Annotated in this window: 53 protein-coding genes (2 of these 53 running past the window's edge); 18 read left to right on the top strand and 35 right to left on the bottom strand. The window is 65.8% G+C overall.

What is annotated here, in order from left to right; translation table 11 throughout:
- A protein-coding gene (locus C9I57_RS08960; protein WP_107150284.1) for a bifunctional diguanylate cyclase/phosphodiesterase crosses the window boundary here: on the top strand, window positions 1–2451 show its 3' portion. It extends 258 nt beyond the left edge of the window; 2451 of the gene's 2709 nt are visible here — the last part of the coding sequence; its start codon lies off the left edge, out of view; its stop codon occupies window positions 2449–2451.
- Window positions 2452–2496: 45 nt separating this feature from the next.
- Here the strand turns inward: C9I57_RS08960 and C9I57_RS08955 are convergent, their stop codons facing one another.
- The 4 genes from C9I57_RS08955 to edd all read right to left on the bottom strand — a co-directional run bounded on the left by C9I57_RS08955 (window position 2497) and on the right by edd (window position 7272).
- Window positions 2497–3009, bottom strand: coding sequence for a gluconokinase (locus C9I57_RS08955; RefSeq protein ID WP_107150283.1), 513 nt, complete (start codon window positions 3007–3009; stop codon window positions 2497–2499).
- A 19-nt stretch (window positions 3010–3028) separates the two neighbouring features.
- Window positions 3029–4450 carry a GntT/GntP/DsdX family permease gene (locus C9I57_RS08950; RefSeq protein WP_107150282.1) on the bottom strand — a complete coding sequence of 474 codons (1422 nt, stop codon included), beginning with the start codon at window positions 4448–4450 and terminating at the stop codon, window positions 3029–3031.
- Window positions 4451–4753: 303 nt separating this feature from the next.
- Window positions 4754–5389 (bottom strand): bifunctional 4-hydroxy-2-oxoglutarate aldolase/2-dehydro-3-deoxy-phosphogluconate aldolase, encoded by a 636-nt coding sequence (eda, locus tag C9I57_RS08945; RefSeq protein ID WP_107150281.1) that lies wholly within the window; start codon window positions 5387–5389, stop codon window positions 4754–4756.
- A 17-nt stretch (window positions 5390–5406) separates the two neighbouring features.
- Complete coding sequence (gene edd / locus C9I57_RS08940) at window positions 5407–7272, bottom strand: phosphogluconate dehydratase (RefSeq protein ID WP_107150280.1); 1866 nt, start codon at window positions 7270–7272, stop codon at window positions 5407–5409.
- A gap of 306 nt (window positions 7273–7578) precedes the next feature.
- On the opposite strand from edd, the gene C9I57_RS08935 reads away from it, so the two are divergent.
- Window positions 7579–8421: a MurR/RpiR family transcriptional regulator gene (locus tag C9I57_RS08935; RefSeq protein WP_107150279.1), complete on the top strand. Its 843-nt coding sequence runs from the start codon at window positions 7579–7581 to the stop codon at window positions 8419–8421.
- 21 nt (window positions 8422–8442) lie between these two features.
- On the opposite strand, the gene C9I57_RS08930 is transcribed toward C9I57_RS08935, so the two are convergent.
- The 9 genes from C9I57_RS08930 to C9I57_RS08890 form a co-directional block, all read right to left on the bottom strand.
- Entirely contained in the window at window positions 8443–8859 is a 417-nt protein-coding gene (locus C9I57_RS08930) for a CopD family protein (RefSeq protein ID WP_107150278.1), read from the bottom strand.
- Window positions 8860–8880: 21 nt separating this feature from the next.
- Entirely contained in the window at window positions 8881–10167 is a 1287-nt protein-coding gene (locus tag C9I57_RS08925) for a glutamate-5-semialdehyde dehydrogenase (RefSeq protein ID WP_107150277.1), read from the bottom strand.
- A 107-nt stretch (window positions 10168–10274) separates the two neighbouring features.
- Complete coding sequence (holA, locus tag C9I57_RS08920; RefSeq protein ID WP_107150276.1) at window positions 10275–11366, bottom strand: DNA polymerase III subunit delta; 1092 nt, start codon at window positions 11364–11366, stop codon at window positions 10275–10277.
- Window positions 11367–11416: 50 nt separating this feature from the next.
- Window positions 11417–11968, bottom strand: a complete 552-nt coding sequence (locus C9I57_RS08915; protein ID WP_107150275.1) for an LPS-assembly lipoprotein LptE — start codon at window positions 11966–11968, stop codon at window positions 11417–11419.
- A gap of 52 nt (window positions 11969–12020) precedes the next feature.
- Window positions 12021–14615, bottom strand: coding sequence for a leucine--tRNA ligase (gene leuS / locus C9I57_RS08910; protein WP_107150597.1), 2595 nt, complete (start codon window positions 14613–14615; stop codon window positions 12021–12023).
- A gap of 156 nt (window positions 14616–14771) precedes the next feature.
- Window positions 14772–15209, bottom strand: coding sequence for an ExbD/TolR family protein (locus C9I57_RS08905; RefSeq protein WP_107150274.1), 438 nt, complete (start codon window positions 15207–15209; stop codon window positions 14772–14774).
- Between the two features lie 20 nt (window positions 15210–15229).
- Window positions 15230–15919: a MotA/TolQ/ExbB proton channel family protein gene (locus C9I57_RS08900; RefSeq protein WP_018439898.1), complete on the bottom strand. Its 690-nt coding sequence runs from the start codon at window positions 15917–15919 to the stop codon at window positions 15230–15232.
- A 194-nt stretch (window positions 15920–16113) separates the two neighbouring features.
- Window positions 16114–16911: a 4-hydroxy-tetrahydrodipicolinate reductase gene (gene dapB, locus C9I57_RS08895; protein ID WP_107150273.1), complete on the bottom strand. Its 798-nt coding sequence runs from the start codon at window positions 16909–16911 to the stop codon at window positions 16114–16116.
- A 13-nt stretch (window positions 16912–16924) separates the two neighbouring features.
- A complete protein-coding gene (locus tag C9I57_RS08890; RefSeq protein WP_107150272.1) occupies window positions 16925–17713 on the bottom strand; it encodes an outer membrane protein assembly factor BamE in 789 nt (262 codons plus the stop codon).
- Window positions 17714–17921: 208 nt separating this feature from the next.
- Between C9I57_RS08890 and fur the strand changes: the two genes are divergently transcribed.
- Window positions 17922–18350, top strand: coding sequence for a ferric iron uptake transcriptional regulator (gene fur, locus C9I57_RS08885; RefSeq protein WP_018439895.1), 429 nt, complete (start codon window positions 17922–17924; stop codon window positions 18348–18350).
- A gap of 77 nt (window positions 18351–18427) precedes the next feature.
- On the opposite strand, the gene gap is transcribed toward fur, so the two are convergent.
- On the bottom strand, window positions 18428–19441 hold the full coding sequence (gene gap / locus C9I57_RS08880) for a type I glyceraldehyde-3-phosphate dehydrogenase (RefSeq protein WP_107150271.1): 1014 nt from the start codon (window positions 19439–19441) through the stop codon (window positions 18428–18430).
- Window positions 19442–19539: 98 nt separating this feature from the next.
- Entirely contained in the window at window positions 19540–21573 is a 2034-nt protein-coding gene (gene tkt, locus C9I57_RS08875) for a transketolase (protein ID WP_107150270.1), read from the bottom strand.
- A gap of 335 nt (window positions 21574–21908) precedes the next feature.
- On the opposite strand from tkt, the gene C9I57_RS08870 reads away from it, so the two are divergent.
- Window positions 21909–22649, top strand: a complete 741-nt coding sequence (locus C9I57_RS08870) for a 16S rRNA (uracil(1498)-N(3))-methyltransferase (protein ID WP_107150269.1) — start codon at window positions 21909–21911, stop codon at window positions 22647–22649.
- 209 nt (window positions 22650–22858) lie between these two features.
- Here C9I57_RS08870 and C9I57_RS08865 read toward each other — a convergent pair whose 3' ends face one another.
- From C9I57_RS08865 to C9I57_RS08855, 3 genes are all read right to left on the bottom strand, one after another.
- A complete protein-coding gene (locus tag C9I57_RS08865) occupies window positions 22859–23419 on the bottom strand; it encodes a barstar family protein (protein ID WP_107150595.1) in 561 nt (186 codons plus the stop codon).
- Between the two features lie 16 nt (window positions 23420–23435).
- The gene (locus tag C9I57_RS08860; protein ID WP_258187564.1) at window positions 23436–23909 is read right to left on the bottom strand and encodes a ribonuclease; all 474 of its coding nucleotides are present in this window, start codon (window positions 23907–23909) and stop codon (window positions 23436–23438) included.
- 424 nt (window positions 23910–24333) lie between these two features.
- Window positions 24334–26631, bottom strand: coding sequence for an NADP-dependent malic enzyme (locus tag C9I57_RS08855; RefSeq protein WP_107150268.1), 2298 nt, complete (start codon window positions 26629–26631; stop codon window positions 24334–24336).
- A 177-nt stretch (window positions 26632–26808) separates the two neighbouring features.
- On the opposite strand from C9I57_RS08855, the gene thiL reads away from it, so the two are divergent.
- The 3 genes from thiL (at window position 26809) to C9I57_RS08840 (ending at window position 28937) form a co-directional block, all read left to right on the top strand.
- The gene (gene thiL / locus C9I57_RS08850; protein ID WP_107150267.1) at window positions 26809–27843 is read left to right on the top strand and encodes a thiamine-phosphate kinase; all 1035 of its coding nucleotides are present in this window, start codon (window positions 26809–26811) and stop codon (window positions 27841–27843) included.
- Window positions 27833–28372 (top strand): phosphatidylglycerophosphatase A family protein, encoded by a 540-nt coding sequence (locus C9I57_RS08845; RefSeq protein WP_107150266.1) that lies wholly within the window; start codon window positions 27833–27835, stop codon window positions 28370–28372. The genes thiL and C9I57_RS08845 overlap by 11 nt, the downstream gene beginning before the upstream one ends.
- A 64-nt stretch (window positions 28373–28436) precedes the next feature.
- The gene (locus C9I57_RS08840; RefSeq protein ID WP_107150265.1) at window positions 28437–28937 is read left to right on the top strand and encodes a CinA family protein; all 501 of its coding nucleotides are present in this window, start codon (window positions 28437–28439) and stop codon (window positions 28935–28937) included.
- A 30-nt stretch (window positions 28938–28967) separates the two neighbouring features.
- Here the strand turns inward: C9I57_RS08840 and pyrF are convergent, their stop codons facing one another.
- The 11 genes from pyrF to C9I57_RS08785 form a co-directional block, all read right to left on the bottom strand.
- Complete coding sequence (pyrF, locus tag C9I57_RS08835) at window positions 28968–29792, bottom strand: orotidine-5'-phosphate decarboxylase (protein WP_107150264.1); 825 nt, start codon at window positions 29790–29792, stop codon at window positions 28968–28970.
- Between the two features lie 46 nt (window positions 29793–29838).
- On the bottom strand, window positions 29839–30912 hold the full coding sequence (locus tag C9I57_RS08830) for an aldose 1-epimerase (RefSeq protein ID WP_258187563.1): 1074 nt from the start codon (window positions 30910–30912) through the stop codon (window positions 29839–29841).
- Window positions 30913–31075: 163 nt separating this feature from the next.
- Window positions 31076–31999: an SMP-30/gluconolactonase/LRE family protein gene (locus C9I57_RS08825; RefSeq protein ID WP_107150263.1), complete on the bottom strand. Its 924-nt coding sequence runs from the start codon at window positions 31997–31999 to the stop codon at window positions 31076–31078.
- On the bottom strand, window positions 31996–32784 hold the full coding sequence (locus tag C9I57_RS08820) for an SDR family NAD(P)-dependent oxidoreductase (RefSeq protein ID WP_107150262.1): 789 nt from the start codon (window positions 32782–32784) through the stop codon (window positions 31996–31998). Before C9I57_RS08820 ends, C9I57_RS08825 begins: the two co-directional genes overlap by 4 nt.
- A gap of 42 nt (window positions 32785–32826) precedes the next feature.
- Window positions 32827–33843 (bottom strand): L-arabinose ABC transporter permease AraH, encoded by a 1017-nt coding sequence (gene araH / locus C9I57_RS08815; protein WP_107150261.1) that lies wholly within the window; start codon window positions 33841–33843, stop codon window positions 32827–32829.
- Between the two features lie 99 nt (window positions 33844–33942).
- Window positions 33943–35472 (bottom strand): L-arabinose ABC transporter ATP-binding protein AraG, encoded by a 1530-nt coding sequence (araG, locus tag C9I57_RS08810; protein WP_107150260.1) that lies wholly within the window; start codon window positions 35470–35472, stop codon window positions 33943–33945.
- A gap of 103 nt (window positions 35473–35575) precedes the next feature.
- Window positions 35576–36577 carry an arabinose ABC transporter substrate-binding protein gene (locus tag C9I57_RS08805; protein WP_107150259.1) on the bottom strand — a complete coding sequence of 334 codons (1002 nt, stop codon included), beginning with the start codon at window positions 36575–36577 and terminating at the stop codon, window positions 35576–35578.
- 167 nt (window positions 36578–36744) lie between these two features.
- Window positions 36745–37524 carry an SDR family oxidoreductase gene (locus C9I57_RS08800; protein WP_107150258.1) on the bottom strand — a complete coding sequence of 260 codons (780 nt, stop codon included), beginning with the start codon at window positions 37522–37524 and terminating at the stop codon, window positions 36745–36747.
- Entirely contained in the window at window positions 37524–38216 is a 693-nt protein-coding gene (locus tag C9I57_RS08795; protein WP_107150593.1) for a 2-dehydro-3-deoxy-6-phosphogalactonate aldolase, read from the bottom strand. The genes C9I57_RS08800 and C9I57_RS08795 overlap by 1 nt, the downstream gene beginning before the upstream one ends.
- 72 nt (window positions 38217–38288) lie before the next feature.
- Window positions 38289–39284: a 2-dehydro-3-deoxygalactonokinase gene (locus C9I57_RS08790; protein ID WP_107150257.1), complete on the bottom strand. Its 996-nt coding sequence runs from the start codon at window positions 39282–39284 to the stop codon at window positions 38289–38291.
- The gene (locus C9I57_RS08785) at window positions 39281–40207 is read right to left on the bottom strand and encodes an IclR family transcriptional regulator (protein ID WP_107150256.1); all 927 of its coding nucleotides are present in this window, start codon (window positions 40205–40207) and stop codon (window positions 39281–39283) included. The genes C9I57_RS08790 and C9I57_RS08785 overlap by 4 nt, the downstream gene beginning before the upstream one ends.
- 421 nt (window positions 40208–40628) lie before the next feature.
- Here C9I57_RS08785 and C9I57_RS08780 point away from each other — a divergent pair, with 421 nt between their 5' ends.
- Window positions 40629–41147 (top strand): cupin domain-containing protein, encoded by a 519-nt coding sequence (locus C9I57_RS08780; RefSeq protein WP_107150592.1) that lies wholly within the window; start codon window positions 40629–40631, stop codon window positions 41145–41147.
- 113 nt (window positions 41148–41260) lie between these two features.
- On the opposite strand, the gene mtgA is transcribed toward C9I57_RS08780, so the two are convergent.
- The 5 genes from mtgA to mpl form a co-directional block, all read right to left on the bottom strand.
- Complete coding sequence (mtgA, locus tag C9I57_RS08775; protein WP_107150255.1) at window positions 41261–41983, bottom strand: monofunctional biosynthetic peptidoglycan transglycosylase; 723 nt, start codon at window positions 41981–41983, stop codon at window positions 41261–41263.
- Complete coding sequence (gene aroE / locus C9I57_RS08770) at window positions 41980–42876, bottom strand: shikimate dehydrogenase (RefSeq protein ID WP_107150254.1); 897 nt, start codon at window positions 42874–42876, stop codon at window positions 41980–41982. The genes mtgA and aroE overlap by 4 nt, the downstream gene beginning before the upstream one ends.
- Before the next feature lie 3 nt (window positions 42877–42879).
- A complete protein-coding gene (locus C9I57_RS08765; RefSeq protein WP_107150253.1) occupies window positions 42880–45012 on the bottom strand; it encodes a ribonuclease catalytic domain-containing protein in 2133 nt (710 codons plus the stop codon).
- Window positions 45013–45116: 104 nt separating this feature from the next.
- Window positions 45117–45743: a YqiA/YcfP family alpha/beta fold hydrolase gene (locus C9I57_RS08760; RefSeq protein WP_107150252.1), complete on the bottom strand. Its 627-nt coding sequence runs from the start codon at window positions 45741–45743 to the stop codon at window positions 45117–45119.
- A complete protein-coding gene (gene mpl, locus C9I57_RS08755) occupies window positions 45740–47212 on the bottom strand; it encodes a UDP-N-acetylmuramate:L-alanyl-gamma-D-glutamyl-meso-diaminopimelate ligase (protein WP_107150251.1) in 1473 nt (490 codons plus the stop codon). Before mpl ends, C9I57_RS08760 begins: the two co-directional genes overlap by 4 nt.
- An 86-nt stretch (window positions 47213–47298) precedes the next feature.
- Here mpl and C9I57_RS08750 point away from each other — a divergent pair, with 86 nt between their 5' ends.
- The 10 genes from C9I57_RS08750 (at window position 47299) to C9I57_RS08705 (ending at window position 55829) form a co-directional block, all read left to right on the top strand.
- Entirely contained in the window at window positions 47299–47952 is a 654-nt protein-coding gene (locus tag C9I57_RS08750; protein ID WP_107150250.1) for a UDP-N-acetylmuramate--alanine ligase, read from the top strand.
- 10 nt (window positions 47953–47962) lie between these two features.
- Window positions 47963–48565 carry a TlpA family protein disulfide reductase gene (locus C9I57_RS08745; protein ID WP_181321778.1) on the top strand — a complete coding sequence of 201 codons (603 nt, stop codon included), beginning with the start codon at window positions 47963–47965 and terminating at the stop codon, window positions 48563–48565.
- Between the two features lie 192 nt (window positions 48566–48757).
- The gene (gene aroQ, locus C9I57_RS08740; protein WP_107150248.1) at window positions 48758–49210 is read left to right on the top strand and encodes a type II 3-dehydroquinate dehydratase; all 453 of its coding nucleotides are present in this window, start codon (window positions 48758–48760) and stop codon (window positions 49208–49210) included.
- A 64-nt stretch (window positions 49211–49274) separates the two neighbouring features.
- Window positions 49275–49748 (top strand): acetyl-CoA carboxylase biotin carboxyl carrier protein, encoded by a 474-nt coding sequence (accB, locus tag C9I57_RS08735; RefSeq protein WP_107150247.1) that lies wholly within the window; start codon window positions 49275–49277, stop codon window positions 49746–49748.
- Between the two features lie 123 nt (window positions 49749–49871).
- Window positions 49872–51239 carry an acetyl-CoA carboxylase biotin carboxylase subunit gene (gene accC / locus C9I57_RS08730; RefSeq protein WP_107150246.1) on the top strand — a complete coding sequence of 456 codons (1368 nt, stop codon included), beginning with the start codon at window positions 49872–49874 and terminating at the stop codon, window positions 51237–51239.
- Between the two features lie 42 nt (window positions 51240–51281).
- Complete coding sequence (prmA, locus tag C9I57_RS08725) at window positions 51282–52202, top strand: 50S ribosomal protein L11 methyltransferase (protein WP_107150245.1); 921 nt, start codon at window positions 51282–51284, stop codon at window positions 52200–52202.
- A 102-nt stretch (window positions 52203–52304) separates the two neighbouring features.
- Window positions 52305–53699 carry a DUF3426 domain-containing protein gene (locus tag C9I57_RS08720; protein ID WP_107150244.1) on the top strand — a complete coding sequence of 465 codons (1395 nt, stop codon included), beginning with the start codon at window positions 52305–52307 and terminating at the stop codon, window positions 53697–53699.
- Window positions 53700–53785: 86 nt separating this feature from the next.
- Window positions 53786–54286 carry a thiol peroxidase gene (gene tpx / locus C9I57_RS08715; protein ID WP_107150243.1) on the top strand — a complete coding sequence of 167 codons (501 nt, stop codon included), beginning with the start codon at window positions 53786–53788 and terminating at the stop codon, window positions 54284–54286.
- 88 nt (window positions 54287–54374) lie between these two features.
- Window positions 54375–55313 (top strand): carbohydrate kinase family protein, encoded by a 939-nt coding sequence (locus tag C9I57_RS08710; protein ID WP_107150242.1) that lies wholly within the window; start codon window positions 54375–54377, stop codon window positions 55311–55313.
- 39 nt (window positions 55314–55352) lie between these two features.
- Window positions 55353–55829 (top strand): glycine zipper 2TM domain-containing protein, encoded by a 477-nt coding sequence (locus tag C9I57_RS08705; RefSeq protein ID WP_018439853.1) that lies wholly within the window; start codon window positions 55353–55355, stop codon window positions 55827–55829.
- A 96-nt stretch (window positions 55830–55925) separates the two neighbouring features.
- On the opposite strand, the gene C9I57_RS08700 is transcribed toward C9I57_RS08705, so the two are convergent.
- Window positions 55926–56051: the final stretch of a histone H1-like DNA-binding protein gene (locus C9I57_RS08700; RefSeq protein WP_107150241.1), read on the bottom strand. The gene runs 453 nt beyond the window's last position; 126 of the gene's 579 nt are visible here — the last part of the coding sequence; the start codon falls outside the window, past its right edge — the gene reads right to left on this strand; it ends in the stop codon at window positions 55926–55928.

The following is a 56051-nucleotide window of genomic DNA, read 5'->3' as shown; positions in this document are numbered from 1 at the left end:
GTCAGCTCGGATGCGAACTTCTCCGGCATCCAAGCGCTCGGGCTGGTGCAATGGGTCCCCGCGGCCGGCAAGGCCGCCCACATAGCAATGATGCGCGACACCGTCGACCGCGAATACACGATCGTTCCGGCCGGCACGCGCGAAAGCTACGCGCCGATCGTGCAGCGCGAGCCGCCGACGGACCGACGGCGCAGAGTGCTCGGCTTCGACGCATGGGCGATTTCCGCGCGGCGGCTCGCCCTGGAGAAGTCGCGCGATTCGAGTCTTGCGGTCGTGTCCGGCAAAGTGCAGCTCGCCGTCGATTCGGGCGACGAGACGCAGCCGGGCTTCGTGATCTACCTCCCGGTGTATGCCCAGGGCGTGCCGCTCGATACCATCGAGCAGCGCCGAGCCGGCCTCATCGGGTGGGTCTATGCGTCGTTCCGGATGCGCGACGTCATCGCCAGCCTCTACGGCCAGCTTTCCCCCGGCCTCTCGCTCACCATCTACGACGGTGTCGAGCCGACCGACGCGTCGCTGCTCTATCGCTCGCCGAACACCAACAAGCGACCGCTGGCCCAGGGCCTTTCGTCGAACGAGTACCTCGTCGTGGGCGGACACGAATGGGTGCTCTCGATGGTTGCGCTCGACGGCTTCCAGGACCGGTTCGAACGCGATTCGCAGGCGCTGATTCTCGTCACGGGCACGGGCCTGAGCTTCCTGCTCGCGCTGCTGGCGTGGGTGATGGGAACGGGCCGCAACCGAGCCATGAGGCTCGCTTCGGCCATGACGAAGGAGCTGCGCATCTCCGCGGTTGCGTTCGAGTCGATGGAGGGCATGATGGTCACCGACGCGAGCGGCAGGATTTTGCGCGTCAACTCGGCCTTCACCGCGTGCACCGGCTACACGGCCGAAGAACTGGTCGGCAAGATGCCGAGCATCTTGCGGTCCGACCGTCACGACAAGGCCTTCTATCGCGACATGTGGGACACGATCCATCGCACCGGCGGCTGGCAGGGGGAAATCTGGGATCGCCGCAAGAACGGCGAGATCTACCCGAAGTGGCTGACGATCACCGCGGTGAGGGGCGACGACGGCAACGTGACGCATTACGTCGGCACGCACAACGACATCACCGAGCGCAAAATCGCCGAGGAGCGCATCAAGGAGCTCGCCTTCTTCGACGCGCTCACGCGATTGCCGAATCGCCGGCTGCTATGGGACCGCCTGCGGCAAGCGATCGCCGTGAGCGCCCAGAACGAAACCTGCGGCGGCCTGCTTTTCATCGACCTCGACAACTTCAAGACGCTCAACGACACGCTCGGTCACGACAAGGGCGACATGCTGCTGCAGCAGACGGCGCAGCGTCTTCTGGCCTGTGTCCGCGAAGGCGATACGGTCGCGCGCGTGGGCGGCGACGAGTTCGTGCTGGTGGTCGGCAGCTTGAGCGCGAACGAACAGGACGCGGCGGGCCAGATCGAGGCGATCGGCGAAAAGATACTTGCGATGCTCGGCAAACCCTATCAGCTCGAGGGCGCCGATCATCGCAGCACGGCAAGCATCGGCGCCACGATGTTTCGGGGGCACCAGGCCACCATTGAGGAACTGCTCAAGCAGGCCGATCTCGCGATGTATAAGTCGAAAGAGCGCGGCCGCAACGCGATGTGCTTTTTCGATCCGACGATGCAAACGGTCGTCGTCGAGCGCGTAGCGATGGAGGCCGCGCTGCGCCGCGGCATCGACGAAGCGCAGTTCCTGCTCCACTATCAGGCACAGGTCGGCGCCGGCAATCGCGTGACGGGAGCCGAGGCGCTCGTGCGCTGGCAGCATCCCGAACGGGGCATCGTGGCGCCGGCCGAGTTCATCGCGCTCGCGGAAGAATCGGGGCTGGTCCTACCGCTAGGCTACAAGGTGCTCGAAGACGCCTGCGCAAGGCTCGCGCGGTGGTCGGGCGAGCCGGGACTCGCCCATCTCACGCTCGCCGTCAATGTCAGCGCGCAGCAGTTCCGTCAGCCAGGCTTCGTCGGCGACGTCCTTTCGATCATCGGGCGCACCGGAGCCGATCCGAACCGGCTCAAGCTCGAGCTGACCGAAAGCGTGGTGGTGGACAACGTGCAGGACATCATCAACAAGATGGCCGCGCTGAAAGCCGTCGGCGTATCTTTCTCGCTCGACGATTTCGGCATCGGCTACTCGTCGCTTTCGTATCTGAAGCAGTTGCCGCTCGACGAGCTCAAGATCGATCGCTCCTTCGTGCGCGACATCCTCATCGATCCCAACGATGCCGTCATCGCCAGGACCATCGTGGCGCTCGCTCAGAGCCTCGGCCTCGACGTGATTGCCGAGGGCGTGGAGAACGAAGCGCAGCGAGACTTCCTCGAGCGCGCGGGATGCCATGCATGGCAAGGCTACTTCTTCTGCCGTCCGGTGCCCGTCGCTGAGTTCGAGGCGTTCGCGAGTCGAAACGGATAGTGCGCATGCCTATCGAATCCGAGCCCGCGCACACGCACACGCCGATCAGCGTTGCCGCTCCCGCGCGATCCGCGCGACGACCTCGTCGACGATCGCCTCGGGCGTGAGCTCGATGCTAATCGTCATCGCCTCGTCCTCGCCGGGCTCCTCGAGCGTGTCGAGCTGGCTGCGCAGCAGCGAGGGATCGAAAAAATGCCCCGTGCGCGAGCCAAGCCGCTCGCGCAGCACCTCGAACGACCCCTTCAAATAAACGAAACAGACATCGGCGTCCGTCGGCGCGCCGCCGCGCAGCACGTCGCGATAAACGCGCTTGAGCGACGAGCAGCCGAACACCGCCGTCTCGCCCGCGCGCACCTTCGCTTCGATCCCTGCGCGAATCGCCGCCAGCCATGGCCAGCGGTCGTCGTCGGTCAACGGAATGCCGTGCGCCATTTTTTCTTTGTTCGCGGCGCTATGGTAGGCATCGCCATCGGTGAAGCTGCACGACAGGCGTTCGGCCAGCAGCTCGCCAACCCTCGTCTTGCCCGCACCCGATACGCCCATCACGATAAAAATCATCTTTCCTCCAGTGACTTCCTCAAAGCACCGCCGCCAGCGCAAACGTCAATCCGAGGCCGAGCAGCGAGATGATCGTCTCGCAAAGCGACCAGGTCTTGAACGTTTGACCGACCGTCATTCCGAAATATTCTTTGATCAGCCAGAAGCCGCCGTCGTTCACGTGCGAGAAGATCAACGAGCCGGAGCCCGTTGCGAGCACGAGCAATTCGGGCCGTACATGAATCGTGGCCGCCGACGCGATCGGCGCGACGATGCCGCAGGCTGTCGTCATCGCGACCGTTGCCGACCCCGTCGCAAGGCGAATCAGGGCCGCAACGAACCAGCCGAACAGCAACGGCGAAAGCTGCGCATGCGTGGCGACCGCGACGATTTGCTGGGAAATCCCGCTGTCGCGCAACACGCCGCCGAAGCCGCCGCCTGCGCCCACAATCAGGGTAATGCCGGCGATCGGCGCGAGGCAGTCCCCGCAGAACTTCTGGATCTGCTCGCGCGTAAAGCCGCGTTGCGCACCGAACGTCCAGAAGCTCACGAGCACGGCGATCAGCAACGCGACGTCGGCGTTGCCGATGAAACGAAGCAGATTATTCGGAACGGACTTCGGCGCGAAAAAGAGATCGGCCCAGCTACCGACCAGCATCAGCAGCACCGGCAACAGGATCGTGAAGAGCGTGATGCCGAAGCTCGGCAGTTCGCGGCGGACAGCGCCGGGATTCCCGCCCGACGCGAGCTGCGCGCCCACCGCACCGCCCGGGTTGCCGCGATCGTTGCCGTTGCCCTGGACGAACTGCTCGGCGAGCGGATTCACGGCGGGCAGCTTGATTTGTCGGTACACGAGCAGTGCGAAGATCGGCCCAGCGACGAGCGCCGTCGGCACGCCCACGATGATCCCGTACGCCACCGTCTTGCCGATGTCGGCGCCGTACGCCTGCACGGCCAGCAGCGCGGCCGGGTGCGGCGGAATGAGGCCGTGCACGACGGAGAGGCCGGCCACCATCGGCAGACCGATCAGGAGCAGCGACTTGCCCGTGCGCTTCGCGACGTTGAAAGCGATCGGAATCAGCAGCACGAAGCCGACTTCGAAGAAGACGGGCAAACCGACGATGACGGCAACGAACATCATCGCCCAGTGAATGTTCTTCTCGCCGAACCAGTCGATCAGCGTGGTCGCAATGCGCTCCGCGCCGCCCGATTCAGCCATCATCTTGCCGAGCATCGTCCCGAGCCCGACGACGATTGCAATATGACCGAGCGTCCCGCCGTTGCCGTTCTCAAACGACTTCACGATCTTGTCCATCGGCATACCGGCCGCCATGCCGAGCCCAAGCGAGACGAGAATCAAGACCAGGAACGGGTACAGCTTGTAGCGCGTGATCAGCAGAATCAGAAGGGCGATGGCGATCACCGCGTAGAGAAGCAATAGGCCGCCTTGGACCGATTCCATGAAACACCTCCTTGGTGTGGATATCCATTCGACTTGTTGTACGACCGGCGCAGAGCATGGCCGAAATCGGGTACCGCGCCGACGCTGCATTGTAGGCGGGCTCGGCATTCATGGATAGAACCGGTTCCATCGAGGAAAACCCTCGACATCAGCACTGTTTGATGGGAGCGATGCGAGAGCCGACGGTGAGTTCGACCAGCGCTATCGAGCGCGTGCCTGTGCGCCGCCGGGCGCACCGCGAATGCGATGCGCCTCGTGTTTTACTTTATTTGCGCGAGGACTTGCTATGAAGTGGTGCGCGAATCAGTGCTGGTGCGCGGCAAGCTCCGAAGCGCCGCGTGCGAGACGCGTGACCTCGTCCCAGTTCTGCGCCGCCAGGGCGGCCTTGGGGGTGAGCCACGAACCGCCGACGCAAACGACGTTCGGCAACGCCAGGAACGTCGGCGCCGTTTCAGCCGTGATGCCGCCGGTCGGGCAGAATTTCAGCATCGGGAACGGCCCGTGGAATGCCTGCAGCATCGCAACGCCGCCAGCCTGTTGCGCGGGGAAGAACTTGACGATCTCATAGCCGAGCTCGAGCGCGACGAGAATGTCCGTCGGCGTCATGACGCCGGGTAGCAGCGGCAGCCCTGCGTCCTCGGCCGCCTTGTGCATGTCTTTCGTGAGACCGGGCGACACGCCGAACCGCGCGCCTGCTTTTTTCGCGAGCGCGCAGTGCTCGGGTTTGGTGATCGTGCCGACGCCGACGACGATATCGGGCGCGAGCTGGCTCGCCCGCTCGATCGCCTGCAAACCGGCCGGCGTGCGCAGCGTGATTTCGAGCACCTTGACGCCGCCTGCGTGGAGCGCGCGCGATACGTGCTCCCCCTGCTCGACCGAATCGAACGCGAGCACCGGAATGACCGGGCCCAAGCGGACGATGTCTCCGATCTTGTTCATAGAGGACTCCTCCTTGTTTAGCGCGTCGCGTGAACGCTTGGTTCGACCGTCTCGCCAACGAGCGGCCCGAACACCGAGGCGCCCATCTCCGCCGGCATCGCAGCGGCGCGGAAGACGCCGAACAACTCGCGCCCGAAGCCGACCTCGTTCTCGGCCTGATGCTTCGGTGTTTCGACTTCGCGCGCGGCCCATGTCGCTGCGTCGATCTCGACGTCGAGCACGCCGCGCTCGGCATCGATGACGACCGTGTCGCCCGTGCGCAGCTTGCCGATGGGGCCGCCCTGTATCGCCTCCGGCGACACGTGAATGACGGCCGGCACCTTGCCTGACGCGCCGGACATGCGCCCGTCGGTGACGAGCGCGACCCTGAACCCTTGATCCTGCAGCACGCCGAGCAGCGGCGTCAGACGATGCAGCTCGGGCATGCCGTTGGCTCGGGCGCCCTGGAAGCGGACGACGGCGACGAAATCGCGCTTGAGCTCGCCGTTGTCGAACGCTTCCTGCACAGCTTCTTGCGAATCGAAGACGATGGCCGGGGCACGCACCGCGCGATGCTCGCGCGCGACGGCCGAAATCTTGATGACGCCTCGACCGAGCTTGCCTTGCATGAGTCGCAGGCCGCCGTCCGGCTGAAACGGATCGTCGATCGGCCGCAGGACCTTGGTATCGCCGCTCACGTCGACGCCTTGCACCCACGTCAGCGCGCCGTCCACGAGACGCGGCTCCTGCGTATAGCGCGACAAGCCGTTGCCGGCCACCGTCTTCACGTCTTCGTGAAGCAGGCCGCCCTCCAGCAGATTACGGACGAGGAACGCCATGCCGCCCGCCGCATGGTAGTGATTCACGTCGGCCTTGCCGTTCGGATAGATCTTCGCGAGCAGCGGAACGACCGTCGAAAGCTTGTCGAAGTCGTCCCAGTCGATGACGATACCCGCCGCACGTGCGATCGCGACGAGATGCAGCGTATGGTTCGTCGAGCCGCCCGTGGCGAGCAGCGCGACAATGCCGTTCGCGATCGCCTTCTCGTCGATCACGTGGCCGATCGGCGTGTAATTGCCGCGCTCGACGGTGAGATCGAGCACGCGCCGCGCGGCTTCGGCCGTCAACGCATCGCGCAGCGGCGTGTGAGGATGCACGAACGCGGCCCCGGGCAAATGCAGCCCCATGACTTCCATCAGCATCTGGTTGCTGTTCGCGGTGCCGTAGAACGTGCATGTCCCATGCCCATGGTAGGCGGCCGACTCCGCTTCGAGCAACGCATCGCGGCCGACTTGCCCCGTCGCGAACTGCTGGCGGATTTTCGCCTTGTCGTCGTTCGACAGACCGCTCGTCATCGGCCCGGCCGGCACGAAGATCGTCGGCAGATGACCGAACTGCAGCGCGCCGATCAGAAGACCTGGCACGATCTTGTCGCAGATGCCGAGGCAGAGCGCGGCGTCGAACATGTTGTGGGTCAAGGCGACGGCCGTCGCCATCGCGATGACTTCGCGCGAGAAGAGCGACAGCTCCATGCCCGGATTGCCCTGCGTAATGCCGTCGCACATGGCCGGCACACCGCCCGCGAACTGCGCGACGCCGCCGGCCTCGCGCGCGGCGAGCTTGATGATGTCCGGGAAGTCCTTGTAGGGCGCGTGGGCGGAGAGCATCTCGTTGTAGGACGAGACGATTCCGACGTTCGGCACGCGCATGGCCTTGATGGCGAGCTTGTCGTTGCCTTCGAGCCCGGCGAAGCCGTGGGCGAGGTTTGCGCACGAAAGCGTGCCGCGCGCCGGGAACTTTCCCTGGGCCGCGTCGATGCGCGCGAGATACGCCGAGCGCGTCGGCTCGCTGCGCGCGATGATGCGCTCGGTCACTTCGATCAGCGTGGGATGCAGCGAAGCCATGGGGGAACGCTCCTTTGCTTTGAAAAACGGCGAGCACCTCTATCTTGGCTCGCCTTCGATCGCAACGACGCGGTGGCGCTGGCCACCGGACTGAACAGCAAGGCCTACTGAGCGCACGAAGTTTAGTAGAAAAACTACATCACAGCAATGGGCAGCACACCCAATGCCCATCAACGCGCTTTCCTGCTTTGTACGGTGTAAGCGCCTAGCTAAAACAGGGCGTAGCAAAATTGTGTAGATTTTCTACACGCGAGCAGCGATACTGTTTCGACGATCGATCATTGCGCACGACGCGTGCCCCTCACCATGCTTGCCCGAATCGAAACGATGCGCGCGCAGCTGCGCCCGTCCGAACGCAAACTCGCCGATTACATCCTCGATACCCCGCGCGAGGTACTGGATCTCGCCATGACGGAGCTGGCCGAGCGCGTCGGCGTCAGCCAGCCGACGATCGCGCGCTTCTGCCACGCGCTCGGCTGCGGGGGATTCCGCGAATTCAAGATCAGGCTCGCACAAAGCATCGCGCAGGGCGTGCCGTCCGTCTATCGTGACGTACGGCCCGATGAGCCGGCACCGGGCGTCGTGGCCAAAGTATTCGATCGGACCATCGGGGCGCTGATCGAGGTGCGCAACAGCTTGTCGGCGGCGAGCATCGCGAAGGCGATCGATCTGCTTGCCGAGGCCTCGCGCATCGAGTTCTATGGCGCCGGCGGCTCGGGCATCGCCGCGCAGGACATTCAGCACAAGTTCTTCCGCCTCGGCATTCCCAGCGTCGCCTACGCGGATCCTCACACGTACTCGATGTCGGCCGCGCTGCTTTCCGCGGGCGATGTCGTCGTGGCGATTTCGAACACGGGACGCACGCGCGATATCGTCGATGCGGCGCAATCGGCGCTCGATTGCGGCGCGAAGGTCGTCGCGATCACGCACGGCAACTCTCCGCTCGCGCAGATCGCGACCGTCAGCCTCATCGCGAACGTCACCGAGGAAACCGATGTGTTTTCGCCGATGACCTCGCGCATGTCGCATCTTGCGATCGGGGACATCCTCGCCGTCGGCGTCGCGCTGCGGCGCGGCCCCGAGCTTGCCGACAAGCTCGGGCGCGCGAAGGCGACGATCACGCGTCGCCGCATCGACGCGAACGGATAGGACGTGCGCGGAACGTCGCGCTTAGAACGGCTTCAAGACGACGAGCGCAACCGCGGCGAGCAGGCCCAGCACGGGCAGTTCGTTGAAGAACCGATACCAGCGGTGCGAGCGGCGGTTTTCGCCACGTTCGAACGTGGCGAGCAAACGCCCGCAGTAAAAGTGATAGACGACGAGCAGCACGACGACGCCCACCTTCGCGTGAATCCAGCCCTGCCCCGCGCCGATGCCGATCACGAGCCAGAGCCAGAGCCCGCACGCGAGCGCCGGCACGGCGATGAAGGTCATGAAGCGAAACAGCTTGCGCGCCATCATGAGCAGACGCCCCACGGCCGCCGGCTCGGTTTCCATCGCGAGGTTGACGAAGATGCGCGGAAGATAGAAAAGGCCGGCAAACCAGGCGGCCACGAGGACGATATGGAACGTCTTGATCCAGAGCATCGGCGATTTGTTCGAATCTTGTTACTGGCGCCCCTCGCCGTGCCCCAGCACGACGTACTTCAGCGACGTGAGGCCCTCGAGCCCCACCGGGCCGCGCGCGTGCAGCTTGTCGTTCGAAATGCCGATCTCGGCGCCGAGCCCGTATTCGAACCCGTCCGCGAAGCGCGTCGACGCATTGACCATCACGCTCGCCGAATCGACCTCGCGTAAAAACCGCATCGCGCGATCATGATCTTCGGTGACGATCGCATCGGTATGGGCCGAGCCGTACGTGTTGATGTGCTCGATCGCCGCATCGATGCCGTCGACGACCTTGATCGACAGGATCGGCGCGAGATATTCGGTGCGCCAGTCCTCTTCCGTCGCATCGACGAGCGGGAGCGCGGGCGTGTCGCCGCCGCACGCCGTCTCGAGCACGGCACGCGACGCCGCATCGACGCGCAGTTCGACGCCTTTGTCGCGATAGAGGCGCGCTAGCGGCGGCAGGACGGCACGCGCGATGCCGCGCCCAACGAGCAGCGTCTCCATCGTATTGCAGGTGCCGTAGCGCTGCGTCTTCGCGTTGTCGCAGACGGCGAGCGCCTTCGCCACGTCGGCGCGGTCGTCGACATAGACGTGGCAAATGCCATCGAGATGCTTGATCATCGGCACGCGCGCTTCCTCGATCAGCCGTGCGATGAGGCTCTTGCCGCCGCGCGGCACGATCACATCGACATACTCGGTCATCGTGATCAGCTTGCCGACGGCAGCCCGGTCGGCCGTTTCGACGACCTGCACGGCATCGCGCGGCAAGCCGGCCGCCGCGAGCCCCTCACCGATCAGCGCCGCGAGCGCGGTATTCGACGCGAGCGCCTCGGAGCCGCCGCGCAGGATCGTCGCGTTGCCCGACTTCAGGCAAAGCGCGGCCGCATCGATCGTGACGTTCGGGCGCGACTCGTAGATGATCCCGACCACGCCGAGCGGCACGCGCATGCGTCCGACCTGAATGCCGCTCGGACGGTACTTGAGACCGTCGATCTCACCGATCGGATCAGGCAACGCCGCCACTTGGCGCAGCCCCTCCACCATCGTCGATAGCGCCTTGTCCGAAAGCGTGAGGCGGTCGACGAACGCCGCGTCGAGTCCTTTTTCGCGCGCACTGGCCACGTCCCGCGCATTGGCTTCTTTCAGCGCCGCGGCCTCGCGTTCGATCGCGCGCGCGATCGATTCGAGGGCGTCGTTCTTCGCCGCGGTCGTGGCACGTGCCATCGCGCGGGAAGCCTGGCGGGCCTTGCGGCCGACGCCGCTCATGTAGTCGTCGATGTTCATAATCAGTCTCTAGCGAACGGCGCGCCGACGTCGAAGCGCCATGCCTGCAAACGGGGATTCACCGATTGTAAGCGGAACCCACCGCAATCGCGCGTGGGGCGGTGTGCTCAGGTTGCAGCCCGCGAACCGGCGCCTCGGCGCTTTTCCGGCGCGGCGACGAGCGCCGCGAGCTCGAAGAGGCCGTCCCATGGATCGGGCGGCAACGGCTCTCCGCGGCGTGCGCCCGGCACGCTGCCTGTGAGCCCCTTCACCTGCCTATCGAGGGCGGCGGCGAGCGCCAGCCCCTCTTCGAGCCGAGCCTCGGTCAAGCGCGCCAGCGCCGGCCCGACGAGCCTCTCGCGCGGCCCCCAGACGCGGTTTTCACGCAAGAGCGCGGCTAAGGGCTTGCCTGCCGCCACCCCGCGCTTGATCCTGAGCAGCGTGCGCACCTCTTCGGACAACGCCCAGAGCACGAGGACGGCCGCCTCCCCTTCGCCCTTCAATCCGTCGATCATTCGCGCGAGCCGGGCGACGTCGCCCGCGAGCATCGCCTCGTTGAGCTTGAACACGTCGTAGCGCGCCACGTTGAGCACGGCGTCGTGCACCGCGTCGAACGTCAGCGTGCCGGCCGGATAGAGCAGGCCGAGCTTCTGGATTTCCTGGTGCGCCGCGAGCAAATTGCCCTCGACGCGCTCCGCGATGAATTGCAGCGCGCGCCGCCCCTCCTCGCCCGCCGCGACGCGCTGCCCCTGTTGGGCGAGCCGCTGCGCCACCCAGTTCGGCAGTTGCGCGCGCTCGACGGGATCGATGCGCAACGCCACGCCGGCATCGGTGAGCGCGGCAAACCATGCCGCCTTCTGCGTCGCAGCATCGAGGCGCGGCAGTGTGACGAGCGTCAGCAGATCGGGGTTGCCGGCCGACGCCAGTGCCTTCAGCGCATCAGCGCCCTCCTTGCCTGGCTTGCCCGACGGGACGCGGAGCTCGATCAGTTGCCGCTCGCCGAAGAGTGACATCGATTGGCTCGCGCCGATGAGTGCGCTCCAGTCGAAGCTGCGCTCGACCGTGAACACCGAACGTTCCGTGAAGCCGGCCGCGCGCGCCGCCGCGCGAATACGGTCGCAGGCTTCCTGAACGAGCAGATGCTCGTCGCCATAGACGACGTAGAGGCTTCCGAGCCCCTTGGTGAGATGCGCTTCGAGCGCGTCGAGTCGCAGTTGCATGCGAATCCGATACGAGTGCCGGCGGATGAAGGCGGATGCGGCAGCGGCCGTCAGAGCGGCGGCGGCGGCAGCGGCGCGCGCGGCGCGACACCCGGCACTTGCTGGCCCGGTCCCGGATGCAGCGAGTGGACGGCCGCGAGACGCCGCGTGAGCTGATCGACGGCGTCGTTTTGCATGTCCGCGTAGAGCAGCTCCGATTCCTGCGACTTGGCGAGCGTGTACTGGGTGCTGTAGGTCATCGCGCGGTTGAGCGCAATGACGCTCGGCGGAATCAAGACGGTACCGTCGACGCCGGTCAGCGTATAGGTGAGCGAGTAGTTGAGCTGATACTCTTCCGCGATGCCGAGCGAGCTCAGCGTCAATATCGACTGGCCGCGACCCTCGCCGACGCTCAGGATCGCGTCGGCATCGGCCGTCGACTTGACGATCACCGTATCGCTGCCGCCTTGCACCATGCGCGCGAGACGCGCGGCGACCGGTGCCGGCGCGCCGACGATCGCGAGCCGCTTGAATGCGTAGTCCTGCTGTCCGCGCAGTTGAAAGCCGCACGCGCTCAGCATCATCGCGCCGCAAGCGAGGGCAAGAAACGATCGGCGAATCACGTTGTTGGTTCCTCAGTTCTATCGCTGCGAGGCCTCATCCCGAGCCCCGCCGTCAGACGACGATGTTCACGAGCCGTCCCGGCACCACGACGATCTTTTTCGCCGGCTTGCCTTCGCCGAAACGCGCGAACATCTCGTGCGCAAGCGCCGCGCTTTCGATGGCCTCGCGCGGCGCATCCTTCGCAATCGTCAGCGCGCCGCGAACTTTGCCGTTCACCTGCAGCACCAACTCGATTTCGGCCTGCTCGAGTGCTTTTTCGTCGACCTTCGGCCACGGCGCATCGAGCAGCGGGCCGAACTCGTCCGCGTAGCCGAGCGAGTCCCAGAGCGCATGCGTGACGTGCGGCACGACGGGATAGAGCACACGCAGCAAGATGCCATAGCATTCGCGCAGCACGGGCGCGTGGCCGTTCTTCGCGCCTTCGAGCGCGTTGAGCATTTTCATCGCCGCCGAAACGACCGTGTTGTACTGCAGGCGCTGATAGTCGAAATCGGCCTGCTTGAGCACGCCGTGGATCTCGCGCCGCAACGTCTTGTCGGCCTCGGCGAGCGAGCCGGCATCGAGCGCGCCGCGTGCGGTCAAGGTCGGACGGTTCGCATAGGCGAACGACCAGAGGCGCCGCAAGAAACGGCTCGCGCCTTCGACGCCCGCGCCCGACCATTCGAGCTGTTGCTCGGGCGGCGACGCGAACATCGTGAAAAGACGCGCCGTATCGGCGCCGTATTGATCGATGAGCAACTGCGGATCGACGCCGTTGTTCTTCGACTTCGACATCTTCTCGATGCCGCCGAGCTGCACCGGCTGACCGTCCGAGTTCAGGGTCGCACCGATCGGCCGTCCTTTCTCGTCGTGCGAGACCGTGACGTCGGCCGGGTTGTACCAAGTCTTCTTGCCCGACGCGTCTTCGCGATAGAACGTTTCGTTGAGCACCATGCCCTGCGTGAGCAGGTTCTTCGCCGGCTCGCCGAACGCAACGAGGCCCATGTCGCGCATCACCTTGGCCCAGAACCGCGAGTAGAGCAGGTGCAGGATCGCGTGCTCGATGCCGCCGATGTATTGATCCATCGGCATCCAGTAATCGGTGCGCGCGTCGACCATCGTCGGCGCATCGGGACATGCGTAGCGCGAGAAGTACCACGCCGAATCGACAAACGTATCCATCGTGTCCGTTTCGCGTTTCGCCTGCGCACCGCATTTCGGGCACGCGCAGTTGAGAAACGCTTGGGACTTGGCGAGCGGATTGCCGGTGCCGTCCGGCACGAGATCTTCGGGCAGCACGACGGGCAGGTCCTGCTCGGGCACGGGCACGTCGCCGCACGAAGGGCAGTGGATGATCGGGATCGGCGTGCCCCAATAGCGCTGGCGCGAAATGCCCCAGTCGCGCAGGCGCCACGTCACGCGCTTGTCGCCGAGACCGAGCGCATTCAAATCCGCCGCGATCGCGTCGACGGCGTCCTGATGCGACAGGCCGTCGTACTTGCCGCTCTGGATGCAGACGACGCCCTCCTTGTCGGCGTACCAATCCTGCCAGGCGTCGGTCGAATAGTCGAAGCCGGCTTTCGCGATGACCTGCTTGATCGGCAGACCATACTTCTTCGCGAATGCGAAATCGCGCTCGTCGTGCGCGGGCACGCCCATGACCGCGCCTTCGCCGTAGCTCATCAGCACGTAGTTGCCGATCCAGACCTCCACGCGCTCGTGCGTGAGCGGATGCGTGACGAAAAAGCCCGTCGGCACGCCTTTCTTTTCCATCGTGGCGATATCGGCCTCGGCCACCCCGCCATGCCGGCATTCGTCGATGAACGTCTGCAGCTCGGGCTTGTCCTGAACGAGGCGTGCCGCGAGCGGATGCTCGGCCGCGATGGCGCAGAACGTCACGCCCATGATCGTGTCGGCGCGCGTCGTGAAGACGCGAAGCAGCTTCTTCTCGCCATCGAGCTCGTACGGAAAGCCGAAGTTCACGCCATAGCTCTTGCCGATCCAGTTCTGCTGCATCACCTTCACGCGCTCAGGCCAGCCGAGGCCGCCGAGGTCGTTCAGCAGCTCGTCGGCATAGTCGGTGATCCGCATGTAGTACATCGGAATCTCGCGCTTCTCGACGGCCGCGCCCGAACGCCAGCCCCGCCCGTCGATCACCTGCTCGTTCGCGAGCACGGTCTGGTCGACAGGGTCCCAGTTCACGGTGCCGGTCTTTTTGTAGACGATGCCCTTCTCGAGCATCTTCAGAAAGAGCCACTGATTCCACTTGTAGTAGTCGGGCTTGCAGGTCGCGACCTCGCGCGACCAGTCGATCGCCAGCCCCATCGACTGCATCTGCCCCTTCATGTAGGCGATGTTGTCGTAGGTCCACTTCGCGGGCGGCACGCCGTTCGCCATCGCCGCGTTCTCGGCCGGCATGCCGAACGCGTCCCAGCCCATCGGCATCAGCACGTTGTAGCCGTTCATCCGCAAATAGCGGTACATCACGTCGTTGATCGTATAGTTGCGCACGTGCCCCATGTGCAGCTTGCCCGACGGATACGGCAACATCGACACGCAGTAGAACTTCGGCTTGCCGGCAATCTCCTCGCTCCGGTAAGCGTTGGATGCGCGCCAATCTGCCTGGGCAGCGGCTTCGATATCGGCGGGTAAGTATCTTTCTTGCATGGGCGTGGTTTGGGCTGGTATCTCGTGGCGCTTCGTCTCGTCGGCCGCTTCGGCCTGCTCGCGCGCGGGACAGTAGGCCCGCTTGGAAATCACGGCGTTGGAAAGCGCGTCCCCTCTCGCGAAGGGAAAGGGTCGATTATACCGTCGGAGCAGACGTCAACGCGCTGCGGGGCTTTGCGGTGGGGGCGGCTCCGTCACGAAGCCGATCCGCTCGAGCCCGGCTTGCTGAGCCGCGCCCATGACCTGGGCGATGATGTCGTAACGCGTGGCGCGTGCCGCGCGCAAGTGGATCTCGGGAGGCTGCGGCGCTTTGCCCGCCGCGGTCAGCGCCGCGCGCACGGCCTCGAGCGAAGACGGTTTGCCGTTCCAGTAGAGCTTGCCCGCATCGTCGATCGAAAGCGTGATCGTCTGCGGCGTCTGCCGCGCCGGCGCCGACGAAACCTTCGGCAGATCGAGGCGGATCGCGTGCGTGAGCAACGGCGCGGTGATGATGAAGATGACGAGCAGCACGAGCATGACGTCGATGAGCGGCGTCATGTTGATGTCCGCCATCGGCGCGGCTTCATGATGCCCGTCGAATCCGCCGAATGCCATCCTCTTCTCCCTCCACTCTTCTACGCCTGCAGTTGCGCGTCGCGCGGCCGATGCGTCGCCTCTTTGCCGGGCGCGCAGACATAAGCGTGCAAATCGCGGGCGAAGCCGTCCAAATCCTCCGACAGCTGCCGCTGCAAGCGGCCGAGGATGTTGTAGCCGAGCACGGCGGGAATGGCGACGACGAGGCCGAATGCCGTCATGATGAGCGCCTCGCCAACGGGCCCCGCCACGTTCTCGATGACGGCCTGCCCGCTCGCGGCAATGCTCGTCAGCGCGTGATAGATGCCCCAGACCGTGCCGAGCAGGCCGACGAACGGCGCGGTGCTGCCGATCGAAGCAAGCAGGACATGGCCGAACTCGAGCCGCCGCCGTGATGCGGTCAGCGCCTGGCGCAGCGCGCGTGTGACGCGCTCCGAAAGCTCGACGCGCGCGAGCATCGCATTCGGCGCGTACGCCTGCCCTGCTTCGAGCGCCGCTTCCGCCAGCGGTGCGAAAACACGCTCCTTATCGGCGCCGCGAATCGCGAGCACGGCCTCCGAAAGCGTCGGTGCCTGCCAGAAGAGCGTCATGGCGCGCGGCCCCTGGCGCTTCGCTCGGACGAGCATCCAGCATTTCGCGATCAGGAAGCACCAGCTCGCCACCGACATCGCCAGCAGAAGGTAAGCCACGCCGTGCGTCACGGCGTCACCGGATTCCAGGTAGTGAAGCATGCCGGTGTTCACGATTCGATCCGAACTGAAAATGCGTTGTCTCAGGACAGGACGCCGTCGGCTTTTCGGCTCAGCGCCGTGCGCCGTGCGTCCTCGTTCGCCGAGTGTAGCGCACACGCCGCGCCGGCCGCGTGACGAAACCGGAGAAATCGACGAAATCGGGAAAATTGCCCGCCTGAGGGCCTGTCGGCGCGTCAGCGCAACCCGAGCACGTCCTGCATGTCGTAGAAGCCCGCATCGCGCCCGGCGAGAAAGTGTGCCGCACGCAGCGCTCCTTGCGCATACGAGACGCGGCTCGCCGATTTGTGCGTGATCTCGATGCGCTCGCCGGCACCGGCGAAGAGGACCGTGTGATCGCCGACGATGTCGCCGCCCCGGATCGCCGAGAAGCCGATCGTCGACGGATCGCGCTCGCCCGTGATGCCGTGCCGGCCATAGACGGCGCAATCGTCGAGCTTGCGCCCGAGTGCACCCGCGACGGCCTCGCCCATCATCAGCGCGGTGCCCGAAGGCGCATCGACTTTATGGCGGTGATGCGCCTCGATGACCTCGATGTCGTACCCTTGGGCGAAGTAAGGTGCGGCGAATTCGAGCAGCTTCAATGTGACGTTGACGCCGATGCTCATGTTGGCCGCGAAGACGATGCCGATTTTCTCGCCGGCGCGCGCGAGCGCCTGCTTTTGGCTCGCATCGAAGCCCGTCGTGCCGATCACGAGTTTGACGCCGTGGCGCAGCGCCGCCTCGACGTGCGCCATCGTGCCCTCGGGACGCGTGAAGTCGATCAGGCAATCGGAAGCGGCGAGCACGCTGTCGATGTCGCCCGTGAGCGCGACGCCGGTTTTCTTGCCGAGAAACGCGCCCGCGTCCTCGCCTATCGTCTGAGCATCGCGGCGATCGAGCGCGCCGGTAAGCGTCGCGTCCGGATCGTTCAGCACCGCTTCGATCAGCATCCGGCCCATTCGGCCCGATGCGCCCGCTATGGCGATTTTCATCGGCAAGCTGCCCTCACGAAGAACTGACGGACGACGAAGCCGAGCGCGCGCCGCTGCCCGACCCGTTGCTGCTTTCCGTGCCGGCCGGCCCGACAGGCTGGCTTTGATCGGGCGAAGCCGGTTGCGGCTGGCGATGAAACTGGAACTGCGGCGTCGCGCCGCCGGGCCCGCCCGGCGAGGGATTGCCCGAGCGCACGGAAGGCGCCCCGCCGGTGGGCGACTGCACCTGGTTGACGGCACGGTTGGCCGCCTGCGCGGCTTGAGCGTTCGGATCGGCGCCGGCGCCTGACGCCGCCGCCGGTGCGGAGGCTTCGGCCGCCGCGGGCGCGCTCGCCGCCGACGCGGCGGCCGGTGCGGCGGCACTGGCCGGGCTCGCGATGGCCGCGACGGTTTTCGCCTTCTTGCCGCGCTTGTCGCCGTCGATGTCGGCGAGCAGCTCGAGTTCGGACGGCAAGTCGTCGCCGCCCTCCCAGCTTGCGACGCGGTCATCCGCGAAGTGGACGATGAAATCGCGCTGCTGCACGACAGAGGTCGAGCCGCGCTTGAAATAGAACAGATAGTCCCAACGATCGGCGTGGAACATGTCGGTCAAGAGCGGAGTGCCGAGCGCGGTCCTCACCTCGGCGCGCGTCATGCCGACACGCAACTTCGCGGCGGCCTCTTTCGAGACGAAGTTGCCCTGAACGACCGTGATCCGATAAGGCGTGATGCTTTGCGCGACGCGCTGCGTGAGGCTATCGTAGGTCGAACAACCGGCGAGAACGGCAAGCGCCGCCATCACGGCGAAAGCGCCGCGCGCCATGCTGTTCTTTTTGCTCCCCCGACATGTCTTCAAAACAAAATTTCGACTCATTTCACCCACCGTGCGGGCCTCCGTTTGCATCTTGCGCGTCTTTTCCCCGAGGGGGTGCTCAGTATGCTTGGGGCGGCCCGGCGCATACTGAGGTAACCGGAAAAGCAAAAAACCATTACCATTGGAGCCCTGCATTGTACTCTAGGGACGCCGACCCATGACCAATCCCACGGATCTGAAAAATATAGGGCTCAAGGCGACTCTACCGCGCCTTAAAATCCTCGAGATCTTCCAGCGCAGCGCCGTGCGTCATCTGACCGCGGAAGACGTTTACCGAAACCTGCTGCAAGAGCAACTCGACATCGGGCTCGCCACCGTCTATCGCGTGCTCACGCAATTCGAGCAGGCGGGACTGCTCTCGCGCAGCAACTTCGAGTCAGGCAAGGCCGTCTTCGAGCTCAACGAAGGGAAGCATCACGATCACCTCGTCTGCATCGACTGCGGACGCGTCGAGGAGTTCTTCGACCCAGAAATCGAATCGCGCCAGCACTCGATCGCCGAAGCGCGCGGCTTCAAGCTCCAGGAACACGCGCTAGCGCTCTACGGCGCCTGCACAAAAGAAAACTGCCCGCACCGCAAGCACTGAACGGGCAGCGTTCCACTCCGATAGCCGACGCCGGCCAGCGTCGATGGACTTTCTGGCCGGCGCGGCGACTCTCCCGCTTACTTCGCGGTCCCGAGCGCGATGGCCGTATCGAGCATGCGGTTCGAGAAGCCCCACTCGTTGTCGTACCAGCTCGACACCTTGACGAGACGGCCCGACACCTTCGTGAGCGTCGCATCGAACGTCGACGAAGCCGGATTGTGGTTGAAGTCGATCGAGACGAGCGGCGCGTCGTTGTAGGCCAGAATGCCCTTCAACGCTCCACCTTCGGACGCGTCCTTCATGATCGCGTTGATCTCGTCGACGGTCGTGTCGCGCTTGGCGATGAACGAAAGGTCGACGATTGACACGTTGATCGTCGGCACGCGGATCGCGTAGCCGTCGAGCTTGCCCGCGAGCTCGGGCAGCACGAGCCCGATCGCCGAGGCCGCGCCGGTCTTCGTCGGAATCTGGCTATGCGTGGCCGAGCGCGCACGACGCAGATCCGAATGGTAGACGTCGGTCAGCACCTGGTCGTTCGTGTACGAGTGGATCGTCGTCATCAGGCCCGACTCGAGGCCGATTTTGTCGTTGAGCGGCTTGACGAGCGGTGCGAGGCAATTCGTCGTGCACGACGCGTTCGAGATGACCGTGTGGTCGGCTTTCAGCGCCGTGTGGTTCACGCCGTAGACGATCGTCGCGTCGACATCCTTGCCGCCCGGCGCCGAAATCAGCACCTTCTTCGCGCCGGCCGCGAGGTGAGCGCCCGCCTTTTCCTTCGACGTGAAGAGACCCGTGCACTCCATCACGACGTCGACGTTGAGCTCGCGCCACGGCAGCTCGGCTGGATTGCGATGTGCGAGTACGCGGATCTTGTCGCCGTTCACGACGAGGAACTCGCCCTCCACCGACACTTGCCCCGGAAACGGGCCGTGCGCCGTGTCGTACTTGGTCAGATGCGCGTTGGTGTTCGCATCGCCGAGGTCGTTGATCGCGACGATCTCGAGATCGTGCTTTTTGCCGCTCTCGTAGAACGCGCGCAGCGTGTTGCGGCCGATCCGGCCATAACCGTTGATTGCAACGCGAATCGTCATGCTGTTTCTCCTGATCTTGGGCTGAAAAATACCTTCGATGTTCGAAAGCCCGCCGGGCGCCTCAAGACGGCCTTGCGGGCGTTCCGCCTTTCGTCCTCTTATGAATCGAGCGCCGCCTTCGCCTGCGCGACGACGTGCTCGACCGTGAAACCGAAGTGCTTGAAGAGCACGCCGGCCGGGGCCGATTCACCATACGTGTCGATACCGACCACGCCACCCTCGAGCCCGACGTACTTTCGCCAGTAGTCGGTCACGCCTGCCTCGATCGCTACGCGGCGCACGCCCTTCGGAAGCACGCGCTCGCGATATTCGGAGTCCTGACGGTCGAAGACCGTCGTCGATGGCATCGACACGACGCGCGCACCGATGCCCTCTCGCGCGAGCGGCTCGATCGCCTTCAAGGCGAGCTCGACTTCCGAGCCGGTCGCGATCAGGATGATTTTGCGCGCGACGATCTCGTCGTTCCAGTCGCGCAGCACATAGCCGCCCTTGGCGACGTTCGCGATCTGAGCGTCCGTACGCGTCGCGAACGCCACGTTCTGGCGGCTAAAAACGAGGCACGACGGGCCGCGGTGCTCGATGGCCTGCGTCCACGCCACCGCCGTCTCGACCGTATCGGCCGGACGCCAGAGTGCCAGATTCGGGATCAGGCGCAGGCTCGCCAGATGCTCGATCGGCTGGTGCGTCGGGCCATCCTCGCCGAGTCCGATCGAATCGTGCGTGAAGACGAAGATCGAAGGCGCCTTCATCAGCGCGGCAACGCGCAGCGCGTTGCGGCTGTAGTCGGAGAACGTCAGGAACGTGCCGCCGAAGGGCTTGTAGCCGCCATGCAGCGCGACGCCGTTGATGATGGCGCTCATGCCGAATTCGCGAACGCCATAGTTGATATGGTTGCCCCATTGGATGCCGGCGGCCGCGCCTTCGGCCGCGCGCACGGGCTTGCTCGCCTTCCAGTTCGTGAGGTTCGAGCCCGTCAGGTCGGCCGAGCCGCCGAGCAGTTCGGGCAGCGCCGCGGCGAGTCCTTCGATGGCTTGCTGCGAGGCTTTCCGCGTCGCGACGGTCTCGGCGCGCTCGTTCGCGCCCGCAATGATGGCCTGTGCCTTCGCGGCCCAGTCGGCGGGCAGTTGGCCCGCGGCGCGGCGCGCGAATTCTGCCGCCTCTTGCGGATAATTCAGCCGGTATTGCGCGAAGGCGTCGTTCCAGTGCGCCTCGTTGCGCGCACCCTGCTCTTTCGCATCCCACGCCACATAGACTTCCTGCGGAATGACGAACGGCTCCCACTTCCAGCCGATCGCCTCGCGCGTGGCCGCGACCTCGGCGGCGCCGAGCGGCGCGCCGTGCACGTCGTGCGTGCCCGCCTTCGTCGGTGCGCCCTTGCCGATCACCGTCTTGCAGCAGATCAGCGTCGGCCGGTCCGCGCGCTTGGCCGCTTCGATCGCGGCATCGACGGCCTCGACGTCGTGACCGTCCACGGCGCGAATCACGTTCCAGCCATAGGCTTCGAAACGTTTCGGCGTGTCGTCGTGGAACCAGTGCTCGACGTGGCCGTCGATCGAAATGCCGTTGTCGTCATAGAGCGCGATGAGCTTGTTCAGCTTCAACGTGCCGGCGAGCGAGCACGCCTCGTGGGAGATGCCTTCCATCAGGCAGCCGTCGCCGAGGAAGACGTAGGTGTGGTGATCAACGATCTTGGCATCGGCCTTGTTGAATTCGGCCGCGAGGAGCGCTTCGGCGAGCGCCATCCCGACCGCGTTCGCGAGACCCTGGCCGAGCGGCCCGGTCGTCGTCTCGACGCCGGGCGTGATGCCGTATTCGGGGTGGCCGGGCGTCTTCGAGTGGAGCTGGCGGAAGTTCTTGAGCTCCGCCATCGGCAGCTCGTAGCCGGTCAGGTGCAGCAGCGAATAGAGCAGCATCGAGCCGTGCCCGTTCGAGAGCACGAAGCGGTCGCGGTCGGCCCAGTGCGGATTCGCCGGATTGTGCTTGAGGTGCCGCGACCAAAGCGCGACGGCGATCTCCGCCATGCCCATCGGCATGCCGGGATGGCCTATGTTCGCTTGTTGCACGGCATCCATCGCGAGTGCGCGAATCGCATTCGCCATCAGGGCGGTCGGAGCGGGGGACGAGGTCGTCATGTCGGTGCGGAAGAACGAGTCGAGAAAGCGGGGCCGAAGGCGGACCGTCGCTCGGGGCTGCGCGCTTTTCGGACGTCGCCGGCGTGGGCCGCGAGGGCCACGGCGGGACGGCATCGGCCGCGCGGGCTCGCTTGACGCGACGGTAGCCGGGGGAGCGAACGGACGGGGCTGCAAAGCGTGTAATTCTAACAGATAGCCGCCGGGATTCCGGCCGCCAAACGTCCGCTGGCCACTGCGCTCGAGCGAGGGTCCGCTCCTATAATCGCGGAGTTGCTGCGCCCTGCATTTGCTGCCGCTGCCGCTACCGCGAGCAGCAGATTTTCGACTTCGTTGCCATGCCCCGTTTCTTTCTCGATGCCGCCATCCATTCGGGTGACGTTCTCACGCTGCCCGACGACGTGGCGCGCCATGTTCACGTGCTGCGTCTCAATCCCGGCGACACGCTGACGCTCTTCAACGGCCAAGGAGGCCAATATGCCGCTCGGCTCGCCGAAGTCGGCCGGCGCAGCGCCGTCGTGGAAGTCGGCGAGTTTTCGGCGGTCGACGTCGAGCCGCCTTACGAAATCACGCTCGCGCAAGGTGTAGCGGGCGGAGACAAGATGGACTGGCTCATCGAGAAGGCGGTCGAGCTCGGCGCGGCGCGCTTCGTGCCGCTCGCGACGGCAAGAAGCGTGGTCCGCCTCACCGGCGAGCGCGTCGCGCGCCGACAGGCGCACTGGCAAGCGCTCGTTCAGTCCGCGTGCGAGCAGTGCGGTCGAAACCGTGTGCCGGCGGTCGAAGCGCCGAACGACTTCGAGCGCTGGCTGGAGGGGTTGTCCGGCGCGGCTGCCGAAGGCGAGCTACGGCTCATGCTTTCACCGCGCGCGCAGCTTCCGTTCGCTGCGTTGCCCGCTGCCGCACCGAGCGCCGCGGTGACGCTGCTGATCGGTCCCGAGGGGGGGCTTTCACCGGAAGAGGAAGATGCCGCCGCTGCGCGCGGCTTCACGGCGCTCTCGCTGGGCCCGCGCGTGTTGCGCACCGAGACCGCCGGGATTGCGGTGCTAGCCGCGCTTGCGGCGCGCTGGGGTGGCTGGTAGCCGGCTCGAGCCGTCCAGCCGCTTCGCGCCTGGATGATTTCGCGGCGACATCGATACCGATTTCCGGCATTTTTTTACCGGATACCGGTACCTGCGGCGCGTTCCGACCATGCACAGACGAAAGAAAGGCCTGCGCGGCGGCAGGCCTTTTGATCTTGCAGCGGTCGCTATCGCCGATCTGGCGGCAGACCAACTCGCGTTTATCTCGCTCAGGCGAACGAGTAAAAAACGCGGAACGCCACTTTGCGCTCGGCCCAGAACTCCGCCGCTTCGCGGAAGACGTCGAGCAGCGTCTCGCGTCCCTCTTTGTCGAACTTCTGCGCGATCGGCAGCGCTTCGAGCACGATGACGAACCCCGGCTGCGCGCCGGCCTTGTCCACCAAATCGGTCAGACAGTCATAAAGCGCGTCGTAGTTCTTGCCGAAATGCTTCGGAAACAGGAACGACGTCGCAATCGTCTCGAGCACCTCCTGCTTCGAAGCCGCGCCGCCACAATAGGCGTAGAGGAAATGCTGGCCGAGCCGGCCCGCCTCGTCGGCGAGATCCTGCACGCGGAACGCCCGGATCGACTGCACGATGTTCGGCCGCACCGTCGCGAATAAGCTCATAGGCTCCTCTTTCGATGAACGTCCGGGCTCGTCCTCATGTTGCGCGCCCTGGCCGCGCTCGGCCTTGCGCATTTGCATGACGCGCTGAAAAAGATTGCCGTCGCCGGCCGCGAACAGATCCGTCGCGACTTGCGAATCGTGCGCGTAGATGTTGTCGCTCATGCCGCTCATCCCGATATCATTCAACAATGCGTTTAAAACTGTTGTAGTGGTCGTCCGAATAAAAACAGTTGTCGGCCCGCCTTGGCGGTCCGCCACAGACGATGCGGCGGGCGCCGCGATTTCTGGCGCGCGGCGTAGGAACCGTGTATTCGTGGTAATAGCCGCGCGGGCGCGCCGGCAACAGCCTTTCGAAGTTGCCGAACACCACGCCATCCTTCGCATACGGATAGGGCCCGCCGGCCGCGATCAAGTTCAATGTGTCTACCGCCTCGCGCGGCAATTGCGCCCGCGCGATGGTTGGGCCGACCCGTCCTGACTCGCCATAACCGTGAGCCGGCTCGCGCGCAAGCGCGGCCTGCCAGCCGAACGGCTCCACGGCGCCCGGAACGAAGCTCCCGAAGCCACCGAGCACAGCCGCCACCAGCAAGCCGACGAACATCCCGCCGCGCTTTCTCGCCGCTGCCGCGCCTCCCCGCGCGTTCTTCTTCATTGATCGGCCCGATTTCCCTGCTTTCGTTTCTCGACGTGAACGACCACGAAAAGCGTAAGGGTATCCCTAACGGTCCTCGGAAGCAATCTTTGTGTGGAAAATGAAAGGTTTACGCGCGCCGACTGCCTCGACCGGCAGTCCGTCTCCGCGATCCCGCGTATCTTTTTATCTTTTTCGCGGAATTTTTATCCAGTTTACGTTAAGCTAACAGTGATGGCTCCGATCGCGACGGGTTTTTGCCTCCTCGTCGCCGGTTCAGAACCTGGGAGTCGTCGTTTCACGCTTTTGGGCGGCAATCCTCTCTATCGCCCACGGCGTGCCCATCGCGGGCACGCCGTTTTTTTTGCTCGTCGTTTTTGCACCGGCCGCTCGAGGATCTCCGTTCGAGAGCGTGTGTCATCTTGGCGGCGGTGTGGTGCCTGCGTCAGCGCGCGGCGTTGGCGTCCGCCACGAGCAGCGCCGTCATGTTGACGATACGCCGCACGGTGGCCGAAGCCGTCAGCACGTGCACGGGCTTGGCGGCACCCAGCAAGATCGGGCCGATCGCGACGTTGTTGCCGGCCGCCGTCTTGAGCAGGTTGTACGCGATGTTGGCCGCGTCGATGTTCGGCAGCACGAGCAGATTGGCGTCGCCCTCGAGTGTCGATTCGGGCAGCACCTCACGCCGCAGATTCGAATCGAGCGCAACATCGCCGTGCATCTCCCCGTCGACCTGCAGATCGGGCGCCCGCTCCTTCAGCAGCGCGAGCGTCTCGCGCATTTTTTGCGCCGACGGTGCGTTGCTCGTACCGAAATTCGAGTGCGACACGAGCGCGATCTTCGGCTCGATACCGAAACGCCGCACTTCCTCGGCCGCCATGATCGTGATCTCCGCCAACTGCTCGGGCGTCGGATCCACGTTCACGTGCGTATCCACGAGGAAGATCTGCCGCCCCGGCAGCACCAGCGCATTCATCGCGGCATAGACGCTGCAGCCGGGCCGCTTGCCGATGACCTGATCGATGAAGTGCAAATGCCGATGCGTCGTGCTGATCGTGCCGCACATCATCCCGTCGGCCTCGCCCTTCTCGAGCAGCATCGATCCGATCAGTGTCGTGCGCCGGCGCATTTCGAGCTTCGCCATCTGCTGGCTGATGCCCTTGCGCGCCATCATATGCGCATACGTCTGCCAGAAATCGCGGTAGCGCTCGTCATGTTCCGTATTCACGATCGTGAAATCGACCCCTGCCGCAAGCCGCAATCCGTAGCGCTCGATTCGGTTTTCGATGACGGCGGGCCGGCCGATCAGAATCGGCGTGGCGATCTTCTCGTCCACGAGGATTTGCACGGCGCGCAGCACGCGCTCCTCCTCGCCCTCCGCGAACACCACGCGCTTTTTTTCGGGCGCCACGGCGCGCGCCTGCTGGAACACCGGCTTCATCGTCGTGCCGCTGTGGTAGACGAACTGCTGCAAGTGCTGCTTGTAGGCCTCCATGTCCTCGATCGGCCGCGTGGCCACGCCCGAATCCATCGCGGCTCGCGCCACGGCCGGGGCGATCTTCACGATGAGGCGCGGATCGAACGGCTTCGGAATCAGGTAGTCTGGTCCGAACGAAAGGTCCTGAATCCCGTACGCCGTCGCCACGATGTCGCTCTGCTCCTGGCGCGCGAGCTCGGCGATCGCATTGACGGCCGCGATCTCCATCTCGCGCGTGACCGTCGTCGCGCCCGCGTCGAGCGCGCCGCGGAAGATGAACGGGAAGCAGAGAACGTTGTTGACCTGATTGGGGTAGTCGGTGCGTCCCGTGGCGAGCACGGCGTCGGGCCGCACTTCGAGCGCGACCTCCGGGAGGATTTCGGGCGTCGGGTTGGCGAGCGCGAGAATCAGCGGCTTGTCGGCCATATGCTTGACCATCTCGGGCTTCAGCACCCCGCCGGCCGACAGGCCGAGGAAAATGTCCGCGCCCTCGATCACCTCCGCGAGCGTGCGCGCCGACGTCTCGCGCGCGAATCGCTCCTTGTCCGGATCCATCAGCTCGGCACGCCCCTTGTAGACCACCCCGGCCAGGTCGGTCACGAAGATGTTCTCGAGCGGCAGCCCGAGATCGACGAGCAGGTCGAGGCACGCGAGCGCCGCCGCGCCGGCGCCCGACGCGACGAGCTTGACCTTGCCGATCTCCTTGCCGACCACCTTCAGCCCGTTCAGGACCGCGGCGGCCACCACGATCGCGGTGCCGTGCTGGTCGTCATGGAAGACGGGAATCTTCATCCGCTTGCGGCATTCGCGCTCGACGATGAAGCAGTCCGGCGCCTTGATGTCCTCGAGGTTGATCCCGCCGAACGTCGGCTCCAGTGCCGCGATGACGTCGACGAGCTTATTCGGGTCCGGCTCGTTGATTTCGATGTCGAAAACGTCGATGCCGGCGAACTTCTTGAACAGCACCGCCTTGCCTTCCATGACCGGTTTCGACGCGAGCGGGCCGATGTTGCCGAGCCCCAGCACGGCCGAGCCGTTCGTCACGACGCCGACCAGATTGCTGCGCGCGGTGAAGCGCGCCGCGTTGAGCGGGTTCTCGACGATCTCCTCGCACGCGAACGCCACGCCCGGCGAATACGCGAGCGCCAGGTCGCGCTGGTTGATCATCTGCTTGGTCGGCGCGATCGCGATCTTGCCGGGAGCGGGAAACTCGTGATAGTCGAGCGCGGCGTCGCGCAGTTTGGTTTTCGCGGGATTCGTAGACATGAGAAGAAAAATCCAGGCGTCGGGGCCGATTAGAATAGGAGGTCGACGCATTGTAGCGCCATTCCCCAGCCCGTCCGCGCGGGCTTGGTACGGCCTAGGCCATCCGGCCAGCCGTTTCGAGGCCGCTACCGCGATCCGCGACGATCGTCGTCGTTTTTGCGACTATCACCCCGAAACATGCCGCTTTCAGAGTTTTCCCTTATCGACCGTTTCTTTGCGCGCCGGGCCCGTGCCCACGCCGGGACCGCGACTTCCCCGGCGGCGACGCTCGGCATCGGCGACGATTGCGCGCTCCTCGCGCCGCGGCGCGACGAGTTTCTCGCGGTCTCGACGGATATGCTCGTCGAGGGTCGGCACTTTCTGCCCGATGCCGATCCGCATGCGCTCGGTCACAAGGCGCTCGCCGTGAATCTGTCGGATTTGGCCGCGATGGGCGCGAAGCCGCGCGCGTTCACGCTCGCGCTTGCGCTCGAGACGCCGCGCGAGACTTGGCTCGCGGCCTTCGCCGACGGCATGTTCGAGTTGGCCGAGCGTTTCGGCTGCGAGCTCGTGGGCGGCGACACGACGCGCGGGCCGCTCAATCTCTGCCTGACCGTCTTCGGCGACGTGCCGGTCGGCGCCGCATTGCGCCGCGACGGCGCGCGCGCGGGCGACGACATATGGGTGTCGGGGACGCTCGGCGATGCGCGCGCGGGCCTCGCGCTGCTGCGCGATGAATGGCCCGGCGCGCCCCATGGCAAAGGGGATGCGGCTCAGGCCGACGACGCGGCGTTCCTGCGCCGCGCGCTCGAGCGCCCCGAGCCGCGCGTCGCGCTGGGCCTCGCGCTGCGCGGACTGGCGCATGCCGCGCTCGACATCTCGGACGGTCTCGCGGGCGACCTCATGCATATCCTCGAGCGCTCGCGCGTGAGCGCGATCGTCGACGTCGACGCCGTGCCGCGCTCGGGCGCGCTCCAAAAGCTGCCGCGCGACACGCAGTTGCGCTGCGCGCTCGCAGGAGGCGACGACTACGAGCTCTGTTTCACGGCGCCGCCCGACGCGCGCCGTGCGATCGCGGCGGCCGCCGAGCGCGCGGGCGTCGCCGTCACACGCATCGGTACAATAACCGCCTTGCGCGACGCGGCCGGCGCGCCGTCGATCGCCTGGCACGACGCGGCCGGCGCGCCGCTATCTCTGACGTTGCACGGATTCGATCACTTCAATGCAGACTGACCCGACGCTTCGCGACGGCGCCCAAACCGAACTGCCGCCGGAAGGGCCGCGGCGCGCGACGGCGCGCTTCATGCTCTCGCATCCGTTTCATCTCGTTTCGCTCGGTTTCGGCAGCGGCCTGTCGCCCATCGCCCCGGGCACGGTCGGAACGCTCTTCGCCTGGGTCTCGTTCGCGGCGCTCGCGGGGCGCCTGACTGTCACGGAATGGGCGGCGCTCATCGCGATTGGCTTTTTCGCCGGCATCGGCCTCAGCGGGTTCACCGCCAAAAAGCTCGGCATCGGCGATCCGTCGCCCGTCGTCTGGGATGAAATCGTCGCCTTCTGGCTCGTTCTGCTTTTCGTCACGCCCGAGCCGTTCGTCGGCCAGCTTTGGGCGTTCGTCATCTTTCGCTTCTTCGACATGGTCAAGCCGCCTCCGGTCCGCTACTTCGACAGGCGTTTCTCAGGCGGCTTCGGCATCATGATCGACGATCTCGTCGCGGCGTTTCTGACGCTGTTCGTCATCGCGCTTTGGCGCATGACGATCTGATCGTCCGAGAACGCGCACGCGCGTTTCGCCCCGCGTCAACCGAACACGAGCCGGAATCCGAGCCATGGCCACCGATTCAGTCGTCCACCAACTTGCCGTACGCGTCGGGAACAAGCTACGCGATACGCGGCTCATGCTCGCCACCGCGGAATCGTGCACGGGCGGCATGGTCGCCACGGCGATCACCGATATTTCGGGCAGCAGCGGCTGGTTCGAGCGCGGCTTCGTCACTTATTCGAATCAGGCGAAAACCGAGATGATCGGCGTGCCGGCCGAGCTCATCGACAAGCATGGCGCCGTCAGTGAACCCGTCGCGCACGCGATGGCCGAAGGCGCGCTGCGCAACAGCCGCGCGCAGGTCTCGCTCGCGATCACGGGGGTGGCCGGTCCCGGCGGCGGAACGGAAACGAAGCCTGTCGGCATGGTCTCGTTCGCCTGGAGCAACCGGCTTCATACGTCGGTCGAGACGCTCGTCTTCAAAGGCGATCGCAAGCAGATCCGGACGCAGGCCGCCGCTCATGCGCTGCGCGGCCTGCTCTCCTTTCTCGACGAGCAAGAGCGTTGAACGCGTCAAAGTACGCTGCGCTGACGCCGCTCAGCGGTAGAGATTGATCTTGTCGCGCGTTTCCTGCGCGGCGCGCGCGGCCGCCTGCGCGAAGTCCTCGTCTTTACCGGCATAGAGGATCGCGCGCGACGAGTTGATCATCATCCCGAAACCCTCTTTCGTGCGGCCGGCCCGCACCGTCGCTTCGACGTCGCCACCTTGCGCGCCAATGCCCGGAATCAGCAGCGGCATATTGCCGACGATGCCGCGCACCACCTCGATCTCCTTCGGGAACGTGGCGCCGACGACGAGCGCAAGCTCGCCCGCCGCGTTCCATTTTTCGGCCGCCAGCTGCGCCACCGTTTGGTAGAGGGGTCTTCCGCCCACATCGAGAAACTGCAGGTCGGAGCCGCCCGCGTTCGACGTGCGGCAAAGGACGATCACGCCCTTACCTTCGTGCGCGAGATACGGCTCGATCGAATCGAAGCCCATGTACGGGTTGACCGTCACGGCGTCGGCCCGATAACGCTCGAACGCCTCGCGCGCATACTGCTCGGCCGTGCTGCCGATGTCACCGCGTTTCGCATCGAGGATGACGGGCAGGCCCGGGTGCTTCTCGTGGACGTGAGCGATCAGTTGCTCGAGCTGGTCTTCGGCGCGGTGAGCCGCGAAATAGGCGATCTGCGGCTTGAAGGCGCTCGCATAAGGCGCCGTCGCATCGACGATTGCCCGACAGAAATCGAATATCGCATCGCTGCGATTCGCGAACGCGCCCGGAAAACGCGACGGTTCGGGATCGAGCCCGACGCAAAGCAGCGAGCCCGTGCGGCGCCACGCCTCGTCGAGCGTGCGGACGAAGGACGAATGGGAGGACATGAGAAAACGCCCGGTCGGGCGGTGGTCGTCGGAGAAGGTGCGTATTCTAAACGCCCACGCGCGCCACGGTGAACCGAAACTCGCGCGTGAGCCGCTCGCCCGGCCCGAGCACCGTCATCCCGTGCGCATCGGCGCCGCCCGGAAGATTCACGGCGTTGATCGGGTGATCGACGGGCTCGAAGCAAAAGAAATTCTCGCCCGGCGGCGTATAGAGCACGTAATAGTCCGCGTTCGCGGCAATCGTCAGCGAGAGGCGCCGCGTGGGCCAAACGACGGCCGCGTGGCCGCTCCAGTCCGTGAACGCATGGTTGACGAGCGTGTCGGGCAGCGGATAGGCGACGCCGAACTGCCAGGCCGGCGGCGCCTGCACGTGACGCACCGGCAGCCAGTCGTCGTCCGAAAGCCACAGCCCGCTCGCCGCCGCCGACAGATGCGTTTTCTCGTCTCGCGACAGAAACGGATGCAGGCCGAGCCCGAACGGCATCCGTTCACGCCCTGCGTTCTCGACGGCAAGTCTGATTCTCAACGTCGCTTCGTCGAGCGCGTACGAGAGCGTGGCGCGATAAGCATAGGGACGTGCGCGGCTGCGATCGAGGACGAGCGTCGCGCGCACGGCATCGCTTTCGACGAGCTCCCACGCCTGCAGCCAGCCGTCGCCATGGATCGGCAGCGCTTCGTTGGGGCAGGTGCGCGGCACGTCGACCGAGCGGCCGCCGAACGTAAAGCGCGCACCGCCGATTCGGTTCGAATAGGGGACGAGCGGATAGCAGGCGAGCGTGTTCGGATCGGCGCCGGCCTCGACCGACGCCGCGCGGCGGAATATCGGCGTCGGTGCGTCGCCGTTGCCGCGCCAGTCGAAGCACGTGATCGCGCCGCCGAGCGAGGGGGCGATGTCGAGCCGCAGTTGCGGCGTGGCCAGGGTGACCGTCTCGCTCTCGCGCGTTTTACCAAGACCGCGCGCCATCGCCGAGGTGCTGGGCCCCGGGCGCACGGGCTGCGCGATCGCCGCCAGCTTGGCACGGCGCGCGGCGGACGGTGTCGCGCCCCTCGCTGAGGCAGGTACGCTAGTCGATGCGGCTGGCGCCGTGGCGGTCGTGCCGTCGGTATCCGCTGCGGTCATCGTTCGCTCCCAGGGTCTGTTTGAGGCGGGAGGCCCTCGGCCTGTTACCGGCGACCCCCGATTGGTCTGCGCAAGGCGGCACTGCTTCCCGCCTTTGTCTCTTTATTTATGGGTCGGTTCCGCTCGTTGCCGATTTAGTGTGACGACGTAACACAGCTAGTAGCTACGATCGGCGCACGCCGACGAACAACGGCTCCGGCAACCCGCGGCGCGCGACCGTCGCCGCGAACACGCCGCCCGACGAACGCTCGGCGGCAAGCCTCGCCGCGTCGAGCCCGACGCGCGCCGTCGTCACGTAAAGCGTGCCGAGCCGTGCACCGCCGAGCGCGACGCAGCTCGGCTGCCGAGCCGGCACGAGCACCCGCTCGGTCTCACGGCCCTGCGCGTCGTAGCGAACCACGCGCCCCGCTCCCCATTGCGCGTTCCAGAGCCCACCGTCGGTATCGATGGTCGATCCGTCCGGCTCGCCATCGGTATCCGCGAGCCGCACGAAGACGCGCGGCTGGCCGATATGGCCGTCGGCGCCGTAGTCGCAGGCGAGGATCTCGCGCGCAGGCGAATCGCAAAAGTACATCGTCGAGCCGTCGGGACTGAATGCGATGCTGTTGGAAATCGCCGGCGCCGGCAACGGCAGCCTTTCGACAGACAAATCGCGGTTGAGCCGATAAAAACCGCCGATCGGTTGGGGCTTGTCCGCTTCGTCCTTGGTGCCGAACACGAAGCGCCCCTGACGGTCACAGCGCCCGTCGTTCACGCGCGTATTGAGATGGGGCTCCACCTTGGCGATCGGCGTAATCTCGCCCGTCGTCAGATCGAAAAAAGCGAGTTGCGAGGCAAGACCGAGCAGCAGGACCTGGGGATCGGCCGTCAATGCGAATGTGGCTAGCCGCTCAGGCATGCGCCACGACGAACGCTCGCCCGTCGCCGGATCGAAGCGCCACAATTGCGCGCCCTCGATATCGACCCAATAGAGCCGCCCGCTGCGCGCGCACCAGGTCGCGCCCTCGCCGAGCACGCATTTCGTATCGACGGCGAGCGTCGCGCGCAAGGCACGCGCGCCTTCGCGTTCTTGCTCGCGCCCCGTCATGCCCAGCCTCCATCGACGATGAAATCCTGCGCCGTCACCATGCGGCTGTCGTCGGCCGCGAGAAAGAGCGCCATCCGCGCGAGGTCCTCGGGCATCAGCTCGCCGTCGAGGCATTGCCCCGCTTTCAGCGCTTTCAGCCCGGCTTCGTCGAGCCAAAGCCGACGCTGCTTTTCCGTCATGACCCAGCCGGGCACGAGCGTATTCACGCGAATGCCGAAGGGGCCCAGGTCACGCGCGAGCGCATGCGTCAGTCCGGCGATCGCCGCCTTTGCCGACAGATAGACGGGCATGCCGCCTTGTTTCAGCATCCAGCTGATCGAGCCGAGATTGATGATCGAACCGCCGCCGCGCGCTTTCATATCGTCGACGACGGCCTGCGCCGCAAAAAATTGATGGCGCAGATTGACGGCAATGCCGGCATCGAACGATTCGGGCGTGACCTCGGCGATCGAATGCCGCCGGTCGTTCGCCGCGTTGTTGACGAGTACGGTGATCGGACCGAGCGCGCTTCTCGCATCGGCGATGGCGCCTTTCAACGCGCCGATGTCCGTGATATCGCACGAGAGGAAAAGCGGCTTCGCGTGCGCCTCGCCGAGCGCGTCCGCGAGCGCTTCGCCCGACGACGTATCGATGTCGCAAAACGCGACGCGGGCGCCCTGCTGCGCGAAATGCGCGACGAACGAGGCGCCGATGCCGGTCGCACCGCCGGTAATGAACACCGTGCGGTCGACGAGGCTCGGATAGCTCGCGTAAGGCCCGGGCTCGGGATGATCGGGTAGCGCCATGATCGAGAGTCTCCTTCTACACTGAGACGGCCGCGCTCACGCTCAATCGCGCGAGCCGCGGTTCTTCAACTGGTCGAGCAACACGGCGGCGAGCAGGATCGCGCCGCGCACGAGGTATTGATAGAACGCGTCGATGTTGAGCAGGTTCATTACGTTCTCGACGGTGCCCATGATGAGCACGCCGATCACGACACCCGAAATCGTCGCGCGGCCGCCGAGCAGCGAGACGCCGCCCAGCACGCAGGCCGAGATCACATTGAGCTCGAAGCCCTCGGCCGCATTGGGCTGTCCCGACGTGATGCGCGATGCGAGGATCACCCCCGCAAGCGCCGTCACGGCACCTTGAACGAGGAAGATGATGACGCGCGTGCGCTCGACGTTGATGCCGGCGAGCCGCGAGGCTTCCGGATTGCCGCCGATCGCGAGCGTATTGCGGCCGTAGACGGTCTGGTTGAGCATCACGCCGAACGCGATGAAGCAGACGAGCGTGACCCAGATCGGCAGCGACACGCCCGCGAGCGTCAGCCCGCCCAGTGCGATGAACGTGTCGGACGAGACGCCGACGGCCTGCCCGTGCGAGACGATGAAGCCGAGCCCGCGCACGATTTCCATCGTCGCCAGCGTCGTGATCAGCGCGTTGATGCGCAGATACGCGATGACGGCGCCATTGACGAAACCGATCACCGAGCCGGCGGCGACGGCCGCGACGATCGCGAGAAACGTGTTGTTCGTCGCATTGAGGACCATCGCGCAGAGCACGCCCGCGAACGCGACCGTCGAGCCGACCGACAGGTCGAAGTCGCGCGATGCCAGGCAGAACATCATGGTGCAGGCAACCATGCCGATCTGCGAGATCGACAGCGCGAGACCGAGCATGTTCTCGATCGAGAAGAAGTGATCGACCGTCAGCGACGTCGTGATGAACATCACGGCGAAGATGAGGATGAGGCTGTATTCGGTGATCTGTTGCCACCATTTCTGCCGATCGCTCGGCTGGGGAATCAGCGCGTCGGCGGCATGCTTCGCCGCCGAGGTCGCCAGGTTTTCTCTTGCTTGCATTTCGTCGCTCCTTCGACCCGTATTCACGGGCTCCTATTCTGTCCACACCCTCTCGCGCACTGCGCGCCACCTTCACGGCGGCGCGCGTGAGCCGGCTTGTCACGCGGCTTCGCGCGGCACCTCATGTTCGGAGCGCGTGCCTTGCGGCAGCGCGAGGCTCAAAAGCGCCGCCTCGCTCGCCTTCTCGCGCACCACTTCACCCGAGATGCGGCCTTCGCGCATGACGACGATGCGGTCCGAGACGCCGAGCACTTCCGGCAGCTCCGACGAGATCATTACGACGGCGCAGCCTCGTTCGGCAAGCTCGTAGATCACGTTGTAGATCTCGTGCTTGGCGCCGACGTCGATGCCGCGCGTCGGCTCGTCGAGAATCACGACCTTGAGGTCCGGTTCCGCGAGCCAGCGCGACAGGATCGCCTTTTGCTGGTTGCCGCCCGAGAGCAGACGGATCCGCTGCTTGCGGTGCGGCGTCTTGATCTTGAGCAGCTTGATGAAACGGTCCGCCGTCTCGGCCTCCTTCGCGCGATTGAGAAAGAATCCGGCGCGCAGATCGTGACGGCGGCAGCTGATGTTGATGTTCTCGGCCACCGACGCGAGCGCGACGATGCCCTCCTCTTTGCGGTCCTCGGGGCACAGCACGATGCCCTGGCGAATCGCCTGCCCGGGGCTCTTCACGCCGATGGGCCGGCCGTCGAGCGAAAGCCGTCCGCCGCGTTTTTTCTCCGCGCCGTAGACAAGGCGCATGAGCTCGCTGCGTCCGGCGCCGACGAGCCCGAAAAAGCCGAGAATTTCGCCCGCGCGAACCTCGAAGCTCGCCGGCGCCGACAGGCCCCGCCCTTCGATGCCGTCGACAGCCAGACGAACCACGCCGTGTTCGCGCGGCCGATAGTCGTAGATGTCCTTGATCTCGCGCCCGACCATCTCCGAGACGAGCGTTTCGCGCGGCACCTCATGCAGCGAGTGGTGCGACGCCACCTTGCGACCGTCGCGAAAGATCGTGCATGAATCGCAGAGCTCATAAATCTCGTCCATCCGGTGCGAGATGTAGATGAGCGCGCGGCCGTCGGCCTTCAGATCGCGCACGAGCTTGAACAGCACTTCGGTCTCGCGGTGCGAAAGCGAGCTCGTCGGCTCGTCGAGCGCGATGACGCGCGCGTTGCGCAAAAGCGCCTTGCAGATCTCCACCATCTGCCTCTGCGCGATCGAAAGCCGCCCGAGCTTGGCGTTCGGATCGAGATCGACGCCCATCGCCGCGAGCCGCTCGCGCACGAAGCGTTGCGCGCCGCGCTTGTCGACCCAGCCGAGCGCGTTCGGCAGGCGGCCGAGCAGCAGATTCTCCGCCACCGTGAGATCGGGCACGTATTGCAGTTCCTGATGGATCACGGCGATACCGGCCGCGATCGAAGCGGCGGCGCTCGAAAACCGCACTTCCTTGCCGTCGATCATGACGTGGCCCGAATCCGGCTGGTACTCGCCGCCGAGCACCTTGAGCAGCGTCGATTTGCCCGCGCCGTTCTCGCCCATGAGGCCGTGCACTTCGCCGGCGTTCACGTCGAACGAAACACCGTCGAGCGCACGCACGCCCGGAAAGACCTTGCCGATGTTGTCAAAACGCAGCGTTGCTGACATGTTGCTTCACCTTGCACTGAATGAAACGTCCGCGCCGGTTGCGCGGGCGCGCCTCTTTCTCTCACGAGGCGCGCTCGCGGCCGGCCCGGTTCGGCCGCGCCTGTTACTTCGAAGCGAGACCCATCTTCTCGCGCACTTCATTGACGTTGTCACGCGTGGCCAGCATGCCCGTCGTCAGCGTGAGCTTCGGCGGCTCCTTGCCTTGGGTAATCCATGCATACATCAAGTCGGACGTTTCTTCGCCGTGACGCTTCGGACTGATGATCACCGTGCCGAAGAAGCCCGTCGGATTCGGCTTCTTGAACTCGTTCAGAGCCGAGTCCGAGCCGCCGATGCCGACGCCGATCATGTTGTCGGCCTTGAAGCCACGGCCTTCCGCCGCGCGCACGGCGCCGAGCACCCCTTCGTCGTTCAGCGCATAGGCCACCCAATGCTTGAATTGCGGGTTCTTCGTCAGCGCGATGTTGGCCGCGTTGAACGCGTTCTCCGTATCGGTCTTGGCTTGCGGCGCCTTGATGATGTTCGCCGCGGGGAAGCCCGCCTTCAGGAGTGCGTCGGTGGCGCCCGTCGTACGGTCGTGGGCCGTCGGCAGCTGTTCGTATGTGACGTCGATCGCGCCGACATCCTTCATATCCCAGCCACGCTTCTTGATCTCGGCGGCGATCGCATCACCCACTTGCTGGCCGATGTTGTAGGCCGAGATGCCCATATGCGGCACCGATTCGATCGGCTTGCCCGAGCCGTCGACGAGACGATCGTCCACGGTCATCATCTTGAGCTTGTCGGCCTTCGCCTTTGCGACGATGCCGGGCCCGAGCTTCACGTCGGGCGTGCAGATGATGAAGCCCTGCGCCTGTTGGGCGGCCAGGTTGTCGATCGCGCTCATCACTTTCTCGCCCGAGGGCGCGCCGATCTTGACGAGCGTGAACCCGTCCTTCTTGGCGGCCTGTTCGGCGAACTTCCATTCGTCCTGGAACCAAGGCTCTTCCGGCTGCTTGACGAGGAAGCCGATCTTGACCTGGTCCGCCGCCTGCGCGGCCGGTGCGCCCGCGAGCATCGTACCCGCCGCAACCGCTGCCAGCGTGAGGATCATTCTGCGCTTCATGTGCATGTCTCCTGCTAATTGAAGGTGTGGGCCGCATCTTGTTTGTGTCGGATGGCTCACGCGGCCAGTGCGTCATCCGAATTGAGACTCTTGTCGTCTTGCTCGTTGTTTCGACCGCCTGCGTCCGATCGCTCCTCGCTCGTTTGATCGTCGGCGGCGCTCGCTCCTCAGTCGTGGTACAGGGCCGAGCGGCCTCCATCCACGGTGATGCAACTCGCGTTGATGAACGGCGCCTCGTCGGACGCGAGAAACACCGCCGTCATCGCCACCTCCTTGGGCTGCCCGATCCGCTTCATCGGCTGCAGATCGAGCGTCGCGCGGCGCGCCGCCTCGGCGTCGGGCTGCGCATCCCACCAATCGCGCGTCAGTTGCGTTTCGATGTAGCCGGGCGCGATCGCATTGACGCGCACATGCCGCGCCGCATATTCGATCCCGAGCGCACGGGTGAGGCCGATCACGCCGTGCTTCGCGACCGGATACGGAAAGCAGCCCGGGATGATCTTGAAAGAATGCGTCGAGGCGATGTTCACGATGCTGCCCCGCCCGCGCTCGACCATGCCCGGCAGCACGGCCCGACATCCGTTCCAGACACCGTCCAGATCCACCGCGAAGCAGCGCCGCCAGTCCTCGTCGGTCATCGTCAGCGGATCGCAAAAGACGTTGATGCCGGCGTTGTTGACGAGCACGTCGAGCGGGCCGAACGCGCGCTCGGCCGCGGCAACGGCTTCGCGCACTGAAGCCGCGTCGGTCACGTCGGTCCGCGCGGCGAGCGCTCGCGCGCCAGGCGTCTCGCGCTCGATGGCGGCAGCCGTCTCGCCCGCCGTTCCGGCATCGAGCTCGGCTAGCACGACGGCCGCGCCCTCGCGGGCAAACGCATGCGCGATCGCGGCCCCGATGCCGCGACCGGCACCCGTAATCAACGCGACCTTGCCCGCGAGCCTGCCCATCACGTCGCCTCCGCGCGCGCCGCGCGCAATCCGTCGATGAACGCGCGCGCGTTCTTCGCCGTGAGATCGGCGTCCTGCCCCGGGCGATAAAGCGCCGAGCCGAGGCCGAAGCCGTCGGCGCCAGCCGCGAGGAACGGCGTCATGTTGTCAGGCGTGATGCCCCCGACGGGCACGAGCGGCACGCGCTTCGGCATCACCGCGCGCCATGCCCTCACGACATGCGTGCCGAGCTGCTCGGCCGGAAACATCTTGAGCGCGTCCGCGCCCGCAACGAGCGCGGCGAACGCTTCGGTCGGCGTCGCGACGCCAGGCGTGCAGGCAAGCCCGCGCGCTTTCGCGGCCCGAATGACAGCGGCATCGGCATGAGGCATGACGATGAGCTCGCCGCCCGCGCCCGCGACATCGTCGACGAACTCAGGCCGCAACACCGTGCCCGCACCGACGATCACGTCAGTGGGCAAGGCGCCGCGCAGCGCCGCGATGCTCGCGAACGGCTGCGGCGAGTTGAGCGGCACTTCGATCAGGCGAAAACCGGCGTCGTAAAGCGCCTGCCCGTGCGTCGCGACCTCGGCCGGCGTCACGCCGCGCAGTATCGCGATCAGCGGGCATGCCGAGAAAGCGGCGACGAAACCGGGATGCGGCCGGTACGGCGCGGGGAGGTCGATGTCGGTTTGTCGATCAGTCGTGGCCATGTTGGCGAATCCCATCCATGTCTTCGCTTGCGTTGCTTACGTTGCTTACGTTGCTTACGTTTCTTAGGCTGCTTAGGTTGCTTGCGTCGTTGCAGCGGCGACGAGTCGCGCCTGCATCGCGATGCGCCAAAGGCCGCGCTCGGCCGCCGCTTCGACGATCGTCGCGCTCGCGCAGCCGAACTCGGCAAGCGCGAGGCGATAGCGCTCGCACAGCGACGGTTCGCCGATGAGCCGCAGCGCCTCGCTCGCGAGCGTCTCGCCACGCTCGGCGAGCAGCGCCTGTACGCCGGAAAGCTCGTGGCCGATCAGGAGCCCCGACAGATAGTCGGGCTGCTGCTCCGCCTGCAACTGTGCCGTGAGGCCCAGCGTGCGCGTGCTGAAAATCGTTGCGAGCAGGCCCGCGCGATCGGCGTTCTTCGCCACCGTCACACCGCGCAGGAACGCTTCGGTATCGGGCTGCGCCGGCTCGGCCATCGTCCGGCCCAGAATCGTGTGGTTGCGCAACGCCGCGAAAAGCTCGCCCGTCATGAATGTATGGAACGCCTCGATGCGCTCGCCCTGAACGATGGCCCACTTGGCGTGCGTGCCCGGCAGCCCGACGAGCACGGCCCGCCCGTTCGCGCCGAGCGCAGGATCGCCGGCCAGCGCGCCGACAATTTGCGTTTCCTCGCCGCGCATCACGTTCGGGAGCTCGCCGCGCTCGATGACGCCAGGCACGATATTGAGCACCGTGCCGCGCGCCGTCGTCACGCGCACGAGTCCGGCGACGAGCGCGTCGGCCGCGGCCGGCGTATCGACATAGGGCGCTTCGCGCCAGCCTTGCGCGCTGCCGACCATGCCGGCCGCAATCGCCGGAAGCTCGGGCGCTTTGTCGAGCCAATCGCCGCAGGCCGCGTCGAAGGCGGCGTCGAAGCCGCCGGGGCGCGGCAGGTTCATGATGCCGGCACCGGACGCGCGCGTCGCGAGGACTTGGCCCGTCGCATCGAAGAGATACGCTCTGAGCGATGTCGTCCCCCAGTCGAGGCCGATCAGCGCCGGCTCGGCCAATCGCTTCTCCGATACGCTCATCGCTTGATCCGCCGTCCGTTTTGTGGGGTGGCCCACCCAAGTTCCTCCGAAATACCGCGCGCTTCGCGCTGGACGACGGGCACGAGTTCCTCCATCCGCTCGAGCGGCATATAAGGAATCGTGCTCGCCACCGAGACGGCGGCGACGATCGCCCCCGACGCATCACGCACGGGCGCGGCCACACAACGGATCGACGCTTCGTTCTCCTCGAGATCGAAGGTGAATCCGCCGGCCGCATAGCGCACCATCCGGTGCAGGAAAACAGGCTTGTCGGGGCGCGTATCAGGCTTGAACGTGACAGCCGCCAGCGCACGCCGCGACGCGTCGAAAAGCGTCTCCCATTCTTCAGGCTTCAAGTCGATCATCATGGCCTTGCCGATACCCGTCGAAGCAAGCGGCATCCGGTGGCCGACGCGCGAGCGCATCTCGAGGCCGCGTTGGCCGGGAATCTTGTCGATGTAAAGCACGTCGTCGCCATCGCGCACGCCGAGATGGATGGTATCGAGCGTCGCTTGCGCGAGCCGCTCGAGGTGCGGACGCGCCACCTTGGTGAGCGGCATCTGCTCGAGCGCGATCGTGCCGAGCTCGATCAGCTTCGGTCCGAGCAGATAGCCGTTCGGCGTCTGACGTAGATAGCGCGCCTGCACGAGGCTGTTGACGAGCCGGTGCGTCGTGCTGCGCGTCGTGCCGAGCACCGCCGCGAACGCTCGCATATCGTGCGCGTTGGCCGCCGCGGCTTCCAGAATCGCGAGGCCGCGCAACAGCGTCTGCGTGCCCGCCTGCTGGCCGGCAATATCGAGCGGCGTACCCGCAACGTTGATCTCGGCCGCATCCGACGCGGCACGCAAAGCAGCGGCAAGCGTGGCGTCGACCGACGGTTCGCTCCCATCCGGGGCGTCGGCAGCTTGATCCGTGGCGTTCATGAAGGCGTCTCCTTGGCGTGCGAGCGTCGTTTGCGCTTCGCACTATCGTCGTGGCAGGGGATCGCATGGCGCTGAGCCGCTGCCGTTTCGCTGGATTGTAGGCGCTCTTTCAGCCGCTGTTCAACATATGAGTGACGCGCCCACATTTTGGGATTGAACCGTAACGGGACCGCGGACATGAGCACAAGCCACGGGCGAAGGCGCGCGCGTCGGCCTCATCGGCATTCGTCTGGTTTTCTGTCCATGCCACCGGACCTCTTATATAGTCAGTGCAGGTGCGCGGAAGCCGTTCGGCATCCACGCGGGCCGATATCGAATGGATCGGGCCGCCGCTGCGGGTCCGGATGAGTCGGTTCAGGGACGCAGCACGTCCGGCATCGCGGCCCTTTTTCCCGCCCTTCTTCCTGGAGTCCACAAAGCGATGAAGCCGATCATCAATATTGCCGACGTCGAACTGCAGCCTCGCCCACCCGCCTTCGCACCGCCGGAATCGATGAACGACCGCTACGGCGACGTACGCATGGGCATGATCGGGCCGCGCGTGGGCGCGCAAAAGCTCGGCTACAACGTTACGGCCGTTCCGCCCGGCAGGCGCGCGTTTCCCTTTCACAACCATCGGTTCAACGAGGAGATGTTCTTCGTGCTCGAAGGTGCCGGGGAAGTGCGCATCGGAACCGAGACGTACCCGATCCGCGCGGGTGACGTCATCGCGTGTCCGCCCGGCGGCGCCGAGCTAGCGCATCAGATCGTCAACACAGGGACAGTCGAGCTTAAATACCTGGCGGTGAGCACCAAGATGACGCCCGAAATCGCCGAGTATCCGGATTCGGGCAAGTTCGGCGTGCTGGCTGAATTTCCGGGCGCGCCCGGAGAGCGGCCGACGCCCTTTCGCTTCGTCTCGCGCCAGGACGCGACGATCGAGTATTGGGAAGGGAACTGACTGAAGTGCTAGGTGCTAGGTGCTAGGTGCTAGGTGCTAGGTGCTAGGTGCGAGGTGCGAGGTGCGAGGCGCTGCAGAGCTGAAGAGCAGACCAGCGACGCGGCCGGTGGAGGCTAGCGCGGCACTTCCGCCGCGCCCATGCGCCTGGCGATGACGGCCGCGCGCTGCGCGAGATAGCCCGAGCCCCGATGCTCGTCGAAGTACTTCGGCCTCGGCAGCATGACGGCGAGGCGGGCCGCCTGCCAGCCTGAAAGCTGGTTCGCGGACACGCGATAGTAGTACCGCGCCGCCGCTTCGGCGCCATAGACGCCGTTACCCCATTCGACCGAATTCAAATAGATCTCGAAGATGCGCTGCTTGTCCATCAGCGTTTCGAGCATCCAGGTGATGATGAGCTCCTGCCCTTTGCGAACGTAGCTCTTCTCGCGCGAAAGAAACAGATTGCGGGCGAGCTGCTGGCTGATCGTCGAGCCGCCCGCGACGATCTTGCCGCGCGATTTGTTTTTCTCCCACGCCTGCAGGATCGCGTCGGTCTCGTAGCCGTTGTTGTTGACGAAGTTGGCATCCTCGGAAGCGATGATCGCGCGTTTCAAGTTGCGCGAAATGCGCTCGTAGGGCACCCATTGATGTTGGATCGACAGATCGGGGCGATCCTGCGCAAGCCGCCATGCGTCGGCGCGCATGAAGGCCGTCGATCGCGGATTCACGACCGTCCATATCGCGATCTGCGCGAAGTAGTATGCCTGCGTCGCGATCCACGCGATCGCGCAGACCGATACTGCATAAGCGGCCCATCTCGCGAGACCGGGTCTGCTTGCGCGGCGTGCGCCCGTCATGACTGACGGGCGAGCATCGTACGCAGTTCCGCAAGCACCGGCGCGCTCGCCGGTCTGACCGCGCGCCAGACGAAGAACGACTCGGCAGCCTGCTCGACGAGCATGCCGAGTCCGTCCGCGGCGCGCGCGCCGAGCGATTTGGCATGCCGCATGAAGACGGTCGGCTGTGCGCCGTACATCATGTCGTAGGCCAGCGTGCCGCGGCCGAACGCGCGCTCGTCGCACTCGGGCAGCGCCGCATCGAGGCTGCCCGCCGTCGCGTTGACGATCAGATCGTAGGGACTCGATCCGACCAGACCGGCCCCGCCTCCGGTGAGCGCGGCGCCGGCTTCGTGCGCCGCCGCGGCAAACTGTGCGACGAGCGCCTCGGCCTTCTCCGCGGTGCGGTTGACGATTGTGAGCGAGCGCGGCTTGCGCTCCAGGATCGGCAGCACGACGCCGCGTGCCGCCCCGCCCGCGCCGAGCAGCAGAATGCGGGTATCGGCCAGCGGCACGCCGAGATTCGCCTCGATATCGCGCACGAGACCCACGCCGTCCGTGTTGTCGCCGTAAATGCGCTCACCATCGAAGCGCAGCGTGTTGACGGCTCCCGCCGCGGCCGCGCGTGCGGACAGGCTGTTCGCGAGCGCGTGCGCTTCGAGCTTGAACGGCACGGTCACGTTGAGGCCGAGTCCGCCCGCGGCGACGAACAGACGCACCGCCTCCGCGAAACGGTCACGCGGCGCAAGCAAATGGCGGTACTCGACGGGCTCGCCCGTTTGCTCCGCGAAGCGCGCGTGAATGAACGGTGACTTGCTGTGTGCAATCGGATTGCCGACGACCGCATAAAGGTCGCGGCCAGCCGTTGCCGGCGCTATTTCTGGAATCGCGCTCGTAGTGTCAATCGGTCCCATCGCTCAGTCCGTAATATGTGCGGCTCGGCTTGCTCCATCGAGTGGGGGTGCGCCGGAGGGCGCATCGCCGCTCGAAGCTTCGCCGCTCGATTGCGAATCGTTGCCATCGCCGGCGGGCGCCTCGCCGCTCGTTTCGGCGCGCGCCTCTTCTTCGCTTTCGGCGGAGGCGTCGGCGGCCTCGGCAAGCGCCTCGACTTCCTCGTCTTCCTCTTCAGCCGGCAAGCCGACCGGCATTCCCGGCGCATCGAGCACGCGAATCGGCCGCACGGATGCTTCGATCGTCAGCTCGTCGACGGACATCACTTCGAGCAGCAGGCGCGTGCCGCGCGCATGGACGCCCAAGCCCGGCACGTGCAGCAACAGCGGCACTTCTTCCAGCCGCACCAGATCGCCTTTCACGACGGAGGCGACGACTTCCTTCTTGCCCTCCTGTGTGATCCAGCGCAGGCACCAGAAGTAGTCCATGCGCCGCTGGTGGTCGGCGTAGGCGGAGTACGTATCGTCGAAGCCCTGCACCACGGCGAAAAGATCGGCGTCTTTCGGCTTGAACGGGGCCACGAGCTTGGCCGCCACGCCGTGCTGCACGCAGGCGAGCAGTTGCCACTGGTTCACGAGGTCGACGTATCGGCGCAACGGCGACGTGCTCCAGGCGTACTGCGCAACGCCGAGCCCCTCGTGGGGCGCGGCCGTCGTCTGCATTCGCGTGCGCTTCGGCCCGGCGGCGGCAAAGGTCCGCTGCGTCCGATAGACACCAGGCACGCCGTGATCGTGCAGCAACGCGCCCCACGTCGAGTTCGCGAGAATCGCCAGCTCGGCGACGATCAGGTCGAGCGGCGAGCCGCGCCGCCGCGGCGTGATCGTCACATGCTCGCCCTCGACGTAGAAATTGAAGTCCGTGTTGCCCGGTACCTCGCGCCTGAGGCCATAACTCGCGCGCACGGCCTGACGCTTTTCGAAGAGCGCACGCGCGAGCGGCCACAGTATCGCGATGTCGTCCTTGTGCGGGTAGTCGCCCGTGCCGGCGGCGAGCGCCTCTTCCGTCACGAGGGCGTCGAGCGTGTTGTGACGGAGATTGTTCTTGACGAAGACGCGTTCCGCGCGCGTTTCGCTTGCGACGATCTCCTGTGTCGCCCTGTCGACGATGATGTAAAGCGAGAGCGCCGGCCGCAGGCCGCCCTCCTTCAACGTAAACGCCTCGACGACTTCGTCCGGCAGCATCGTGATCTTGTCGCCGGGCATGTAGACCGTCGAGAGCCGCGCGCGCGCGATCGCATCGATGGCGTCTCCGCGCTCGATGCCGAGCGCCGGCGCCGCGATGTGCACGCCGACGCGCACGCGCGAGTCCGCGAGCAGCTCGACCGAGAATGCGTCGTCGATCTCGGTCGTCGTGATGTCATCGATCGAGAACGCTTCCACCTGCGCGCTCGGCAAATCGTCGGGCAAAGGGTTCGGCGTGACGCTCGGAAAGGCCGTGCCGTGTGGGAAGTACTCGGACAAAAAGCGCGCTTCGTGCAGCGCGCGCGCCGAAGGAATGCCGCCGCAGTCGAGCATGAGCCGCGGCGGCGAAACGCCGCGCGCGGCGGCGGCCGCTTCGAGCGCCTTGTATTCGATCGAGTTCTTGTCCGGCTTCGTGAGCAACGCGAGCGCCTTGCCCTTGAATGCGTCGGGCAACCGCCCCGCCTTCAGCTCGTCTTCATAGCCGGCCTGCACGAGCGCCTGCTGACGTTTGCGCTCGAGCGCGGCGAGCGCCATCTTGAGCTGCTCTTCGGGCGCACGCTGATATTGGCCGCGGCCCTTGCGCCGAAAGTAGACGGGCGCGCCCTGCATGCGCAAGACGAGCGCCGCGCGCTCGACAGGCCCCGCCGTCGCGCCGAAGTACTCATCGGCGAGCGAGCCGAACGCGAACTCATCGTCGGGCGCGCACTCCCACAAAAAGTCGAGGTCGATGTCGTGCGCGGCCGCCTCGGCCCGCTGCATGAGGTCAGCCGCGCCGGGCTCGGCGAATTCGATCAGGACATCCTTCGAGCGGACCTTCGCCCGCCGGCCGCCCGGCAGCTCCACTTGCAACGCTTCGCCTTGCCGCGACAATACGTTGCCCGCCTTCAAACTGCCCGATTCCTCAAAAAATACGTTCACTCGATATTCCCGCTAGAAAGCTTGTCGCCCGCCGCTCCGGACGTGTGTCGCGCAATCCGTGCGCCCGATGGAGACCGGGTATTCGCTAAGCGCGGCGCGGCAGATCAGCCGCGCCCGGGCGATCTCACGCCGCAAAAGGCGAGCACGTCGTCGACATGCTCGGCGAAGTCGCTGATCGCATGATCGCCGCCGTCGATCAGCTTCGTCTTGACACCGGGGTAGTGCGCGAGCATTTCGCGATAGTCGAGCACCTCGTCGCCGGTGCAGGCGATCAGATAGTAGCGTTCGGGCCGCGTCACCGACGCGACGCCGAGCATCCGCAACTCATCGAGATGGCGCGGCGTCACGACGATGCTGCCGCCGCCGTGCCAAAGCGGCTGCTCGCCGAGATAAGCCGAAAGATCGCGTTGCGGCAGCACGGCCGGGTTCAGCAACACCGCGCGCCACCCGTGTTTCTCGGCGAGGTAAGTGGCGAGATAACCGCCGAGCGAGCTGCCGATCACGGTTACGCCGCGCGCGTCGCCGCCGTTCGCCGCCGCGCGGGCAGGCGCATTCGCCCGCAGCGCGGCCTCCACTTCAGCCTCGACGAGCGCGATTGCCGCGAGCGGCGACACGGGCAGCGTTGGGCAGCAAAGCGCCTGCCCAAGACCGAGCTCGGCCAGCCGCGCCGCGACGAGCCGCGCCTTGAACGAATTGGGCGACGAGCGGAAACCGTGCAGATAGACGATCACGCGACGCCTCGTTCGCCCGGGGCCGCGCGCGTCGCGCCGGCGTCCGCGCTCCCTGTTGCCGCGGCATCGGAAACGGCGCTCGCTCCCGAGCGCGCCGCGAGCGCCTCGAGCAGCTTCTGATGGACGCCGCCGAATCCGCCGTTGCTCATCACGAGCACATGATCGCCGGCGCGCACGGCCGCGACGATGGACGCGACGAGTGCGCCCAGATCGTCGAATGCGCGCGCCTTCGCGCCGAGCGGCGCGAGCGCCTCGCCGAGATTCCAGCCGAGCGCATCGCGCCCGCTCGGCGCGCCATAGCCGAACACCAGATCCGCATCCGCGAGGCTCGCCGGCAACTGCGCCTTCATCACGCCGAGTTTCATCGTGTTCGAGCGCGGCTCGAGGACGGCGACGATGCGCGCGTGCGCGCCGATGCGTGTCCGCAAGCCCGCGATCGTCGTCTCGATGGCGGTCGGATGGTGGGCAAAGTCGTCATAGACGGTGACCCCGTCCACGCTGCCGCGCACTTCCATGCGCCGCTTGACGTTGCGAAACGATGTGAGCGAGCGCGCGGCCTGCGCGGCCGGCACGCCGACATGACGTGCCGCCGCGATCGCCGCCAGTGCGTTGAGGCGGTTGTGCTCGCCTTGCACCTGCCAGTCGACCGCGCCGACGCGCTCGCCCTGCCAGTCAACCGCGAACTGCTCGTCCACGGCCTGCCCGTCGGCGACGGGCGCCGCGAGCCAACCGCCGTCGACGCCGAAGCGCTCGACCTCGCTCCAGACGCCGCGCGCGAGCACACGCTCGAGCGCCGCCTCGCGACCGTTGACGACGAGGCGCCCCACGCGCGGCACGGTGCGCACGAGATGATGAAACTGCGTCTCGATCGCGGCGAGATCGGGAAAGATGTCGGCGTGGTCGTACTCGAGATTGTTGAGGATCGCCGTGCGCGGCCGGTAGTGGACGAATTTCGAGCGCTTGTCGAAGAACGCGGTGTCGTATTCGTCGGCTTCGATGACGAAGAAACTCGAATCGGTGAGCCGCGCCGAGATGCCGAAGTTGAGCGGCACCCCGCCGATGAGGAAACCGGGGTCGAGTCCCGCATCCTCGAGCAGCCAGGCGAGCATCGAGCTCGTCGTCGTCTTGCCGTGCGTGCCGGCGACCGCGAGCACCCATTTGCCGGCGAGCACGTGCTCGCCGAGCCACTGAGGGCCCGACACGTAAGGCAGCCCGCGATCGAGGATCGCCTCCATCAGCGGATTGCCGCGCGTGACGACATTGCCGATCACGAAGAGATCGGGTGTGAGCGCGTCGATCTGCTCTGCGCCATAGCCCTCGATCAGCGCTATGCCCTGCGCTTCGAGTTGCGTGCTCATCGGCGGATAAACGCCGGCATCGCAACCCGTCACCGTATGTCCTGCCTCGCGCGCGAGCACAGCAAGACCGCCCATGAACGTGCCGCAGATACCGAGGATGTGGATGTGCATAGGGGCTGCTTGCGGAAAAGGCGGTTATTGTAACCGAGGGACTCCGCGCGCGAGGCCCGGTGTCGCCGATCTAGTATGATTAGCGGATGGTTCGCAGATCTCACGTCGACCCGCAGCGTGTGCGGGAGGAAATCGCGATCGCCGCCGCCCGGCTGATCGCGGAAGAAGGGCTCGATTACTCGAGCGCCAAGCGCAAAGCAGCGCGGCAAGTCGTGGGGCAAGGCCGCGTGGCGGGCGAATGGCTGCCCGACAACGACCAAATAGAGGAAGAAATCCGCGAGTATCAATCGCTCTTTCAGGCGGACAGCCAGCCGGCGGTGCTGCGCCGTTTGCGTGAAATCGCGCTCGACTGGATGAAGCGGCTCGCGGCCTTCAACCCGTATTTGACGGGAGCCGTGCTGAACGGCACGGCCGGCGAGCATTCGGACATTCATTTGCAGGTGTTTTGCGACAACCCGAAGGAGGTCGCCATCTATCTGCTCAATGCGAACGTGCAGTACGACGTGTCCGAGACGCGCCACTTCGGCGGCCGCGGCACCGTCGAAACGCTCAGTTTTCTATCGCGCGAGACGCGCGACGAGGAGCCGGTCGGTATGCATATCGCGCTTTACGATCTCGACGACCTGCGCGGCGCCGTTCGTGCCGATGCGCGCGGCCGGACGCAGCGCGCCAATACCGAAACCGTCGAGGCGCTGCTCACCGTCGGCAATGCCGACGACGTGCGCGCCCCCTCGAATTGAAACGCATCTCATGAAGCCGACCTCGATCGTTGCCTCGGCCATTGCCGCCGTCGCCGTTCTCGCGCTTGGCGCCGGCGCGGCGTATTGGCTGCATGCCGGCGGGCCGAGCGCGAGCGCATCGTCGTCCGCCTCCGACGCAGCGGCGACGACGCCCGCCGTCGCTCCGGCGCAGCCGGGCGCCGTCGCGGCCCTTTGGCGGGCGCCGCTGACCGATGTCGCCGGCAACCCGCGCGCGCTCGATGCCTACAAGGGTCACGTTCTCGTCGTCAACTTCTGGGCGTCCTGGTGCGGTCCTTGCGTGCGCGAAATGCCGGCGCTCGCCGATTTGTCCCGCCAGTACGCGGGCAAGGGCGTGCAGTTCGTCGGGATTGGTGTCGACTCCAAGCAGAACGTCGAGTCGTTCCTGCGCAAAGTGCCCGTCGATTACCCCATATTCATCAGCGGATTCGGCGGCGCTGACCTCGCGCGCAGTTTCGGCAATACGGCGGGCGCCCTACCGTTCACCGTCGTAATTGACGCGAACGGCGCCGTACGGTCGACAAAATTAGGGGAAATCGTACCGGACGATCTGCGGCACACACTCGACGCCATCGGGCCGAAGTCGGCGACATAGGGGCCACTTCTGGAGCGTTGCGGCAATTTTCGAGCCAAGTTGCCCGAAGTTCGCGAATGCCGTTGGTGAAACCGGTCCGCCGCCATGCGCGCGGGCGGTCGTTTTTTCATCCTCTGCTGGACAAATTTCGTTAAACGGCGCTAAAGTGCGCGCAATTCCGCTCAACCCGAAGCGACAGAAACACAAGCGACCATGACAAAACTGCTCGTACTGCACGGCCCCAACTTAAACCTGCTCGGCACGCGCGAGCCTGGTGTTTACGGGAACGTGACGCTGCAGCAAATCGACGAATCGCTCGGCCGCAGGGCGCAGCAGGCGGGAGTGGAACTGGCGACGTTCCAGAGCAACCACGAAGGCCAGCTCGTCGATCGCATTCACGCCGCGCGCGCGGAAAACGTCGCGTTCATCGTGATCAATCCGGCGGCCTACACGCATACGAGCGTCGCGATTCGCGACGCACTCAAGGGCGTCGACATTCCGTTCGTCGAAATCCACCTCTCGAACGTGCACCGCCGTGAGCCGTTCAGGCACCACTCCTACCTTTCCGACGTGGCCGAAGGCGTGATCTGCGGTCTCGGCTGGAAGGGCTATCTCTACGCGCTCGAGTTCGCGCTCGACAGGCTCGCGTCCCAACCGCGCAGCTGAACCAACAACACCAATTCGGCACCGGCCCTGCGGCCGCCGCCTCACGCATTGAAGGGGATTCCCTATGGATCTACGTAAGCTGAAAACTTTGATCGACCTCGTCTCCGAGTCCGGCATCTCCGAGCTGGAAGTCACCGAGGGCGAGGGCAAAGTCCGCATCGTCAAGAATGCGCCGCCGGTTTACGTACAGCAGTCCACGTCCTACACGCCTCAACTGTCGGGGTCGCTTCCCGCAGCCGGGGCATCCGCCCCTGCCGAAGCGGGCGCCGCGCAACCGGCACCGGCCGCGCCGGCGGCTCCGCAAGGCCACGTCGTCGCCTCGCCGATGGTCGGAACGTTCTATCGCGCGCCGTCGCCGGGCGCCGATCCGTTCGTGCAAGTCGGCGACGCCGTCAAGGAAGGCCAGACGCTTTGCATCATCGAGGCAATGAAGCTGCTGAACGAGATCGAGTCGGACAAGGCAGGCGTCGTCAAGGAAATCCTCGTCGAGAATGGGCAGGCCGTCGAATTCGGACAGCCCCTATTCGTCATCGGCTGATCCGCGAGCCAGCCTCGCGCTCGGCGCGCATGGCAACCGGGCTTCAACGCCCCGCGCCGCAACGCTTGCCGCCCGCATCCCGCGCGGGCCGCGTGGCGCCCAACGAAGAGACGAATCATCGCCATGTTTGAAAAAATACTCATTGCCAATCGCGGCGAAATCGCCTTGCGCATTCAGCGCGCGTGCCGCGAGCTCGGCATCAAGACCGTCGTTGCCTATTCGGTGGCCGACAAGGAAGCGAAGTACGTGAAGCTCGCCGACGAGGCCGTCTGCATCGGGCCGGCACCGTCGCCGCAAAGCTATCTGAACATGCCGGCGCTCATCAGCGCGGCCGAAGTCACCGACGCGGAAGCGATCCATCCGGGCTACGGCTTTCTTTCCGAAAACGCCGATTTCGCGGAGCGCGTCGAGCAATCGGGCTTCACGTTCATCGGCCCGCGCCCGGAGACGATTCGCATGATGGGCGACAAGGTCACGGCCAAGCAGACGATGATCAAGACGGGCGTGCCTTGTGTGCCCGGCTCGGAAGGCGCCCTGCCCGACGATCCGAAAGAAATCGTCAAGATCGCGCGCGCGATCGGCTACCCCGTCATCATCAAGGCGGCCGGCGGCGGCGGCGGGCGCGGCATGCGCGTCGTGCATACCGAGGCGGCGCTCGTGAATGCCGTCAACACGACGCGCGAGGAAGCGGGCCGTGCGTTCGGCAATCCGCAGGTCTACATGGAGAAGTTCCTCGAGAACCCGCGCCATGTCGAGATCCAGGTTCTCGCCGATTCGTTCAAGAACGCCGTCTGGCTCGGCGAGCGCGACTGCTCGATGCAGCGGCGCCACCAGAAAATCATCGAGGAAGCGCCGGCGCCGAACATCCCGCGCCGCCTCATCGATCGCATCGGCGACCGCTGCGCCGACGCCTGCAAGAAGATGGGCTATCTCGGCGCGGGAACGTTCGAGTTCCTGTATGAGAACGGCGAGTTCTACTTCATCGAAATGAACACGCGCGTGCAGGTCGAGCATCCGGTGACCGAACTGATCACGGGCGTCGATATCGTGCAGGAGCAGATCCGCATTGCCGCTGGCGAGAAAATCGGCTTCCGGCAGCGCGATATCGTCTTCCGCGGTCATGCGATCGAGTGCCGGATCAACGCGGAGGATCCGTTCAAGTTCACGCCGTCGCCGGGCCGCATCACCTCCTGGCACGTGCCGGGCGGGCCCGGCATCCGCGTCGATTCGCACGCGTACAATGGCTATTTCGTGCCGCCGAACTACGATTCGATGATCGGCAAGCTGATCGCATACGGCACGACGCGCGAGCAGGCGATTCGCCGCATGCGCATTGCGCTGTCGGAGATGGTCGTCGAAGGCATTCAGACGAACATCCCGCTGCACCGCGAGCTGATGCTCGACGGCGGCTTCGTGGAAGGCGGCACGAGCATTCACTACCTCGAGAACCGGCTCGCGGAGAAGCAGCAGGCAGCGCCGGAAGAAGTCTGATGGTGGTATGCCTCCCCACGCTCACATTCGACGGGAGCCGTGATGAGTAGCTATCGGGAACTGATCGTCGAGCTCGATCGGGCCCGCGCCGAGGCACTCTCCGACGCGCTCCTCGAATTGGGTGCGCTGTCGGTGTCGGTCGAGGATGCCGACGCCGATACGCCCGACGAGCAGCCGCTTTTCGGCGAACCGGGGCTCGTCCCCGAGCGGACGGCCTGGCAGCACTCGCGCGTCCTCGCGCTCGTCGCCGAGGAGCACGATCCGGCCGTGCTCGCCGCCGCGGCTGCCAATGCGGTAGGCCTGGCCGCGGTGCCGCCGTTCCAGGTACGCGAAGTGGCCGACGCCGATTGGGTGCGCCTCACGCAGTCGCAGTTCGAACCCATTGCAATCGGGAAGCGGATTTGGGTCGTGCCCTCGTGGCACGATGCGCCCGATCCTGACGCCCTCGTTCTGGAGCTCGACCCCGGTCTCGCCTTCGGCACCGGCAGTCACCCGACCACGCGCCTCTGCATGGAATGGCTCGAGCAATCGGCGGCGGCCGGGCAATCGGTGCTCGACTATGGCTGCGGATCGGGCATCCTCGCGATCCTCGCCAAGAAATGTGGGGCCGATCCCGTCTTCGGCGTCGACATCGATCCGCAGGCCGTCGAATCGGCGCGCCACAACAGCGCCCGCAATCGCGCCGACGTCACGTATGCGCTACCGGAAGCGTGCCCCGCAACCGAGTTCGACATCGTGGTCGCCAATATTCTGTCGAATCCCCTGAAGCTCATGGCGTCGATGCTCTCATCGAAGGTCAAGCCGGGCGGACGGTTGGCGCTATCGGGCGTGCTCGCTCGGCAAGCGGACGAAGTCGCGGCGGCCTATGCGCCGTGGATTACGATGGGCGTCTGGCGGGAACTCGACGGCTGGGTCTGCCTGACAGGAACGAAACGTCCCCCAAGCGAGGAGCCGAAGTCGTAGAGCGCCCCGCAAGGCCGCGCGCCGGGGCGCTGCCGCGAAAAACTTTAGAATAGAGCGTATCGATCCACCCTGCGCCCACCGCGGCCAGTTCGCGTGCCCACTATGGTCCTTGCCACCCGCTGCCCTCACTGCGAAACCGTCTTCCGCGTACAGGACGCACAGCTTGCCCGTACGCGCGGACGCGTGCGCTGCGGGCAATGCAATGAAGTGTTCGATGCGTTGCAGAATCTGCTCGATCCAAGCGCCGCATCGACGATAGACTTCGGCGCGCGCGATCAGGGCCGCCAGCAGGGCGCATCGAGCGCGGCACCGGCGGCGTCCGGGGCCGCGCCGATCGATCGCATAAACGGCGCGCCCCGCGCATTCACGGCGCAGCCTGCCGAACGCGAGGCTCGCGAAGAGGCTGCTGCCGAACAAGCCGAGCCGACGGTTCAGCCTCCGCCCTCGACGTTCGCCGACATCGTGGCCGACGAGTTGCGCGAGCCGACGCTCGCGTCACCCCTAGCTGCCGAGCCGACAGCTAAAGCACCGCCTGCGCCCAGCGCGCCGGAAGCTCCGCAAACCTTGCGCCCCCCGAAGGAATCGGCGGTATCGACGGAACCGAAGCAAGCACGAGCCCCGAGCGCGATGGGTGCGCCGGCCCACGCTGAGCGCATGCAGGCGACGGCCGGCGCCGCAGCCCCCCCGGCCGCGCCCACAGCGGCGGTTTCAGCCGCTGCGGCCGCGTCGCCTGCTCCGACCGAGCGTGAACCGGTGGCCAGCGAGTCTGACTCGCATTCAAAACCTCGCGACGAACGCGACGAGGAACCGAAGCTCTCGCTCGGCGACGCGCCGGCCGCTAGTTGGCGTACGGAGCGCGAACCGCGAGAGCCGCGCTTTTCCGTGCCGCCGGCGGAACCGCTGATGCCCCCGCCCGCGAGCGCTCGCCCCGCCGGTGTGCCGCCATTGGCGGCACAAGCTGAAGAGCACTCGCGTCCTTTCGAGGTAACGCGCGAGCCCCGCGCCGGTGCGCCGCGCTATGCGTGGCTGCGCGTCGTCGGCGCGTTCGTATCGCTCGTGCTCGTCGTGCTGCTCGCGGCGCAAGTCACCTGGTGGCGCCGCGAAACGGTCATGGTTTATTGGCCGTCGTCGCAGTCGCTCTTTGCCGACGTGTGCACGTATCTCGGCTGCCAGATCTCGCCACCGCGCGACATCGACGGCCTGCAAGTGGAAGCGTCCGATCTTCGCCAGATCGACGGGCCGCATCGGCTCGAGCTGCGCGTGCCGCTGCGCAACCGCTATAACATCGCACTGGCCTACCCTGCCATCGAGCTGACGCTGTTCGACGAGAAGAATGAAATCGCGATTCGCCGTGTGCTCTGGCCGCAAGACTACGCGCCGCCGGGCACGCCGATCGCGGCGGGCCTGCCGCCGCACACGACGCAGACGATGATCGTCAGGCTCGATAGCGGCAACGCCGTCGCCACGAACTTTCGCGTGCAGATCTTTTATCCGTAGCAATCGCGGGCGCGTCTCGTCACCGGTTCGGCCGCGCCCATTCCCTCGCATCCGCGACAACCCGAAACGAATTTCCGGAGCACAACATGAGTCAAGTCACGCTGGGTGGCAATCCGATCGAAGTCGGCGGCACCTTTCCGTCGGCCGGCCAAAAGGCGCCCGAGTTCTCGCTCGTCGGCAAGGATCTCAAGCCGCTTACGCTCGCCGACTTTGCCGGCAAGCGCAAAGTGCTGAACATCGTGCCGAGCCTCGATACCCCGACTTGCGCGACCTCGACGCGCAAGTTCAACCAGGCGGCAGCGAACCTGACGAACACGGTCGTCATCGTGGTCTCGGGCGATCTGCCGTTTGCCGCGTCGCGCTTTTGCACGACTGAGGGCATCGAGAACGTCGTCACGGCGTCGACGTTCCGCGGCCGCGAGTTCGCGAAGGCGTACGGCGTCGATGTCACGAGCGGACCGCTCACCGGCCTCACGGCGCGCGCCGTCGTCGTGCTCGACGAGAACGACAAGGTGCTGCACGCCGAACTCGTGAGCGAGATCAAGAACGAGCCGAACTACGACGCGGCGCTCGCTGCACTCAAGTAACGGCCAGGCACATCGCGAAGACGCCGCGCCCACGAGCGCGGCGCTTTTACATCCGCTACCAACAATCCCGACCAGAGGAACCTTCGCCGTGGCTACGCTGATTTGCGGCTCGCTCGCCTACGACAACATCATGACCTTCCAGGGCCGGTTTCGCGACCACATTCTGCCCGAGCAGGTCCACATTCTGAACGTCAGCTTTCTCGTGCCGACGATGCGCCGCGAGTTCGGCGGATGCGCCGGCAACATCGCGTACGCGCTGAACCTGCTCGGCGGCGACGCGCGAATCATGGCGACGCTCGGATCGATGGATGCACAGCCGTATCTCGACCGCTTCGACCATCTCGGCCTCGCGAAGGACCACGTCCTCGTCGTGCCCGATACCTATTCGGCGCAGGCGATGATCACGACCGATCTGGACAACAACCAGATCACGGCATTTCACCCGGGCGCGATGATGCAGTCGCATCTGAACCGCGCGGACGAAGCATCCGGCATTACCCTTGCCATCGTCGCGCCGGACGGCTACGAAGGTATGGTCCAACACACGGAAAAGCTCGCGGCGGCTGGCGTGCCGTTCATCTTCGATCCGGGTCAAGGCCTGCCGCTCTTTACGGGCGAAGCGCTGCGCCGCGCGATTGAACTTGCCGATTACGTCGCGGTCAACGACTACGAAGCGAAGCTCGTCAGCAACAAGACCGGCTGGTCGCTCGAGGAGATCGCCAGCCACGTCGACGCGCTCGTCGTCACGTACGGCGAAAACGGGGCCCATATTCACCACGCGGGCCGGTGCGAGGAGATTCCGGCCGTCGCGCCCGCGCGCGTCGTCGACCCGACGGGCTGCGGCGACGCCTTTCGCGGCGGCCTGCTCCACGGTATCGAAAACGGCATGGACTGGGCCACGACGGGCCGCTTGGCAAGCCTCATGGGCTCGCTCAAAATCGAGCACGCCGGTCCGCAAACCTATGCGCCCTCTCGCGATGAAATCGACACGCGGTTCGCCGAGGCATTCGGCTATAGCCTGCGGTAAACCGCAACCACAGTGCCACTGGAGTAGGAGTAAAAGAAAATGAAGACATCGGCTCGTCTGGCGCTCGCCGCGATGCTCGCCGGCATGCTGGCGGTAACAGGGTGCGCCTATAACAGCAGTTCCGCGGACGTCTACAACGCCGATCAGGCGCAGCGCGAAGCGACCGTCCGTATGGGTACGATCGAGAGCGTGCGCGCGGTGACGATCGTCTCTAACAACGGCCAGCCAAGCGGGCTCGGCGCACTCGGCGGCGGCGCCGTCGGCGCGGTGGCGGGCAGCACGATCGGCGGTGGCAAGGGCTCGATCCTGACGGCCATCGTCGGCGGCCTCGCGGGCGCGGTCGCGGGTAACGCGATCGAAAACGGCGTCGCGAAGAAGAACGGCGTCGAAATCACGGTGCGTCTCGACAACGGAGACTTGCGCGCAATTACGCAAGCGGCGACGGGCGAGGTCTTCCAGGCCGGCGAACGCGTTCGCCTGCTATCGAGCGGCGGCGTGACGCGCGTCACGCATTGACGCGTTGCGGATGAAAAAACCCCGCCGCCGATAACACCGGCGGCGGGGCTTCGATCAACGAGTGGGCGCAAAGCGCCGCACTCGCGACGACAGCGCTTACGGACGGCTGCCGGTCGGGAAGGGCCAAGCCGCAGCGGGGTTGAGCGTCGACTTGGGAGCCGTGCTCGAGGTAACCGCGGGAGCCGCGGGAGCCGCAGGCGCAGCGGGGGCAGCAGGCGCAGC

Source organism: Trinickia symbiotica, from assembly GCF_003028655.1.
In the GTDB taxonomy this organism is placed as follows: Bacteria; Pseudomonadota; Gammaproteobacteria; order Burkholderiales; family Burkholderiaceae; genus Trinickia; species Trinickia symbiotica_A.
This window is presented reverse-complemented; position numbering and strand designations above follow the sequence as displayed.

What these genes read in the sequence shown, in the direction of transcription:
- C9I57_RS08955 (WP_107150283.1), bottom strand. Translation starts at nt 3,009, where the DNA reads ATGATTTTTATCGTGATGGGCGTATCGGGTGCGGGCAAGACGAGGGTT.
- C9I57_RS08950 (WP_107150282.1), bottom strand. Translation starts at nt 4,450, where the DNA reads ATGGAATCGGTCCAAGGCGGCCTATTGCTTCTCTACGCGGTGATCGCC.
- eda (WP_107150281.1), bottom strand. Translation starts at nt 5,389, where the DNA reads ATGAACAAGATCGGAGACATCGTCCGCTTGGGCCCGGTCATTCCGGTG.
- edd (WP_107150280.1), bottom strand. Translation starts at nt 7,272, where the DNA reads ATGGCTTCGCTGCATCCCACGCTGATCGAAGTGACCGAGCGCATCATC.
- C9I57_RS08935 (WP_107150279.1), top strand. Translation starts at nt 7,579, where the DNA reads ATGCTTGCCCGAATCGAAACGATGCGCGCGCAGCTGCGCCCGTCCGAA.
- C9I57_RS08930 (WP_107150278.1), bottom strand. Translation starts at nt 8,859, where the DNA reads ATGCTCTGGATCAAGACGTTCCATATCGTCCTCGTGGCCGCCTGGTTT.
- C9I57_RS08925 (WP_107150277.1), bottom strand. Translation starts at nt 10,167, where the DNA reads ATGAACATCGACGACTACATGAGCGGCGTCGGCCGCAAGGCCCGCCAG.
- holA (WP_107150276.1), bottom strand. Translation starts at nt 11,366, where the DNA reads ATGCAACTGCGACTCGACGCGCTCGAAGCGCATCTCACCAAGGGGCTC.
- leuS (WP_107150597.1), bottom strand. Translation starts at nt 14,615, where the DNA reads ATGCAAGAAAGATACTTACCCGCCGATATCGAAGCCGCTGCCCAGGCA.
- C9I57_RS08905 (WP_107150274.1), bottom strand. Translation starts at nt 15,209, where the DNA reads ATGGCATTCGGCGGATTCGACGGGCATCATGAAGCCGCGCCGATGGCG.
- C9I57_RS08900 (WP_018439898.1), bottom strand. Translation starts at nt 15,919, where the DNA reads ATGCTTCACTACCTGGAATCCGGTGACGCCGTGACGCACGGCGTGGCT.
- dapB (WP_107150273.1), bottom strand. Translation starts at nt 16,911, where the DNA reads ATGAAAATCGCCATAGCGGGCGCATCGGGCCGAATGGGCCGGATGCTG.
- C9I57_RS08890 (WP_107150272.1), bottom strand. Translation starts at nt 17,713, where the DNA reads ATGGCGCGCGGCGCTTTCGCCGTGATGGCGGCGCTTGCCGTTCTCGCC.
- fur (WP_018439895.1), top strand. Translation starts at nt 17,922, where the DNA reads ATGACCAATCCCACGGATCTGAAAAATATAGGGCTCAAGGCGACTCTA.
- gap (WP_107150271.1), bottom strand. Translation starts at nt 19,441, where the DNA reads ATGACGATTCGCGTTGCAATCAACGGTTATGGCCGGATCGGCCGCAAC.
- tkt (WP_107150270.1), bottom strand. Translation starts at nt 21,573, where the DNA reads ATGACGACCTCGTCCCCCGCTCCGACCGCCCTGATGGCGAATGCGATT.
- C9I57_RS08870 (WP_107150269.1), top strand. Translation starts at nt 21,909, where the DNA reads ATGCCCCGTTTCTTTCTCGATGCCGCCATCCATTCGGGTGACGTTCTC.
- C9I57_RS08865 (WP_107150595.1), bottom strand. Translation starts at nt 23,419, where the DNA reads ATGAGCGACAACATCTACGCGCACGATTCGCAAGTCGCGACGGATCTG.
- C9I57_RS08860 (WP_258187564.1), bottom strand. Translation starts at nt 23,909, where the DNA reads ATGAAGAAGAACGCGCGGGGAGGCGCGGCAGCGGCGAGAAAGCGCGGC.
- C9I57_RS08855 (WP_107150268.1), bottom strand. Translation starts at nt 26,631, where the DNA reads ATGTCTACGAATCCCGCGAAAACCAAACTGCGCGACGCCGCGCTCGAC.
- thiL (WP_107150267.1), top strand. Translation starts at nt 26,809, where the DNA reads ATGCCGCTTTCAGAGTTTTCCCTTATCGACCGTTTCTTTGCGCGCCGG.
- C9I57_RS08845 (WP_107150266.1), top strand. Translation starts at nt 27,833, where the DNA reads ATGCAGACTGACCCGACGCTTCGCGACGGCGCCCAAACCGAACTGCCG.
- C9I57_RS08840 (WP_107150265.1), top strand. Translation starts at nt 28,437, where the DNA reads ATGGCCACCGATTCAGTCGTCCACCAACTTGCCGTACGCGTCGGGAAC.
- pyrF (WP_107150264.1), bottom strand. Translation starts at nt 29,792, where the DNA reads ATGTCCTCCCATTCGTCCTTCGTCCGCACGCTCGACGAGGCGTGGCGC.
- C9I57_RS08830 (WP_258187563.1), bottom strand. Translation starts at nt 30,912, where the DNA reads ATGACCGCAGCGGATACCGACGGCACGACCGCCACGGCGCCAGCCGCA.
- C9I57_RS08825 (WP_107150263.1), bottom strand. Translation starts at nt 31,999, where the DNA reads ATGACGGGGCGCGAGCAAGAACGCGAAGGCGCGCGTGCCTTGCGCGCG.
- C9I57_RS08820 (WP_107150262.1), bottom strand. Translation starts at nt 32,784, where the DNA reads ATGGCGCTACCCGATCATCCCGAGCCCGGGCCTTACGCGAGCTATCCG.
- araH (WP_107150261.1), bottom strand. Translation starts at nt 33,843, where the DNA reads ATGCAAGCAAGAGAAAACCTGGCGACCTCGGCGGCGAAGCATGCCGCC.
- araG (WP_107150260.1), bottom strand. Translation starts at nt 35,472, where the DNA reads ATGTCAGCAACGCTGCGTTTTGACAACATCGGCAAGGTCTTTCCGGGC.
- C9I57_RS08805 (WP_107150259.1), bottom strand. Translation starts at nt 36,577, where the DNA reads ATGAAGCGCAGAATGATCCTCACGCTGGCAGCGGTTGCGGCGGGTACG.
- C9I57_RS08800 (WP_107150258.1), bottom strand. Translation starts at nt 37,524, where the DNA reads ATGGGCAGGCTCGCGGGCAAGGTCGCGTTGATTACGGGTGCCGGTCGC.
- C9I57_RS08795 (WP_107150593.1), bottom strand. Translation starts at nt 38,216, where the DNA reads ATGGCCACGACTGATCGACAAACCGACATCGACCTCCCCGCGCCGTAC.
- C9I57_RS08790 (WP_107150257.1), bottom strand. Translation starts at nt 39,284, where the DNA reads ATGAGCGTATCGGAGAAGCGATTGGCCGAGCCGGCGCTGATCGGCCTC.
- C9I57_RS08785 (WP_107150256.1), bottom strand. Translation starts at nt 40,207, where the DNA reads ATGAACGCCACGGATCAAGCTGCCGACGCCCCGGATGGGAGCGAACCG.
- C9I57_RS08780 (WP_107150592.1), top strand. Translation starts at nt 40,629, where the DNA reads ATGAAGCCGATCATCAATATTGCCGACGTCGAACTGCAGCCTCGCCCA.
- mtgA (WP_107150255.1), bottom strand. Translation starts at nt 41,983, where the DNA reads ATGACGGGCGCACGCCGCGCAAGCAGACCCGGTCTCGCGAGATGGGCC.
- aroE (WP_107150254.1), bottom strand. Translation starts at nt 42,876, where the DNA reads ATGGGACCGATTGACACTACGAGCGCGATTCCAGAAATAGCGCCGGCA.
- mpl (WP_107150251.1), bottom strand. Translation starts at nt 47,212, where the DNA reads ATGCACATCCACATCCTCGGTATCTGCGGCACGTTCATGGGCGGTCTT.
- C9I57_RS08750 (WP_107150250.1), top strand. Translation starts at nt 47,299, where the DNA reads ATGGTTCGCAGATCTCACGTCGACCCGCAGCGTGTGCGGGAGGAAATC.
- C9I57_RS08745 (WP_181321778.1), top strand. Translation starts at nt 47,963, where the DNA reads ATGAAGCCGACCTCGATCGTTGCCTCGGCCATTGCCGCCGTCGCCGTT.
- aroQ (WP_107150248.1), top strand. Translation starts at nt 48,758, where the DNA reads ATGACAAAACTGCTCGTACTGCACGGCCCCAACTTAAACCTGCTCGGC.
- accB (WP_107150247.1), top strand. Translation starts at nt 49,275, where the DNA reads ATGGATCTACGTAAGCTGAAAACTTTGATCGACCTCGTCTCCGAGTCC.
- accC (WP_107150246.1), top strand. Translation starts at nt 49,872, where the DNA reads ATGTTTGAAAAAATACTCATTGCCAATCGCGGCGAAATCGCCTTGCGC.
- prmA (WP_107150245.1), top strand. Translation starts at nt 51,282, where the DNA reads ATGAGTAGCTATCGGGAACTGATCGTCGAGCTCGATCGGGCCCGCGCC.
- C9I57_RS08720 (WP_107150244.1), top strand. Translation starts at nt 52,305, where the DNA reads ATGGTCCTTGCCACCCGCTGCCCTCACTGCGAAACCGTCTTCCGCGTA.
- tpx (WP_107150243.1), top strand. Translation starts at nt 53,786, where the DNA reads ATGAGTCAAGTCACGCTGGGTGGCAATCCGATCGAAGTCGGCGGCACC.
- C9I57_RS08705 (WP_018439853.1), top strand. Translation starts at nt 55,353, where the DNA reads ATGAAGACATCGGCTCGTCTGGCGCTCGCCGCGATGCTCGCCGGCATG.